The organism is Blastocatellia bacterium (genome assembly GCA_025054955.1).
Classification (GTDB): domain Bacteria; phylum Acidobacteriota; class Blastocatellia; order HR10; family J050; genus JANWZE01.
In genome coordinates, this window is record JANWZE010000152.1 from 115344 (window position 1) to 173014 (window position 57671).

Annotated in this window: 48 protein-coding genes (1 of these 48 only partly in view); 28 read left to right on the plus strand and 20 right to left on the minus strand. The window is 55.9% G+C overall.

Annotation, left to right across the window (positions count from 1 at the left end; translation table 11 throughout):
- Positions 1–55: 55 nt before the first annotated feature.
- Entirely contained in the window at positions 56–409 is a 354-nt protein-coding gene (locus NZ823_18400; protein ID MCS6807097.1) for a response regulator, read from the minus strand.
- Between the two features lie 168 nt (positions 410–577).
- Between NZ823_18400 and NZ823_18405 the strand changes: the two genes are divergently transcribed.
- The 6 genes from NZ823_18405 to NZ823_18430 all read left to right on the plus strand — a co-directional run bounded on the left by NZ823_18405 (position 578) and on the right by NZ823_18430 (position 5620).
- Entirely contained in the window at positions 578–979 is a 402-nt protein-coding gene (locus NZ823_18405; protein MCS6807098.1) for a RidA family protein, read from the plus strand.
- Positions 980–1028: 49 nt separating this feature from the next.
- Entirely contained in the window at positions 1029–1841 is an 813-nt protein-coding gene (locus NZ823_18410; protein ID MCS6807099.1) for an enoyl-CoA hydratase family protein, read from the plus strand.
- A 2-nt stretch (positions 1842–1843) separates the two neighbouring features.
- Positions 1844–3025, plus strand: coding sequence for an acyl-CoA dehydrogenase family protein (locus NZ823_18415; GenBank protein MCS6807100.1), 1182 nt, complete (start codon positions 1844–1846; stop codon positions 3023–3025).
- A gap of 8 nt (positions 3026–3033) precedes the next feature.
- Positions 3034–3864: a tryptophan 2,3-dioxygenase family protein gene (locus NZ823_18420; protein ID MCS6807101.1), complete on the plus strand. Its 831-nt coding sequence runs from the start codon at positions 3034–3036 to the stop codon at positions 3862–3864.
- Positions 3865–3874: 10 nt separating this feature from the next.
- A complete protein-coding gene (locus NZ823_18425) occupies positions 3875–5059 on the plus strand; it encodes an aminotransferase class V-fold PLP-dependent enzyme (GenBank protein MCS6807102.1) in 1185 nt (394 codons plus the stop codon).
- A gap of 129 nt (positions 5060–5188) precedes the next feature.
- The gene (locus tag NZ823_18430; GenBank protein ID MCS6807103.1) at positions 5189–5620 is read left to right on the plus strand and encodes a heme-binding protein; all 432 of its coding nucleotides are present in this window, start codon (positions 5189–5191) and stop codon (positions 5618–5620) included.
- Between the two features lie 105 nt (positions 5621–5725).
- Here NZ823_18430 and NZ823_18435 read toward each other — a convergent pair whose 3' ends face one another.
- The 4 genes from NZ823_18435 to NZ823_18450 are packed head-to-tail and all read right to left on the minus strand — an operon-like array spanning position 5726 to position 10218.
- Positions 5726–6889, minus strand: a complete 1164-nt coding sequence (locus tag NZ823_18435; protein MCS6807104.1) for an ABC transporter permease — start codon at positions 6887–6889, stop codon at positions 5726–5728.
- 14 nt (positions 6890–6903) lie between these two features.
- Positions 6904–8061, minus strand: coding sequence for an FtsX-like permease family protein (locus NZ823_18440; protein MCS6807105.1), 1158 nt, complete (start codon positions 8059–8061; stop codon positions 6904–6906).
- The gene (locus NZ823_18445) at positions 8058–8768 is read right to left on the minus strand and encodes an ABC transporter ATP-binding protein (GenBank protein MCS6807106.1); all 711 of its coding nucleotides are present in this window, start codon (positions 8766–8768) and stop codon (positions 8058–8060) included. The genes NZ823_18440 and NZ823_18445 overlap by 4 nt, the downstream gene beginning before the upstream one ends.
- Positions 8769–8778: 10 nt before the next feature.
- Positions 8779–10218: an efflux RND transporter periplasmic adaptor subunit gene (locus NZ823_18450; protein ID MCS6807107.1), complete on the minus strand. Its 1440-nt coding sequence runs from the start codon at positions 10216–10218 to the stop codon at positions 8779–8781.
- A gap of 206 nt (positions 10219–10424) precedes the next feature.
- Between NZ823_18450 and NZ823_18455 the strand changes: the two genes are divergently transcribed.
- The 6 genes from NZ823_18455 (at position 10425) to NZ823_18480 (ending at position 19080) form a co-directional block, all read left to right on the plus strand.
- Positions 10425–11720, plus strand: coding sequence for a 4-hydroxy-3-methylbut-2-enyl diphosphate reductase (locus tag NZ823_18455; GenBank protein MCS6807108.1), 1296 nt, complete (start codon positions 10425–10427; stop codon positions 11718–11720).
- Complete coding sequence (locus NZ823_18460; protein MCS6807109.1) at positions 11713–13389, plus strand: glycosyltransferase family 39 protein; 1677 nt, start codon at positions 11713–11715, stop codon at positions 13387–13389. Before NZ823_18455 ends, NZ823_18460 begins: the two co-directional genes overlap by 8 nt.
- Positions 13390–13572: 183 nt before the next feature.
- Positions 13573–14253 carry a BON domain-containing protein gene (locus NZ823_18465; GenBank protein MCS6807110.1) on the plus strand — a complete coding sequence of 227 codons (681 nt, stop codon included), beginning with the start codon at positions 13573–13575 and terminating at the stop codon, positions 14251–14253.
- A 184-nt stretch (positions 14254–14437) separates the two neighbouring features.
- A complete protein-coding gene (locus NZ823_18470) occupies positions 14438–16795 on the plus strand; it encodes a PAS domain S-box protein (GenBank protein ID MCS6807111.1) in 2358 nt (785 codons plus the stop codon).
- A 322-nt stretch (positions 16796–17117) separates the two neighbouring features.
- Positions 17118–17294, plus strand: a complete 177-nt coding sequence (locus NZ823_18475; GenBank protein MCS6807112.1) for a Flp family type IVb pilin — start codon at positions 17118–17120, stop codon at positions 17292–17294.
- 682 nt (positions 17295–17976) lie between these two features.
- Positions 17977–19080 (plus strand): PAS domain S-box protein, encoded by a 1104-nt coding sequence (locus tag NZ823_18480; GenBank protein MCS6807113.1) that lies wholly within the window; start codon positions 17977–17979, stop codon positions 19078–19080.
- A gap of 61 nt (positions 19081–19141) precedes the next feature.
- Here the strand turns inward: NZ823_18480 and secA are convergent, their stop codons facing one another.
- Positions 19142–21874: a preprotein translocase subunit SecA gene (secA, locus tag NZ823_18485; protein MCS6807114.1), complete on the minus strand. Its 2733-nt coding sequence runs from the start codon at positions 21872–21874 to the stop codon at positions 19142–19144.
- Between the two features lie 121 nt (positions 21875–21995).
- On the minus strand, positions 21996–23135 hold the full coding sequence (hemW, locus tag NZ823_18490) for a radical SAM family heme chaperone HemW (protein MCS6807115.1): 1140 nt from the start codon (positions 23133–23135) through the stop codon (positions 21996–21998).
- Between the two features lie 335 nt (positions 23136–23470).
- Here hemW and NZ823_18495 point away from each other — a divergent pair, with 335 nt between their 5' ends.
- Positions 23471–26542 (plus strand): insulinase family protein, encoded by a 3072-nt coding sequence (locus NZ823_18495; GenBank protein ID MCS6807116.1) that lies wholly within the window; start codon positions 23471–23473, stop codon positions 26540–26542.
- A 778-nt stretch (positions 26543–27320) separates the two neighbouring features.
- Here NZ823_18495 and NZ823_18500 read toward each other — a convergent pair.
- Positions 27321–27512 carry a hypothetical protein gene (locus NZ823_18500; GenBank protein MCS6807117.1) on the minus strand — a complete coding sequence of 64 codons (192 nt, stop codon included), beginning with the start codon at positions 27510–27512 and terminating at the stop codon, positions 27321–27323.
- 685 nt (positions 27513–28197) lie between these two features.
- Here NZ823_18500 and NZ823_18505 point away from each other — a divergent pair.
- From NZ823_18505 to NZ823_18540, 8 genes are all read left to right on the plus strand, one after another.
- A complete protein-coding gene (locus NZ823_18505; GenBank protein ID MCS6807118.1) occupies positions 28198–28665 on the plus strand; it encodes an Rrf2 family transcriptional regulator in 468 nt (155 codons plus the stop codon).
- A gap of 60 nt (positions 28666–28725) precedes the next feature.
- Positions 28726–31245, plus strand: a complete 2520-nt coding sequence (locus NZ823_18510; GenBank protein MCS6807119.1) for a SufD family Fe-S cluster assembly protein — start codon at positions 28726–28728, stop codon at positions 31243–31245.
- A gap of 17 nt (positions 31246–31262) precedes the next feature.
- Entirely contained in the window at positions 31263–32033 is a 771-nt protein-coding gene (sufC, locus tag NZ823_18515) for a Fe-S cluster assembly ATPase SufC (GenBank protein MCS6807120.1), read from the plus strand.
- Positions 32034–32038: 5 nt separating this feature from the next.
- Positions 32039–33385 carry a Fe-S cluster assembly protein SufD gene (gene sufD, locus NZ823_18520; GenBank protein MCS6807121.1) on the plus strand — a complete coding sequence of 449 codons (1347 nt, stop codon included), beginning with the start codon at positions 32039–32041 and terminating at the stop codon, positions 33383–33385.
- On the plus strand, positions 33382–34635 hold the full coding sequence (locus tag NZ823_18525; GenBank protein ID MCS6807122.1) for a cysteine desulfurase: 1254 nt from the start codon (positions 33382–33384) through the stop codon (positions 34633–34635). The genes sufD and NZ823_18525 overlap by 4 nt, the downstream gene beginning before the upstream one ends.
- Entirely contained in the window at positions 34635–35087 is a 453-nt protein-coding gene (locus NZ823_18530; GenBank protein ID MCS6807123.1) for an SUF system NifU family Fe-S cluster assembly protein, read from the plus strand. Before NZ823_18525 ends, NZ823_18530 begins: the two co-directional genes overlap by 1 nt.
- A 37-nt stretch (positions 35088–35124) precedes the next feature.
- On the plus strand, positions 35125–35466 hold the full coding sequence (locus NZ823_18535) for an SUF system Fe-S cluster assembly protein (protein MCS6807124.1): 342 nt from the start codon (positions 35125–35127) through the stop codon (positions 35464–35466).
- Positions 35467–36037: 571 nt separating this feature from the next.
- Positions 36038–36367: a glutaredoxin family protein gene (locus tag NZ823_18540; protein MCS6807125.1), complete on the plus strand. Its 330-nt coding sequence runs from the start codon at positions 36038–36040 to the stop codon at positions 36365–36367.
- Here NZ823_18540 and queG read toward each other — a convergent pair.
- A complete protein-coding gene (gene queG / locus NZ823_18545; GenBank protein MCS6807126.1) occupies positions 36318–37490 on the minus strand; it encodes a tRNA epoxyqueuosine(34) reductase QueG in 1173 nt (390 codons plus the stop codon). The genes NZ823_18540 and queG overlap by 50 nt on opposite strands.
- A 103-nt stretch (positions 37491–37593) precedes the next feature.
- On the opposite strand from queG, the gene fabD reads away from it, so the two are divergent.
- Entirely contained in the window at positions 37594–38541 is a 948-nt protein-coding gene (gene fabD / locus NZ823_18550) for an ACP S-malonyltransferase (protein ID MCS6807127.1), read from the plus strand.
- A gap of 248 nt (positions 38542–38789) precedes the next feature.
- The gene (locus NZ823_18555) at positions 38790–39677 is read left to right on the plus strand and encodes an NAD(+)/NADH kinase (protein ID MCS6807128.1); all 888 of its coding nucleotides are present in this window, start codon (positions 38790–38792) and stop codon (positions 39675–39677) included.
- 164 nt (positions 39678–39841) lie between these two features.
- Here NZ823_18555 and NZ823_18560 read toward each other — a convergent pair whose 3' ends face one another.
- Together NZ823_18560 and NZ823_18565 are read right to left on the minus strand one after the other, a co-directional pair.
- Entirely contained in the window at positions 39842–41230 is a 1389-nt protein-coding gene (locus tag NZ823_18560; GenBank protein MCS6807129.1) for a glycosyltransferase, read from the minus strand.
- A gap of 72 nt (positions 41231–41302) precedes the next feature.
- Positions 41303–42676 (minus strand): dipeptidase, encoded by a 1374-nt coding sequence (locus tag NZ823_18565; GenBank protein ID MCS6807130.1) that lies wholly within the window; start codon positions 42674–42676, stop codon positions 41303–41305.
- 548 nt (positions 42677–43224) lie between these two features.
- Here NZ823_18565 and NZ823_18570 point away from each other — a divergent pair.
- Positions 43225–43491, plus strand: a complete 267-nt coding sequence (locus NZ823_18570) for a hypothetical protein (protein MCS6807131.1) — start codon at positions 43225–43227, stop codon at positions 43489–43491.
- Between the two features lie 100 nt (positions 43492–43591).
- Here the strand turns inward: NZ823_18570 and NZ823_18575 are convergent, their stop codons facing one another.
- The 4 genes from NZ823_18575 to NZ823_18590 form a co-directional block, all read right to left on the minus strand.
- Complete coding sequence (locus NZ823_18575) at positions 43592–44326, minus strand: hypothetical protein (GenBank protein MCS6807132.1); 735 nt, start codon at positions 44324–44326, stop codon at positions 43592–43594.
- A gap of 889 nt (positions 44327–45215) precedes the next feature.
- Entirely contained in the window at positions 45216–45818 is a 603-nt protein-coding gene (locus NZ823_18580) for a hypothetical protein (protein MCS6807133.1), read from the minus strand.
- Positions 45819–45832: 14 nt separating this feature from the next.
- On the minus strand, positions 45833–46954 hold the full coding sequence (locus tag NZ823_18585; GenBank protein MCS6807134.1) for a metallophosphoesterase: 1122 nt from the start codon (positions 46952–46954) through the stop codon (positions 45833–45835).
- 86 nt (positions 46955–47040) lie between these two features.
- Complete coding sequence (locus NZ823_18590) at positions 47041–48237, minus strand: cytochrome-c peroxidase (GenBank protein ID MCS6807135.1); 1197 nt, start codon at positions 48235–48237, stop codon at positions 47041–47043.
- A 111-nt stretch (positions 48238–48348) separates the two neighbouring features.
- Here NZ823_18590 and NZ823_18595 point away from each other — a divergent pair, with 111 nt between their 5' ends.
- Both NZ823_18595 and NZ823_18600 read left to right on the plus strand, forming a co-directional pair.
- Complete coding sequence (locus NZ823_18595) at positions 48349–48945, plus strand: RNA polymerase sigma factor (GenBank protein MCS6807136.1); 597 nt, start codon at positions 48349–48351, stop codon at positions 48943–48945.
- Complete coding sequence (locus tag NZ823_18600) at positions 48942–49766, plus strand: zf-HC2 domain-containing protein (GenBank protein ID MCS6807137.1); 825 nt, start codon at positions 48942–48944, stop codon at positions 49764–49766. The genes NZ823_18595 and NZ823_18600 overlap by 4 nt, the downstream gene beginning before the upstream one ends.
- Positions 49767–49772: 6 nt before the next feature.
- Here NZ823_18600 and NZ823_18605 read toward each other — a convergent pair whose 3' ends face one another.
- Together NZ823_18605 and NZ823_18610 are read right to left on the minus strand one after the other, a co-directional pair.
- A complete protein-coding gene (locus NZ823_18605) occupies positions 49773–51857 on the minus strand; it encodes a hypothetical protein (protein MCS6807138.1) in 2085 nt (694 codons plus the stop codon).
- A gap of 57 nt (positions 51858–51914) precedes the next feature.
- Complete coding sequence (locus NZ823_18610) at positions 51915–52949, minus strand: DmsE family decaheme c-type cytochrome (protein ID MCS6807139.1); 1035 nt, start codon at positions 52947–52949, stop codon at positions 51915–51917.
- Between the two features lie 251 nt (positions 52950–53200).
- Here NZ823_18610 and NZ823_18615 point away from each other — a divergent pair, with 251 nt between their 5' ends.
- Positions 53201–54442, plus strand: a complete 1242-nt coding sequence (locus tag NZ823_18615; GenBank protein MCS6807140.1) for a S1 family peptidase — start codon at positions 53201–53203, stop codon at positions 54440–54442.
- Between the two features lie 284 nt (positions 54443–54726).
- Here NZ823_18615 and NZ823_18620 read toward each other — a convergent pair whose 3' ends face one another.
- Positions 54727–55200, minus strand: coding sequence for a hypothetical protein (locus NZ823_18620; GenBank protein MCS6807141.1), 474 nt, complete (start codon positions 55198–55200; stop codon positions 54727–54729).
- Between the two features lie 64 nt (positions 55201–55264).
- On the opposite strand from NZ823_18620, the gene NZ823_18625 reads away from it, so the two are divergent.
- Positions 55265–55510, plus strand: a complete 246-nt coding sequence (locus NZ823_18625) for a hypothetical protein (GenBank protein ID MCS6807142.1) — start codon at positions 55265–55267, stop codon at positions 55508–55510.
- Between the two features lie 12 nt (positions 55511–55522).
- Here NZ823_18625 and dnaJ read toward each other — a convergent pair whose 3' ends face one another.
- The gene (dnaJ, locus tag NZ823_18630) at positions 55523–56668 is read right to left on the minus strand and encodes a molecular chaperone DnaJ (GenBank protein MCS6807143.1); all 1146 of its coding nucleotides are present in this window, start codon (positions 56666–56668) and stop codon (positions 55523–55525) included.
- 368 nt (positions 56669–57036) lie between these two features.
- On the minus strand, positions 57037–57671 hold the 3' portion of the coding sequence (mutY, locus tag NZ823_18635; protein MCS6807144.1) for an A/G-specific adenine glycosylase. It continues 448 nt past the right edge of the window; the window shows 635 of its 1083 coding nt (coding positions 449–1083); the start codon falls outside the window, past its right edge; its stop codon occupies positions 57037–57039.

Consider the following 57671-nt stretch of genomic DNA (forward strand, 5'->3'; position numbering starts at 1 on the left):
AACAACACGGTGCGTTCGGCGCCTCTGTTTTTTATTCGCCGTCCCGCGGTTGAACCTATGGCTTTGTGGTGAGCACGTTCAGTAATTCCGTCTTGGAGATTGGTTTGGTCAAGACGGTTTCGATGCCGGTGCGAGCCCGCTCATCATCGGTCAGTGGGCCTGGCCAGCCAGTGATCAGAATGATCCGGGTCTGCGGACTGTTCGCTTTGATGTGTTCAGCTAGCTCCAATCCGTTCATGCCCGGCATGCCACGGTCTGTGAGCACTACATCAAACGTTTCTTCTGAACATCTCTTTAATGCTTCGGCGCCGTTGGTGGCCGTTTGGCAGGTGTAGCCATGACGGATCAGAATCAATGATAAAGTGCGGCATACATCCTCTTCGTCATCCACAATCAAGATGTTCATCATCGGCCTCGCGTGAAGCACTGTAGCATGAAGCTGGCGCGTTCACAACCGGTTTGCATGCACGCTGAAGCTGCTCAACAAGGTCGCGGACCTGTAGCATGAAGCCGGCGCATTCATAACCGGATTGCTGCTTGTAGCCCTGCCGGAATTGCGATATGATGCCAACTCTGTATGGACCTGATCAATCCACCGGCATGGGCTGCTGCCAAGGGCTATAACAACGCAACCAAAGCACGAGCTGGACAGATCATTTGCATTGCCGGCCAGATCGCCTGGGATGAGCATCAGCAGATTGTCGGTCACGGTGACATGGTGCGACAGTTTGATCAGGCATTGGCCAATGTTTTAACAGTGTTGACTGAAGCGGGCGGACGGCCTGAGCATCTGGTTCGATTGACGCTGTTCGTCACCGAAAAGGAGGCGTACCGGCGGTCTGTTCGCGAGATTGGAGAGGTCTACCGCCGCCGCATGGGTAAGCATTTTCCGGCGATGACGTTGGTGGAAGTCAGCAGCTTACTCGAAGACGATGCGATGATCGAAATCGAAGCGATGGCCGTCATCGAGTCAGAATGATGTAGCGAAGCCAAGGATCAGGCGGCTTTGAGTTTTCAGGGAGGCACGGATGGGAGCGTTGGAATTCATTCAGCCAAAGACATTTTTGTACCAAGAAGAGCAGGCCGTGGCTACGATCACATTGAACCGGCCGTCAACGCTCAACGCGCTGACGTTTGAAACCTACGCCGAGTTGCGTGATCTGTTTGAAGCGTTGCAATCGCGCGATGACATTCGTGTGGTCGTCATCACTGGTCAGGGGCGTGGCTTTTGTTCGGGCGGTGATGTCAACAGCATCATCGGCCAGTTGTTCAATCGAGACATGCGTGGTTTGTTGGAGTTTACGCGGATGACCTGTGATCTGGTCAAAAACATTCGCCTGTTGCGCAAGCCTGTCATTGCTTCGCTCAATGGCGTGACGGCGGGCGCCGGCGCTGTGATTGCGTTGGCCTGCGACCTGCGGATCGCCGCCGAGACGGCCAAGATCGCCTTTCTGTTTGTTAAGGTCGGCCTGTGTGGCGCTGATATGGGAGCAGCCTATCTGCTGCCGCGCGTGATTGGTTTGAGCCGCGCGACGGAATTGCTCTACACCGGCGATTTCATCAGCGCGCAACAGGCTTACGAATTTGGTTTATACAATCGCGTGGTGAAACCCGAAGAGCTGGAAAGCGAAACAGTGGCATGGGCGCGCAAGCTCGCTGACGGCCCGGCGTTTTCCATCGGCATGACCAAGGAGATGCTCAATCGTGAGCTGAACCTGGATTTGTTGACGGCGTTGGAAGCCGAAGCGCAGGCGCAAGCCCTTTGCATGTTCAATCCCGATTATCGCGAAGCGTATGAAGCGTTCGTGGAAAAACGCGCGCCACGATTCAATCAAAAGTGAACATGGAGCAGGAACCTTTTTTCAGTGACCATCATCACGAACTCGCTATGGCGGTCAAGGCGTTTGTTGAGCGCGAGGTTGAACCGCGCGCGCAGGAAGACGAGCATGAGAACGAACGAGCACGCGCGTTTGTGCAGTTAATGGCCAGGGAGAAGCTGCTTGAATATGTTGTGCCGGATGCCTACGGCGGGAGGTTTCCTCAACTCGATGTGCGCGCGTTGTGCCTGATTCGCCAAGGATTGGCCTACGGATCAGGCCTCGCTGATACGATGTTTGCCATGCAGGGGCTGGGCAGTTATCCGATCACGTTGGCCGGCAGCGAGCCGTTGAAACGGCGCTATCTGCCGCGTGTCGTCAGCGGTGACGCGATTATGGCTTTTGCTTTAACCGAGCCTGAAGCAGGATCAGATGTGGCGGCGCTGCAATCGGTGGCGCAGCGTGATGGTGATCACTACGAGCTCAGCGGCGTCAAGACGTTCATCTCCAATGCTGGCTTGGCTGATGCCTACGTCGTCTTTGCCAAGACGACCGCCGACGTCGGCCACAAGGGCATTTCGGCGTTTGTGGTTGAGCCAACAATGGTCGGCTTCATCGTTGAGAAATCCTTGCCGCTGCTGGCGCCTCATCCCATCGGGGTCATCCGCTTGGATCGCTGCCGTGTGCCCTGCGAACATCGGCTTGGTGAAGAAGGTCAAGGCTTCAAAATTGCCATGCAGACGCTCGATCTCTTTCGTGCGACGGTGGCGGCGGCGGCCGTGGGCATGGCCCAGCGGGCGCTCGATGAAGCGATTTCCTATAGTCGGCAGCGTGTCCAGTTTGGCCGTCCACTCTGTGATTTTCAAGGGATTCAATTCAAACTGAGCGACATGGCCACAGAACTGGATGCCGCGCGATTGTTGGTCTATCGCGCCGCCTGGAAAAAAGATCAAGGCGCCGAGCGCGTGACGCGCGAAGCAGCAATGGCAAAACTCTATGCCACCGAAGCAGCGCAGCGCATCATTGATCAAGCCGTGCAGATTCATGGCGGCAACGGCGTGGTCAGAGGATTTGCCGTCGAACGTCTCTATCGTGAGATTCGCGCCCTGCGCATCTACGAAGGAACGTCAGAGATTCAGAAGCTCGTTATTGCTCGCCAGCTTTTGAATCAAACCGAAGCGAGCCAACCACGGCTCGACCGAGAATGAGGTGACCGATGAGCGAGTCATATCAACCTGAACTGACGTATGGCGACTACTTAAAGGTACCGGAATTACTGCGGCTGCAGGTCTGTCTCTCGGAACCGGCGCATCACGACGAATTGCAATTTATCATTGTCCATCAGGTTTACGAGCTGTGGTTCAAGTTGATCCTGCACGAATTGGATGAGGCGCTCGCGCGACTGCAACAAGACGACGTGCGCACAGCTATTCGCCTGATGCGACGGGTCGTTGCCATTCAGAAGGTGCTGGTGCAACAGATTGATGTGCTCGAGACGATGCGGCCTGTGGATTTTCTCGGATTTCGCAACAACCTCAAGCCAGCCAGCGGATTTCAATCCTGGCAATTTCGCGAGATCGAATTTCTGGCCGGCTGCAAGGATGCCGCTTTTCTCCACCATCACGAGGGTGATCCGGTGGCGTTAGCCCACTTGCAGCGTCGTTGGCATGAGCCGTCGTTGCGTGATGTATTCTTTGATCTGTTGCGTCGTCGCGGATTTGAGCTTCCGCCGGGAAGCCAGTTTGAGGGGGATGCACAACAGCAGTGCGTCGAACAGCTCCTGCGCATTCTGGCCGAGCCGGACCGCTACGATGACCTTTACCAGCTCTGTGATGTGATCGTCGAATTTGATGAACACGTTGCGCTCTGGCGTGACCGACATGTGCGCATGGTGGAACGGATGATCGGCAAGAAAACAGGCACCGGCGGGAGCGAAGGCGTGCTCTATTTGCAAGCGACGCTCGGAAAGAAATTTTTTCCTGAGCTCTGGGAGGCGCGAACGGCGCTTGATATAAACGGGAACCATTGCCCCTACGGCCACCGATGACGAGGTGATTATGGACGACTTGTTGGAATGGCGAAAGGAGTTTCCGATCCTTCAGAAAACCGTCTACATGGTCAGCCACAGTCTGGGCGCGATGCCGCGGCGCGTGTATGATCGCATGCGCGAGTTCGCCGATATGTGGGCGAGCCGAGGTGTGCGCGCCTGGGAGGAAGGGTGGTGGCAGATGCCGGTGACGGTCGGCGCTCTGCTGGCGCCAATTCTGGGCGCCAAGCCAGGCGAGGTGGTCATGCACCAGAACGTATCGGTGTGCACCGCGCTAGTCTTATCCTGCTTGGATTTCCGTGGGCGGCGAAACAAAATCGTATACACCGACATGGAGTTTCCTTCGGTCATGTACGTCTGTGAAGCGTTCTCTGCTTACGGCGCGCGAACCCAGGTGGTCTGCTCCGATGACGGCATTTCGCTGCCGATGGAAAAACTCCTAGCAGCGATTGATGAAGAGACACAGATCGTGGTGCTCTCGCATGTGTTTTTCAAAAGCGCGTTCATCGTGGACCCTCGACCCGTCGTTGAACGCGCCCATGCCGTCGGCGCCAAAGTGTTACTCGATGTTTATCAATCGGCCGGAACCATTCCGCTCGATGTGCGGGCGCTCAATGTAGATTTTGCGACGGGTGGATCGGTCAAGTGGCTTTGCGGCGGCCCCGGCGCCGGTTATTTGTATGTGCGGTCCGATTTGTGGCCCACACTGGAGCCAAAAATAACCGGCTGGATGGCCCACGCGCGCCCGTTTGCTTTCGAGGTTGGCCCGATTCAATATGCGGATCATGTCATGCGGTTTTTGCACGGTTCGCCGCCTGTGCCGGCGCTCTATTCGGCGCAAAGCGGCTATGAAATTATCCGCGCCGTCGGCGTCGAGAGGATTCGACAGAAATCTATGCGCCAGACAGCTCGTCTGATCGAGTTAGCGCTAGAGCAAGGCTTTGCAATTCACTGCCCATTGAACGCCGAGCAGCGTGGCGGCAGCATCATTGTGGACGTGCCGCATGGACAGGCCGTGACGGCCGAATTAGCTCGACGGGAGATTCTCGTGGATTATCGTCCCGGCGCCGGCATCCGCATTGCGCCGCACTTTTACACGGCGGATGAGGAGCTGGAGATCACAATTCGAGAGATCAAACGCATTCTGGAAACAAAAGCCTATGAATCGCAGAGCACATCAGCCAACCATCACTGACGGAAAAAGGCCAGGCCAGAGGCGCTCCACGTGTTGTCTGAGAGCAAAGTCCACTGACAGACAAAGGCCAGGCGAGAAATACTCTACTTGTTGTCCGAGAGCGATCTTCTGCGTTGAGGGAAGAACACGATGATCACTGTTCCGAAACTAACACTCGACGATGTGAAAATCATTCTGGCAGCCAGCGAGCAAAAAGCCAGAGAGATCGGCGTGGACATGGACATTGCCGTTGTGGATGATGGCGGTCACCTGCTCGGTTTCTATCGCATGGATAATGCCAAGATCACGGGCATCGCCATTGCTACCGACAAAGCGTTCACGGCAGCCGGCACACGTCGGCCAACGCGCGATTACGCTGAAATTGGCAAACCTGGCGGGATGGCCTTCGGCATCCATGTGAGCAATCAGGGCCGATTCACCATTTATGGCGGCGGTGTGCCGATTGTCGTCAATGGGCGCGTCGTCGGCGCGGTCGGCTGTAGTTCAGGGACGGCTGAGCAAGATCATGAAGTCGCCCAGGCCGGCATTGACGCATTTTTGAAAACATTGAACCAGGGATGAAAAATCCTATGAATGGGTGGAGCGAGTCGGTCGGCTCTTGATCGGCTCGCTCGGACGCTGTGGCGAGAGCTTCAGGGGTCGCGCGTGGACTATCGGCAAACAGGCTTATGCCTCGCGCAGCACGGCTGCCGGTGTTTGCCTAGAAGCTTGTCGCGCTGGCCACAGCCCGCCGAGCAACCCCATCAGTGCGGCAAATCCCATACCCGTCAATAACAGGTTGGGCGTGATGCGAAAGGCGAACGCGACTTCGCTAAACGTTTGCCAATTGACTGTGCCGGTGGTGAGCCCGTTGACCGGCAGAACCAACAAGCAACCAATCAGGCCGCCGATTAATGAGAGCAGCAACGATTCAGTCATGAAGGAGAGCAGCACGCTCCACGGTTTGAAGCCGAGCACTTGCAACGTGGCAATCTCCCGCGTGCGATAGGCGACGGCGGCATACATTGTGTTCATCGCGGCGAAGCATGCGCCGATGCCCATGACGAACGCAATGAACAACGCCAGTCCTTTGATTGCGCTGGCTGCTTGCGTCTGTTCGGCGTAGTAATCTGATTCGATCTGTCCCATCAAGTTGAAGCGGCGGTCGTTGTTGATGCGCTCAATGAGCGCCTGGGCTGCGGCGGCGTCGGTAGCGCGCAACAAAGCGGATGAGTAGGTTTGTCGGTTAAAATCGTCAGCTAGTTGGTTGACATCAGCCCAGATTTCTGAATCGAAGGCCGTGTTGCCAGCTTCAAAGATGCCGACGACTTGCCACTGGGCTTTGCCGAAGTTCAGCCGGTCGCCCAGATGTGTGTTTTGGAAACGCTCGCGGACGCGCCGACCAACGATCACTTCGCGCAGTCCGGGGCGGAACATCCGTCCTTCGATCAGTCGCATTTGTCGTCGCAGTTGCATGCTGTTGGCAGAGACGCCACGAATGGTGATGTTGGCCCCCTGTTGTTGATTATGCTTGGGTAGGTTGACGGCGGTGACGATTTCGGCGGCGGCGAGCGGGTCGCCGGCGGCGTCGCTCTGAACACCCGGCCAGTAGGCTAGCGTGCGGAAAGCTTCTCGGGGAACCGAGCTGCTCAACTCGGCATTGGAGCCTTGACGACGCACCAGCACATTGAGCGGATCACCCGATGTGACCAACGCTGTCTCCAGCCCTTGCGCCAGCGCCATGATGCCGACGAAGATACACACAACGAGGGCAATGCTCATGACCGTCATCAACGTGCTCGTGCGTCGCACCAGCAAGCTGCGGATATTGTATTTCAGTGGAATCGTCATACCTGTCGTCGCCCTCAGCCGACGTGGCGCAGTCCGTCGGCCACTGTTAAATTCGCCGCGCGATAGGCCGGCACGGCGGTGCTGAGCAACCCCAGCACGATGGCAAAGCCGAGTCCCAGCGCGACGATTTCCCATGTCACCTCAAACCGTTGGAAGACGCCTTGAGTGAAGTCGGCCATGTCCACAGCGGTATACAACGCGCGCGCGCCCAGGCACCCAAGCAGTCCGCCTGTCAATGTGATCAAAACGCCTTCTGACATGAGCAGGCGGAGAATCGTCCGACGGCCGAATCCCAACGCTTTGAGCACGGCCACTTCGCGAGTTCGTTCGCGCACGGACATCGCCATCGTGTTGGCCGTGACAAGCAAAATCGTAAAGATAATCACGCTGCTGATCGAAGCGATCAGCCCCTTCAGATTGCCCATCATCGAAATGAAGCCCATCTGAAACGCTCGTTCGGTTTCTGTTTTGGTGGGCGCCTCGGTGTTGCGGAAATGCGCGTCAATCGTCTCGATGATGCGAGGCACAGACTCAATGGAATCGGCGCGAATCCAGTAGGTGCCGGCGATGCCGGAGCGCCCTGCGACTCGCTCCAGAGACTCGTCCAGATACTTGTGATGCACGAAGATTTGCGACTCATCGTTAGCTGAGCCGGTAAAGATGCCGCGCACGGTCAGCTCCAGATCAAATGGAAAAATGTCGCCTTTGAGCGTGATTCGGTCGCCCAGTTTCCAGCCGTGTTTCTCAGCCTTGCGTCGGCCCACGATGGTGGCTGTTCGTTCGTAGATGAACGCCTGTTTTTGTTCGGGTGGAATCTGAATCTCGCGGTAGATTTCAAACAAGGCGGCAGGATCGCAGGCAAACTGCGCAAAGTCAGTATGCCGCCGGTCAATATAGATGCCGCCGATCCAGGTGAACGGCGTGACGGCGACAACGCCCGGCACGGTTTCGATCTTGGCGCGATAATGGGCTGGCAGCAGCGATGTCAATGCCACAGCATGGCGCGTGACCAATCGCAAGGGGTTGGTATCCTCCAGGCTGCGTTCCAGTTCATTGATGAATGTCACCAATGTGCAAAGCACAAACAGCGCCAGCGCCACACTCAGCATCGTCAGGACGGTGCGCCGTCTGCTGCGCGTGCCACTTTTCCAGACAAGTCGTGAATAACTCACGGGGAGACCTCCGTCGCGTACTTGACGCCATCATGTGTGAGCACGCCCTTATCCAGATGTAATTCGCGTCGAGCGTAGTGCGCTGCGCGTGGGTCGTGCGTGACCATGATGATTGTTTTGCCAAAGTCCTCGTTGAGCTGTTTCAGCAGCATCAACACATCATCGGCTGAGCGCGCGTCCAGGTCGCCAGTCGGCTCGTCAGCCAGGATGAATGTTGGGTCCGTGACCAATGCGCGCGCGATGGCCACCCGCTGCTCCTGACCGCCGGAAAGCTGCCGGGGATAATGATCGAGCCGGTCAGACAGTCCCACCAGACTGAGCGCGGCGACGGCGTGCTCGCGCCGTTCCTCTTTGGTTAAATCGGTCAGCAGCAGCGGCAGCTCCACATTTTCGACCGCCGTTAACACGGGGATTAAATTGAACGTCTGAAAAATGAACCCGACATGCTGATTGCGCCACTCGGCCAGCTCGTCTTCATCAAGTTGCACAATGTCTAGGCCGGCCACCGTGACGCGACCGCTGGTCGGCTTATCAATACCGGCCATGATGTTCATCAAGGTTGATTTGCCCGAGCCAGACGGCCCCATCAGCGCCACAAACTCTCCTTCGGCAATATCCAGATTGATGTCGTGCAGCGCGACGACCTGCTGACTATCGCGTTGGAAGATGCGGTGCAGATGACGAATCTCGATCAACGGCTGTGTCATAATGCATCAGCTATGATTGTACCGAAATCCTATCCCCGTGCTTGAGATTCTCATGCCCGCCGATGATGACGCGCTCGCCACCTTGCAAGCCATCCCGAATGTTGACGTATCCATCGGCTTGGTCGCCCGGCGTCACCGGCTGGATCATCGCCTTGTCGTCCTTGACGACAAACACATTGGGACGACCTTGTTGATACACGATGGCAGAAGCCGGCACAAAGATGCCGGTTGACTCTGTGGCCGGGACCGTGCCCGTTGGGAAAAAGGTGACCTTAGCGCCCATGTCCGGTCGCAAAAACGCATCGGGATTGAGCACTTTCACCTTGACTTGAATCGTCGCTTTCTGTCGGTCGGCGACATCGGCGATATATTCAACGATGCCGTTATAGCGACGGTCGGTGTAGGCATCCGGCGTGATCGTGACCGGTTGGTTCAGTTCTACTTTCGCAATGTCAGCTTCCGTGATGTCCATTTCCACCTGCAAGTCGCGCAGGTCGGCAATGGAGACCAAGGCCTGCTTAGCGCCACGATCTGACGTGAAGCCAGTGGTCACCATCTCACCGAGGTCGGCATACCGATCCAAGACGGTGCCGCTAACCGGCGCGCGAATCAGCGTGTTGTCCAATTGAGCTTGCGCGTATGCCAGTTCCGCTTCAGCCTGTCGCAATTGTGCTCGGGCTAGTTCAATCTGTTCTTGGCGCGGTCCGAGGCGCGTCAGCTCGTAATTTTCCACGGCCGCTTGATATGCCTTCTGAGCCATCTCCAGTCGCGCGCGGGCGTCATCCAAAGCCTGTTGCTGAAGCACGCCGTCGTTGACTAACTGCCGGATGCGTTGCCAGTTAATTTCGGCATTTTTCAGGTCCGCCAGCAACCGTTCTTGTTCAGCCTTAGCCCGTTCAATTTCTTGAGGACGTGAACCAGCCTCCAGCTCAGCCAGCCGCGCTTTCGCCGCAGCCACATTGGCCTGCGCCCGTTGCAACTCGGCGCGGATTTCATAATCATCCAATCGAGCGATCAACTGACCTTTGCGAACGTAATCGCCTTCATCCACCAGCAGCTCGACAATCCGGCCGGTGATCTTGGAGCCGACTTCGACCTGATGACGCGCAATGATGTATCCGCTGGCCGTCAACACCGGCTCAGCGCCGGTCAGGGCGCGCCGGCTAGCGACGGCAACACGTACCGGCTTGGCGGCCAACGGTCCAAACTGACCCGTCATCACGCCGATGCCGACAACCAGCAGGGCGATCACCAAGACCGTCAACACCCAGCGGCGCCAGCTTCTGGATGATCGTCTGGCGCGCTGCCGATCAATTTTTAACACGCTCAAATCCGGTTTGGACGATTGTTGCACCTGCATGAAGTCGGGAATCATAACGGCTTTTTTTGCAACTGACAATTCATTGGTGATTGTGTGTCGTTGAGTGTTGAGTAATTCACCGTGATTCATGGCGTTGATATGACACGCTTGTGTGTGACGCCTGTGCACCGATGTGGCCAACGCATTGCTTAGAGCGGCTGGGCGGCTGAACACACGCTTATACCAACTTGCAGAGGCAAAGGTCACGTTCATGGAGTCAAAGAGCATGGCAGAACCTGAGCTGAACGAGCGCGAATGTGCGCTCTTCACTCAGCACTTGGTATGACATGCGCGTCATGATACAAGCAGTTGCGCAGCCCGCTGCAACGAACCTTGCCAGCAGAGTAGACCGTTGGTACACTTCCGCCTTGGTCATGAGCGTCCACGAACAACTCGCTTCCACCATCGTCCGACGTGGCTTTGGCCTCAAAGAAGAAATCAAGTGGCCAATGGCTGCTGATTATCACAGCGCATTGGTTGACCGCATGAAAGCTGAAGGCTACCAACTGACTGTCGGCCCACTTTCGTTTCGCTTGGCGCAAGAGTTTGGGTTCTGTTATGGCGTGGATTTCGCTCTGGATTTGGCCTACGAGACGCGCTACAAATTTCCTGACCGACGCATCTTTCTGATCAGTGAAATCATTCACAACCCGCGCGTCAATACGCGGCTGCAAGAGCTGGGCATCCGGTTTCTCAAAACATCTGATGGACCGATGATGGATTTGGATGAGGTGACGCCCGAAGATGTCATCATTGTTCCCGCATTCGGCGCTACAGTCGCTGAGATGGAACGGTTGCGCCAGAAAGGTTGTGTGGTGGTGGATACGACGTGTGGCTCCGTGATCGCTGTGTGGAAGCGTGTTGAACGCTACGCCCGCGATGGTTTCACCGCCATCATTCACGGTAAATACAACCACGAAGAGACGCGAGCCACCGCTTCACAGGCGATGCGATTCCCCGGCGGACGCTATCTGATTGTGCTGGATAAACAGGAGGCAGCAACCGTCTGCCATTACATCGTCCATGGCGGCGATAAAGCGGCCTTCTTGTCGCAGTTTGCTCAAGCTGTGTCGCCCGACTTTGATCCTGACCGCGATCTTCAATACGTCGGCTTGGCGAACCAAACGACTATGCTCAGCAGCGAGTCATTGGAGATTGCTGAGATGTTCCGTCAAGCCATCATGCAACGCTATGGCCCGGAGCAGGTCGGCGAGCGATTCCGCTCGTTCGATACAATTTGCAGCGCCACGCAGAATCGGCAGGATGCTGTGCAAAAGCTGGTACAACAAAACGTGGACCTGATGATCGTCATCGGCGGATATAACAGCAGCAACACAAACCACCTGTGTGAAATTGCTTCGCAGTATGTTCCCACCTATCACATCAATGAAGTTGATTGCATTGTTTCGGATCGTCACATTCGTCACCAGCCGGCGCTCTGTCATGAAGAAGTGATCAGCGAAGGATGGTTACCCGACGGGTCAGTGATCATCGGGATCACAGCCGGCGCCTCCACGCCCAATCGCGTCATCGGTGAAGTGATCGAACGCATCGTTGCCTGTCGTGGTTTGTCTCTAGCGCCAGATGAATAAACCAATGGCTGGCTGGGTTCATCGGCGAACCGGCGAGCACACTGCTCTCTCATGGTTCGAATCTCCGTTAGCCGCTTGTCTAACGCTGCTCATTCTCTGCGGAATTTTTTTCTTCTTCCGGCTCGGTTCATTCCCGTTGCTGGGGCCTGATGAACCGCGCTACGGGCAGGTCGCTCGCGAAATGCTGACGCGGCTTGATGTGATCACGCCGACGCTGGGCGGCCATCCCTGGCTTGAGAAGCCGGTGTTGTTATATTGGCTGATGATGCTTTCGATGAGTTTGCTGGGCGTCACCGAGTGGGCAGCGCGATTGCCTTCAGCCCTGTTGGCTGCGCTCGCGACGCTGATTGTATACGACACGGGGCGTCGGGTCATCAGCGCGCAATACGGTTTTTTGAGCGGGCTGGCGTTGAGCGTTAGTCTGATGTTTGCCGTGTTTGCTCATGGCGCGACAACTGACATGCCGTTGGCCGCCACGATGACACTTGGGCTGTGCTGCTTTTTTGTGTTTGAAACGCGAGCCGCTCGGCGACCACATCGCTGGTTGCTCGCGGCGTATGCGTGGTTTGGCGCGGCCCTGTTGGCGAAGGGATTAGTTGGGGTTGTGCTGCCGCTGGCCATCATAGGCGTCTACTGGTTGCTCACGCGCCAATGGAAGCGCTGGCGGGAAGCTCGATGGCTCGCGGGCCTGCTGATGCTGCTGGCCGTCGCTTCGACGTGGTACGTTCCCGTCATCGCGCGGCATGGTTGGACGTTCATCAACGAGTTCTTCATCAGCCACCATCTTGAACGATTCACCAGCAACAAATTCAATCATCCCGGCCCGATCTACTATTTCATCCCGGTCATTCTCATCGGCGTGTTTCCGTTCACGACGTTTCTTGTGGCCGCGTTGATGCGATTACGATGGTCGCTATGTCATTCGGACGATGTGCGAGATCGGCTGCGGTGTTTTGCTGCGGTGTGGGTCTTTCTCCCGTTGCTGTTTTTTTCGTTCTCCGGCTCAAAGTTACCGGGATATATTTTGCCGGTTATCCCTGCTGCGGCGTTTCTCATTGCGGATGAATTGCAGCGGTTGTTGACGGCGGACGTGGATCGGACTGGCTCAGTGGCGGCGAAGCTGGCGGCCGCGTTCGTCATGACAATGAGTGTCGTAGGATTTTTTTTCGCAGAGAGGGAGTTGCCGCTCGGTGGCAAAGGCCATCTGATCATGCTGTTCATTGGTTTGGGAACCGGAGCGGTGGCGCTCTATTGGAGCGTCATCCATCAATATGGGCGATCCATTGCGGCGCTCGTCGTTGGGTGCGCCGTTGCGTTCACTGCAGCCAACTTCGTCTACGTACCCGCTGCCGCTGAGAAGGAATCATTACACCGCTTGGCTGAAGCGGCGGTTCGCGCTATGCGTCCGGATGAGCGAATCGTCGGATTTTTCTATTTCCATCACTCACTGACGTTTTATACGAACGCCCGCTCGATTTACGATGAACGCGGTAACGTCGTGATTGCTCGCTCGCCAGATGAATTGCTCCAGCAGGTGAGGCAGCATGGCTCCGTCTTATGTGTGACGCGCCAAGAGATATGGCAGGATTTGAGCCGAGATGCTCGATTCCGATTTGAATTGCTAGGCCAGCAACAAGACATCATACTCGTCCGGGCAACGGGACAATAGATGGCTTGCGATTTGAGTTGCTAGGTTGGCAGCAAAACATCATGCTCATCCGGGCAACGGGACAATAGATGGCAATGGAGAGCAGATGGAGCATCGAAGGCAACATTGGAGCGCCTCATCGCCTGTCGCGCTCGCCGCTGGCTTGCCACTGATTACGATTTTGGATAGGCTTAGTCGCTCACCATGCGGCTCACGCTTAAAGGACGACTCATCATAGCCCTGCTTCTGTTGTTACTTGTCGGCGGCGGTGGCATCTATTTGTACAGCCGGCTGACCGGTCTCACGCTCAGTCAAATATGGGAGCGTTGGACGGCGCCGTCAGCGGAAGAGATCGTTCAACAAGGGTCTGTGGAGTCCAGCGATACGTCCATCGAGGCGCAGTTGTACAAAGCATTATTCAGTCAAGCAGACTTGCGCCGACAGAACGTCACAACGGTCGTCTCCGGCGGCGTCGTGACGTTTTCCGGTGAGGTTGAGTCGGCAGAGCTGAAAGCAGCATTAGACCGGCTCGGCCAGCAAATTCCCGGTGTCAAGCAAGTCGTCAACAACACGACGGTGAAATCACCCTCAGCGACTTCGAGCACGCCGCCGGCCACCCCGCTGCCGAGCGCGACGACGCTTGTGGATGCCGATGAGCAACTGGCTAAGCAGGTCGAGTTCGCGCTCTATCGAACGGACGCATTCGAGTTGAAATATATGGTTGTGACCTCGCGGGGCGGTCGCATCCGATTGTCCGGCAGCGTGCGCAGCATCGCTGAGAAGCTGTTGGCCGAGCGTGTCGCCAGAGAGGTAAAAGGCGTTACCGACGTGGTCAACGAGTTGACAATCGAGGTCTCGCCTCAACAGGGCGAGCGACGTGATTGACATTTGAATCGAAATTCGTATCATAGGGTCTCGCGGTTAGGGTAGGCCAAGCTCGGGGTCTCCGGAAGGTTGTTATCGGTGGTAGACGGTCATGACCGAGGCGAATCGAGAGCCGACGACACCCTTAGATGCCCACAAGCCAAACCATGAACCGACCGAAGTCCGCCACATTGATCACTCGGAAATGACATATCGCGGTTTTTTTGAAAACGCTAGCGAAGGCTTCTTTCAAAGCACCCCAGAAGGTCGGTTCCTCATGGTGAACCCAGCCCTGGTGAAAATGTTGGGGTACGACAATGTCCAAGAAGTGTTGGCGTTGGATATTGCTCGCCATTTGTGGGTGGACAGCGCGGCACGCGAAGAATACAAACGGATCATGGAACGAGAGGGGCGTGTCTCGAAGTTCGAGATCGCGCTCAAGAAACGTGATGGCAGTACGATCATCGTCAGAGAGAGCGCGCGCGCGATCAAGGACCAATCAGGCCGCGTGATCTGTCATGAAGGCATTCTCGAAGACGTTACCGACCAAAAGCGCGCTGAGGAGGAGTTGCGTCAACGTCATCGTGAGCTGATGACGCTATATGCCATTGCGCAGGGCATGAATCGCGATCCCAGCGTCAAGAGTATTCTTCATAACACATTGTTCGAGTTGACGCGTGTGCTGAATGTGCCGTTTGGTTGCGTTTACCTCAGGGGTGATGACGTCCTGGAGCTGCGTTCATATCAAGGCGTCGGGGCGGACCCATTGATCTTGCCGAGCCGTTTAGCGCTAGCTGAACACCCGTGGTTGGAAAACATGACGGTTGTACATAGACCACAAGGCGCACGCAACAACGTTGTGTGGGCCCAAGTGCCTGGCGTGCACACATGGGTTTCCATGCCACTCTATTCGAAGAACGATTTGATCGGCGTCCTTCAACTAGCGAGCGTTGAGCCAGATTGTTTCACTAGTGCCAATATCTCGCTGATTGTCGCTGTGACCAATCAGTTGGTCATCATGTTGGAGAATGCTCGGCTCTACGATCAGATCAAAGAGTCTGAACGGAAGTACCGTTCGATCTTTAATAACGTCAGCGTTGGGTTGTATCAAACGACACCAGACGGGCGCATCCTCACGGCCAATCCAGCATTGGTTCGATTGCTGGGATATGAATCGGTCGAAGAATTACTGGCTGCCGATGTGCGACAAGACATCTACGTTGACCCTGCCGATCGCGAGAAGGCGCTCCAGGTGCTTCAACAGCAGGGGCAATATGACAGCGTTGAGCTTCACCTGCGACGCAAAGACGGTCGGCAGATTACTGTGTTGGATACCGCGCGAACGGTCCGCGACGCCCACGGGAATGTGCTGTACTTTGAGGGCATGCTGATGGATATAACCGAAAAGAAGGTGCTGGAACAACAACTGCTTCAGGCCCAGAAAATGGAATCTATTGGCACACTGACCGGCGGCATCGCTCATGAGTTCAACAATCTGCTGACCGGCATTCTGGGGTATGCTTCGTTGTTATTGCAGCAAACCGATCCGCAGGATCGCGCATACAGCCAATTGCAGGTTATTCAGCAATCAGCTCGTCGGGGTGCCCAGTTGACTGAGCAGATGCTGACATTCAGCCGACAATCGGTCGCGCAATTTCAGCCAACGGACATGAATGACGTTGTGCGGGATATGCTCACGCTGATCCGGCCGATGATGGATGCGAGCATTGAGATTCATCTGCAGTTGCACGCCAATCCCAGTCTTGTGCGGGCCGACGCAGGCCAGCTCCAGCAAGTGCTGGTTGCGTTGTGTGTCAATGCGCGTGATGCAATGCCGGCTGGCGGGAGCATCACCATCGAGACATTCACCGCACACATGGGAGAAGCTGAGGCGCGCGCGCATGCTGATGCCTATCCGGGCCAGTTTGTCGTCACACGGATCAGTGATACAGGCATTGGCATTGCGCCAGAGCACCTGCCGCGTATCTTCGACCCGTTCTTCACGACCAAAGAAGTACATCAGGGAACAGGGCTTGGGCTCTCCGTCGCTTATGGCATTATCAAGAGCCACAACGGATTCATCGTGGTTCAAAGCCAAGTTGGTGAAGGAACCCAGTTCAGCATTTATTTGCCTCTGTTGCAGCAGGACGTCCGCGAATCAATGGCTAAGCCAGAAGATCAAGTTGCTCAACGGGCGGCGACTATTCTGGTTGTTGACGATGAACCAATTGTACGAGATTTAGCCAAAGCCATTTTAGAACGAGAGCGTTTTCGCGTGCTGACCGCCGATAGCGGCGCCGAAGCATTGACCATCTACCAGCAGCACCATCCAGACGTAGACCTTGTGTTGTTGGACCTCACCATGCCGAAAATGAGCGGACGAGCCTGCCTCCAACAGTTACGTCAACTCAACCCTGATGTCAGGGTCTTACTCAGCAGCGGTTATAGTGGCGATGAGCGCCTGCAAGACTTGCTGACAGTCCCAACGGTTGGATTCATTCGTAAGCCCTACTTAGCCGTTGACCTGGCTGATGCAGTGCGTCGGATGCTGGCAAAATCCTAAGCATTCTTCCATTGCTGTCATTACGTGATCAGAAGCTACCTGACTTTGCCTGGGCCGAATGAACTTCACGGCCACGATCTTCGAACTTTGCAAACGTGCAACGCATAATCCACTGTTGAAACAAAAACCTACTTCAGCTTGGAGAAAACCGCGTGTGTTGGCCATTTTTAAGCATCCGAGCGTTGCTGACATAAAATTTTTCTAGCCATTTCTGTCGAATTTTGGTATTCTAAAACTGCACCGACGTTGAGACTGTTCCCCAGGCTAATTCGGGAGTGCGAGCTCCATCAGACATCGAGCTTCGCATATTGGTGGAGGGTTCATGAAAGACCTTTTAATAACAACAATCAGGCTGTTGAGCGACGATGATGGTCAAGGATTGATGGAATATGGGTTGGTGACCATCTTGATCGCCATCGTGGCTATCAGCGCGCTTCAATCATTAGGGATCGAGATATTCAATTTATTGGATAGCGTGATCCCACTGCCAGGCCCGTAGCAAATGTCAATCAGCGTGCCCGATTCTAGATGCTGGTGAATCGGAGGAGGGGACGGGGGCCGTTGAACGAGTTCAGCCGACCTGTAAAAACAACAACAACGGTCGGCGTGGAAAAGGAGAAGTCTTTCCTCACTTTGTTTCAATCCCGAATCAACTGTTGCAACAATGAGACCTCACACGCGGTGTATGCCATGAGGTCCGGTGCGTCGAGCTGAGCGAGCGACGAACAGTGGCAGCGGCAGCCGCCCACACGATGGTAGCTAGACGTGCAACGTCTGGAAAGAAGTGAATTGTTAACATTCGCGCCTTGAAGAGGCGCCACGCGTTTCTCGATCAACTCGTTCACGTTCTTCAATGTGTTGCCACAAACGCGCACTGGTCTAATGCGCCACTCTGGCTTCGCTCTGCTGATCCATACGTTGCACGTCGGACTACCTCCACTGTGGCGTCTGCCGACACCTGCCAGATGATCGGCCGCCAATCCCCAACGTTCGTGCTGCGTAGTATGGATTGAAGCATCACGATGCCGGTTACATTCTTCAGCGTCCGTTGGCTTGACTTCGATTAAGTTCAGCGTCGGCTGGCTTGACTTCGGTTAGAGCTTCTCTCATACTACGCCTGGGTCTACAAAGCTGATCGAAGTGCAGAGATGAAGCGTGGTTGACTCTCCATGACGGTTCTGATGACACCAGAGACAGAGGTCAATGACGTTTATCGTTTAATCGTAGAACGATCTCCAGATGTGATTATGATCATCCAGCACGAGCAGCCCTGCTATTGTAATCTGGCTGCGACAACCATTCTTGGTTACACGCCAGAGGAACTTCACGGCTTGCCGATAAGCCGTCTGCTGGCTCCTGACCAGCCGCAGGCGCTCGCCAACATCAACAAGCTGCTGAAGGGTTCGTTGGATTCCTTTCAAGCGAGCGTCAACTTTATTCATAAGAATGGTCAAATGATCTCGTTGCACACCGTTTGTGCGCCACTGACTTACAACGGGGCAGCGGCTGTTTTGTTGGCTGGACGGGCTATGAAGGAACAACAACAGGAGCAAGCCCACTTGATTCAAAGCGCCAAGGCAGCGGCCATTGCCCGTTTTGTGTCGGCGCTTGCTCATGAGTTGAACAATCCGCTCACGGTGATTGTTGGCTTCTCGGAGATACTGCTTTCGCATCTGACCCTTGATGAGCAGGATCAATCAGACCTGCAGATGATCGCCAGCGAAGCTAACCGTGCGCGCCGTATGATTCATGATGTCTTGGCTCTTTCCCGCAATCAGGCGCCGCGAAAACAAATTGTTGATTTGAATGCGTTGGTCATGACGACGCTGGAGGGGCAGCGCGAGGCCTTACGCGCTTGTGGCATAGAGGTCGTGGTTGAGCTGGCCGCTGACTTGCCTACGATCATGGCGGATGCTGCGCAATTGGAAGAGATGTTGACCCATCTTTTAACCTGGTTCCGCAAACCGCTGGGCAGGGACACCACCGGCGGGCGGCTTCGCCTGCGTACATGCCTGAAACAGCCGCATGGGCAGTTTGTGCAAGTGCTGCTGGTGGATCACCGTTCCGGTCGGTATTCTGGCGATCTGAATCAGTTCTTCGAGCCTGTCTACAGAACGCGCGAGGAAGATAAAGGATTAGGCCTGGCGCTCGCCTATAACGTGATTCGCCAACATGGCGGGACAGCCCGCCTGGCGTATCAGCCTGATGGTGGACTGACCTTGACCATCGAATTGCCGGTGAATGAATCAGCCGCGCTCAGCGGCCTGGCCGAGGCATCAGCGTGAGGTCATTTGCGCTGGGTCATGCGAGCGCCCAGCTTGAGCGAGCGTTCGTTCGCTTCCCAGCTCAATGGCTGAGGCCGTGACATTTCTTGTATTTCTTGCCGCTGCCACATGGGCAGGGTTCATTCGGACCGACACGCGGCCCTTCATGCCGGACCGTGCGGGGTTGATTATCGGCAGTGTTGCTGCCGTCCAGGACATTGGCGGCATCATGTTTGTATTGGAGTCGGTCATGTCGGGGCGCGCGGCGGCGCAATCGCTCGGCTGACGGCTCGCGGACGGTGACCTGGATATTCCATAGAAATCGAATCGTGTCACGATCAATTCGATCCAGCATGGCCTGAAACAGCTCGAAGGATTCTCGTTTGTATTCAACCAACGGATCACGTTGCGCATATCCGCGCAGTCCGATGCCTTCTCGCAAATGATCAAGGACGAGCAGGTGATCTTTCCATTGAGCATCCACGACGTTGAGCATGATGGCACGCTCATACTGTCGTAACAGGTCGGGGCCGATTAACGCTTCCTTGGTGGTATAAATCGCTTCGAGTTTTGGCCAGACCGTCTGCTTCAGCTCCGCATTGCTCATGTGCTCATAATCGGGGACTTCAGCCTCCAGGTCAAATCCATAGATATTGCGCAAGTCCAGCTTCAGGCCGTTGAAGTCCCACTCCTGCGGGCTCAGGTCTGTGTTTAGATACTGATCAACCATGTCCTCAAAGAGGTCTTGCGCGATGCTGAGAATGTAATCGCGTTGGTCGGTTTCGCTGAGCAACTGTCGGCGCAGGCTATAGATCGTTTGCCGCTGCTTGTTCATCACGTCGTCATATTCGAGCAGGTGTTTTCGGATACTGAAGTTGTGCGCCTCGACAGATTTCTGCGCGCGCTCAATAGCTCTGGAGACCATCTTGGATTCAATCGGTTCGCCTTTGGGCCAGCCGCCCAGACGGTCCATGATCCGGCGCACGCGCTCGCCAGCGAAGATACGCATCAAGTCATCTTCTAAAGAAAGGTAGAAGCGGGACGAGCCAGGGTCACCCTGACGACCGGCGCGGCCACGAAGCTGATTATCAATGCGCCGCGATTCATGTCGCTCTGTGCCGAGGATATGCAAGCCGCCCAGCGCGACCACTTCCTCGTGTTCAGCGTCAGTGATCTTCTTCATTTCTTTGACGGCCTCAGCCCATTGTTCAGGCGTCGCGTCTTCGGGATTGATCTCCTTTTTCTTGAGGATTTCACGCGCCAAGAACTCCGGATTGCCGCCCAGCAGAATGTCGGTGCCGCGTCCGGCCATGTTGGTGGCAATCGTGACGGCCTTCTTGCGACCGGCTTGCGCGACAATCTCCGCTTCGCGCTCGTGGTATTTGGCGTTTAGCACATTGTGGGGGATGCCAAGCCTCTTGAGCCGCTTGGAGAGCATTTCTGAATTTTCCACCGAGACCGTGCCGACGAGCACCGGCTGTCCGCGCTCATAACAATCTTTGATCTCCTGCACGACGGCGTCCCATTTCTCGGCCAGCGTTTGGTAGACCAAATCGGGACGATCGTCACGGATCATCGGCCGGTGCGTTGGGATCACCACCACATCGAGGTTATAGATTTTGGCGAATTCTTCTGCTTCGGTTTCCGCCGTGCCGGTCATGCCAGCCAGCTTCTCGTACATACGAAACAGATTCTGGAAGGTGATCGTGGCCAACGTCTGATTTTCCGGCTCGATGCGCACGCCCTCCTTGGCTTCAATTGCCTGATGCAAACCGTCTGACCACCGCCGACCCGGCATGAGGCGTCCGGTGAAATCGTCCACGATGATGATCTCGCCATCTTTGTTCACGTAGTGACGGTCTAAGTGGTAGAGCGTGTGAGCCACGAGCGCCTGATTGACGCAGTGGAGAATCTCCATGTTGGCTGGATCAAACAAATTGCCACAGTTGAGCAGTTGTTCAGCCCGCTCAACGCCGCTCTCGCTCAATGCGGCTGAGCGTGCTTTCTCATCCACCATGAAGTCAATGTCTCGACGCAATCGTCGCACAACGGCGTCGGCGTCGTAGTAGCGTTGTGTGTTCTCTTCCGACGGGCCGGAGATGATCAACGGCGTGCGCGCTTCATCAATCAGAATCGAATCAACCTCGTCAACGATGGCGTAGTAGTGGCCGCGCTGCACGCATTGGCTCAATTCATACTTCATGTTGTCGCGCAGGTAGTCAAATCCAATCTCGTTATTCGTGCCGTAGGTGATGTCGCAGGCGTACATCTGACGGCGCTCGTTGTCGTCCAGCTCGTGAATGATCTTGCCAACGGTCAAACCGAGGAAGCGATAAATCTTGCCCATCCATTCCGCGTCGCGCTTGGCCAGGTAGTCGTTGACGGTGACGATATGCACGCCTCTGCCGGCCAACGCGTTGAGATAGGCCGGCAGGGTTGCCACCAGTGTTTTACCTTCACCGGTCTTCATCTCTGCGATTTTGCCTTCATGCAGCACGATCCCGCCGATCAGTTGCACGTCGAAGTGGCGCATGCCGGTTGTGCGGACCGACGCTTCGCGCACGACGGCAAACGCTTCCGGCAACAATTCGTCCAGCGCCTCCTGCAGCCGGACTTTCATGTGCTCTTCTGGCACTGACTCGAGCATTCGATCAAGTCGTTGTCGGAACTCAGCGGTTTTGTCTCGCAGTTGCTGGTCAGTCAATTTCTTGACCTCCGGCTCCAGCGCGTTGATCTGTTCGATGCGTGGACGGAGTCGCTTTAGGTAACGCTCATTGGCACTTCCAAAGATGGCGGTAAGAATTTTGTTGAACATTGCTCAAGTCCTTGGCCGGAAGATGATTCAGGCAAAGAATTTTAGTGACAGTCATGTGACAAGGCAACCACCAAGCGCGAACAGCCGCGCCCTTGTCCAGGCATGCAGCGTAAGGGTCTCTTCATACAAACACGGTGAGCACTTCATTGGATAGCGTCAGCCCACGACGTGTCAGTTTCAACCAGCCGTTTTCTCGGCTGACCAATCCTGCTTCGATCAATGGCGTCAACGCTTCTTCGTACTCAGCCCACACGTCTATGCCATAGTGCGTTTGAAACTGGTGCAGGTTGATCCCGCCGATTTGTCGCAATCCGAGGAACAAGGCTTCTTGTCGGCGCGTCTGCTGAGTGACAGGCGTTCGCATCCAGATGGCGTGACCCAGCCGACCAACCTGTTCGATGTAGGCGCCAGGCGTTTTCACATTGACGCGACGCTCAACCCAATCATAGCTGGCCGCGCTGCAACCGAATCCAAGATATGGTGTGTCTGACCAGTACTTGAGGTTATGACGCGAGCGGAATCCAGGCAGCGCCCAGTTGGAAAGTTCATAGTGCTCATATCCTTCAGCCCGCGCGCGATCCAACAGCAGCTCGTACATCTGAACGCTCAATTCTTCATCCGGTTGAGGCCAACGTCCCCGTTGGAGCTGTCTGGCCAACGGCGTGCCTTCATGCACCTCCAGCAAATAGGCGGAGATATGTGTTGGCCGCAGCGCCAAGGCTTGATCGAGAGTATATTGCCACTCGGTCAGTGATTGGTTGGGCAAGCCGATGATCAAATCCAGATTGAGATTGCTCAGTCCAGCCTCTCGCAAAATCCTAAAACATGCCCACACGTCTTGCGCCGTATGCCTGCGCCCTAACTGGCGCAGATGGCGCTCAATGAACGATTGCGCGCCGATGCTGACGCGATTGATGCCGATTCGTCTGAGTTGTTCAGCCTTCTCTTCGTTGATGGATTCGGGGTTGGCTTCGAGTGTGACCTCTGGATCATCAGCGATGGTGAAGTGGTGATGAACTGCCTCAATGATTTGTTGCAGTTGCTCAGCGGTCAGTAGCGCCGGCGTGCCGCCGCCGAAATAGATCGTATCTGCTGTCAGCCCGTCCGGATACAGGTTGGCGCGCGTGTGAGCGATCTCGTTGATAACCGTCTCAACGTAAGGCTGCCTCAACCGGGCCGGGAAAACGCCGGCGTCGAAATCACAGTAAGCGCAGTGATACGGGCAGAAGGGAACATGAATGTAAATGCCCCATACTGGCATGGTGTCACCAGAACATCACGTTAGCAAAGGCAAGGTTGTGAGCCGAGCGGTTGCCAGCCATCGCTCTAACCGGCAGCAGCCGGCCGGCCATCGTTTGAAGCGCGGTTGCAAACACGCATTTGTTCATAGGCAGGGCAATTGTAAAGCTGATCACATCAGAGGGCAACCACCAGCTTACAGGCGCTCTTTTTGATCGAGTGTGGATTGACCAACGTTGTTGACGGGCTTTTCCCCTCACGATCAGCAGACTGTCACTAAGGCCAGCGAATCAACCTCAGCCGGTTACGAAGCCATCACGTTGTCGTGCTACAATTCGCTCACAGAGGTGAACGCTTATGAGGAAATGGATAACCATCGCCATGCTGCTTGTTGTTGGATTATGGTGGCTCCACCCGATGAGTGGACTGGCTCAAAGCGGGCGGCAAAGACCAGCCATTCGTCCGCGTCCAACTGAGCCAGAGAAACAGCCAGCAGAGAAGACGCCGGAGAAGGCTCCTGAGCCGAGCGCTGAGCCGAACACCGGAGCCATTGCTGCCGGCGGCCAGATTGTCAAACGGGCGTTTGATCCCAAAACGGCCACCATGCGGTTCCTTTTGAAGAATGGATTGACGGTGCTGGTTCGTGAGAAATACGCCAGGCCGATGGTCGCGATTGCAGCCTATGTCAAGGCCGGACGACTGAACGAGCCGGAAGGAAGTTGGGGCGTCGCGCAGCTCGTTCAGCGACTGTTGCTGCACGGCACAACCCGTCGGCCTAAGACGCAAGCTGTGCGCGAACTGCGCATGCTGGGCGGTGTGTTTGATGCGCATACAGCCGACGACCATACGGTTTATCGCGTGGCGCTTCCCGCAGAGAAAGCACGTCAAGCATTGGACATTTTGGCCGACATGCTGCAACAGCCTGCATTCGACCCAGAAACCATTAAGCGGCAAGCTGAGCTGCTGTGGCAGGAGTACGATGCGCGTCAAAATGATCTGGCCACGCAGGCATCTTCGGCCGTTGCTGCATTGGCCATGCCGGGCCATCCGATTGCCCGCATGCCGGCCATTGAGAGCCTGCGAGCGATCCCGGTGGAAGCTGCTGTCGCGTTCTACCAGACGCATTACAGGCCGGGGAATGTCATCCTCAGTTTGGTGGGCGCGGTGAATCCGTTCACTGTCATCGAGCCGATTCAACGCGGTTACGGCGCGTGGCCTATCGTAGAGCTCAGCCCGCAGCCCGCAGAGCACAGACTGCAGAAATCGCAAGGCGGCGAGCAGAAGGCGGAAACGACGGCTCAGGAGACGCGAGTTAGCCGTCAAGAATCGAGCCCGATGAATCCACAACCCGCAATCCAATTGGCGGCGCCGCCTCGACCGCAATCCGAAGAGCAGACGGCGACTGGTAATCAATTGCGCTACGATCGAAAGGAGATGGCAATTGATCAGGCGTTGCTCACGGTCGGCTATCGGCTTGATGCCATCGAGCCGTCGGATCGAGCTGCCCTCGACGTATTGGCTGCCGTGCTTGGCCTGGGGCAGATGTCGCAGCTTCAGCACGAATTGCAATCGGTTCTGTCGGCGCCTGCGACGCTGACACGACTCACGTTGTCACGAGCCATCACTGGCGAGTCGCGGGCTATAGAATTATGGTTGTTTCAGTGCTGGGCGCCACCACGACAGTTCAATGCAGCCGAGCTGGCATTCTTTAATTTGATCCAGCGACTGCGTCGTGAGTTCATCTCACCTGGCCAGTTGCAACGAGCACAATCATTGTTGGAACGGCAGTTTTACGATCGTCGCGCCATGTTGCACGACGAAGCCGCCGAATTAGCGCAAGCCGAGGCAGTGATGGGTGAGTATCAGGAAGCCGATCGTTTCGTCGAGCGGATTCGCAGTGTCACGGCCGAGCAGGTACAGCGGGTCGCGGCCAAGTATTTTATGCTCACGAATGTCGCTATCTACGAAGTGCTCCCGCCAGGGCTGAGCGCGCCGGGCACAACGGCCGAGAGTATTGCTAACTGGCTGACCAAACAGATTCCCGGAATTGACAAGCCGGTCGAAGCCGGCCGAGCCGCATCGTCCCCTGCCATGCCGTTCATCCGCCAAGGGCAACGTGCGCGTCCGACAGACGAGACCGAAGCGATGCTGTTTTCACTGCAACCGGAGCCAATTCGCAACTATTCGGTTCTGCGCGGTTCGCGCGCTTACGTGCGTGAAGACCGCGCGCGTCCGACGGTGGCAATAGGACTTTTCTTTCAGGGAGGCCGCCTGTTTGAAGAGGCCGCCAATAACGGCATCACTGAATTGATGCTGCGCGCGATGGCGCGTGGCGTCAAAAGCAAATGGAATCCAGAGACCGGCGCGCCAATCGAACGCGGCGACGAAGTGGCTGTTTCGGGCGACATGCTGGCGATCCAATTGGAGCAGCTTGGCGCCGAGCTACATATTGTCAACGAGGCAGACTTTTTTGGTTTCATCCTGAACGTCTTATCCCGCAATCAGGAACAGGCGCTCAGAACATTGGTAGATATCATCGAACGACCCACATTTGAAGAGGCAAATGTAAATCACGCCCGCGCGGCGTTACTGAGTGAAATTCGTCGGCGCGGTCCGCAGCCGCGCCAGTTGGCCTGGCAGGCGCTGCTCGGATCGCATCCGTATGGTTTGCCACGGCTGGGTCAGGCCCAGGTCGTTCAGGCTCTCACCGCCCAGCAATTACGCGCGTGGCGCGAGCGCACCATTGGTCAGCAATTTCCTATTGCGATCATCGTGGGTGATACGGACGGCTCGATTCTGGTCTCCAATGTAATCGGTAGAGAATTCCGTCGCCAGGAGACAGATCGAACATTCCGCGCCGTTATCCCGTCGCCCCCTGCTCAACCGCGCGAGCAGGCGCAGGCGGACAACACCTTGTCAGCCCTGACTGTCGGTTTTCTGGCGCCGCAAAACAAGATGGACGAGCACGACGTGTTTGATGTGATTCAACAGCTCATGTCAGGCGCTGGCAGTCGGCTGACAGATCAACTGTGCGGTGAATCAACGTTGGCCTATCACGCAGAAGCGATCTATGAGCCGCGGCTCCTGTCCGGTGGCTTTTTCGCTTCGCTACTGCTTCGACCGGAACACGACGCGCCCGCCCGTGATGTGTTGGAGCGGGAGTTCAACCGGCTCGTGGCCGAGCCTATCGGAGATGATGAGCTGGCTCTCGGCGTCAATTCAGCCGTCAGCGCCCACGCTGTAAGACTTGATCAGCATGTTGCTCGCGTCTTGGCTTACACGCGACGCATCTTCTTGAATGGCCAGCCTGCCGACGTGGATGCTTACAGTGAGCGAGTGCGTGCTGTGACCAAAGAGAAAATTCGCGCTGTTGCCGGCCAGTATTTCAAATGGACTCAACGCGGCGTGGGCGTGGTCCGCAAGCCCTGAAAACTGGCGCTGCTTACGCTGGTTTCTCAGCACGGTTTTGCACCTCAAGGTGTGAGGACTTTCGAGAAACAGCGATCATCTCTCCTAAAAATAACATTTTCATCCTTCGTGGTGTGCGATAGCACATGAGCGATTCCTCGCTTTATCTTGGAGTGCGCCGGCAGAGCGAAGCGGCGACGGCGCTTTCTCCTCAGAAAAAGTGGCACGGGCGTTCCCGCCTGTGGCGTTCTTGATCGTTTCTGGGCGTCGTCCAGACGGCATGAACAACTCCTTAGAAAAAGTGGCACAGGCAATTCCTGCCTGCACTTCATTTTCATGGTTCGTGGCGGTCGCGGAGCACATGGGCGATTCCCTTAACATGTCATAGGCATGCTCTGAAAACTGGTACTCGATCATGGAACCTCTTCAGCCCTAACTGGTCCGCGGAATTCTGAAACCAGCAATCTCCTCCAATCTTCTATAATGGCTGTAAGCCCGCTTCCATCCTGTTTCTCCGGAACAAGAAAGTCCTCATCAATTTCCTTGATCACGCCACTGACGTAATCTCGCGCAGTGAATATGATTAGAAGCGGTCTCATAAATACACCTGAGCAGAATCATGATGCAGCCCAGATAAACGAAGCCGAGAAAGTTCTCTGGATGATACTTCTGGCGCACAACCAAGCGTCGAAAGCTTTGCCGCCACGCCCGCAGCCGCTCCACCTTCCCCCGTCGCATGGAGCGGCGCAACCGGCGACCATCCTGCGTGGCCGCCTTCGGTTCTTCTTGTGCGGCGCGATCATTTGAATGCCCCGTCGGCCATCTTCTGGCGAAGCCGATTATTGTCGTAGACCCGGTCGCCGACCAATCGCTCAGGCTCCTGTGAGACAACGCGTTGATCGAGCGTTGCTTCGACAAGGGTGACTTCATGCGGGCGAGCAGACGCCATGTTGACGGCGCCAGCAAGACCAGCGTCGTCTGCTACGGCCATGAGCTTCGTCCCTTTGTCCCGCTTGGTCTTTCCCACGTCGAGACCCTTTCTTTTGCGACAACAAATGTGCCGTCAGTGAAGCATTCGGACAGGTCAATTCGGCCGCGTTGGCGCAGGTCTTCCGCCAGCGCCTGCAGCACCTGCCGTAACGTTCCGTCCCGTACCCACTGTTGGAATCGGCGATGGCACGTCTGGGAGGGAGGAAAGCGCTCAGGCAGATCGTTCTACCCAGCCCCGCTCCGCAGGACCTAGAGAATGCCCTTAAGCACCTCTGCCGTATCTCTCCACGGCCGGCCACGACCGTCTTCACGGTGTGCAGGAGGTGGACTAAGAGGCTCGATCACTGCCCATTGCTCGTCGCTTAATTCTTCTAGTCTTGCCATAACTTTGTAACAAACCGGGGTATTTATGAGACCGCTTCTAGTTTGATCATTGGACTTTGTTTCGGATTTCGGGTGTGGTGCTTGGGATTTCCCCGCAGGGGCTTCGGATTTTTTGTAGTTTGGTCATTGGACTTTGTTTCGAGTCTCGGATTTGGAGCTTCGGATTTCCCCTTCTGCGCAGTTGGTTTTTTATGATGCGGTCGCGCTGGGTTCTGATCAACCGCTGCTTCTCTTTGAGTTTGCTATACTTGACAATTTAGTCAGATTATGTCAGACTTCGGTCTTAAGTTGGAAGTTACGTTATGAGAATTACTGCACAAGAGGAATACGGCCTGCGTTGCATCCTGCAATTGGCGATGCAACCACCAAACACCACATTGTCAGTGAAGGAAATTGCTAGTCGTGAGGGGCTCTCTGTCGCGTATGTTGAGAAGCTTCTCTATCTGCTCAATCGTGCCGGTTTGGCCAAGAGCGTGCGTGGCAGCAGCGGCGGTTATTGTTTGAGCCGGCCGCCCGAGCAGATCTCTCTTGGCGAAGTGATACGAGCCTTGGGCGGGTTCGCATCGGATGTGGAGATTTGCAATCAGTTCACCGGCAATCTGGACTCGTGCGTGCATATTCGTAATTGTGGGCTACGCCCCCTGTGGAAGGTGGCTTTTTATGTTCAAAGCATGCTCGACCGTATTTCTTTGTTGCAACTGCTTGACGATGAGAGTGAAGTGGAGATGAGACTGATGGCCAAGAGCCGCGCTCAGTTTGAAGCAGTCTAAATTTTTTTCGGCTTAATCATGACTTTTTAGTGTGGAATAAATCAGCACGGGGGAGAGGGTATGACCTCGACAACGATTCAAGAACTGGCCAGCAAGGAGTACAAGTACGGATTCGTAACTGATATCGAAGCCGATGTTGTGCCGCGCGGATTGAATGAGGACATCATTCGCCTGATTTCGGCCAAGAAGAACGAACCTGAATTCATGCTGGAGTGGCGCCTGAAAGCGTATCGTCACTGGCTCACCATGCAAGAGCCGCGATGGCAGAACGTCCACTATCCGCCGATTGACTATCAAGACATCATTTACTATGCCGCTCCCAAGCTGAAGCAGCGGCCCAAGAGCCTGGATGAAGTTGACCCGGTCTTGTTGGAGACCTATGAAAAGCTCGGCATTCCGCTTCGGGAGCAAGAAATTCTAGCTGGCGTCGCTGTGGATGCCGTGTTCGACAGCATTTCGGTCGCCACGACGTTTAAGGACAAGCTGGCGGAGTTAGGCATCATCTTCTGTGCATTTTCTGAGGCGGTTCAGCATCACCCCGAGTTGGTGCAGCAGTATCTTGGCTCAGTTGTGCCGTACACCGACAATTTCTTTGCTGCGTTGAACTCGGCTGTCTTCAGTGATGGATCGTTTGTGTATGTTCCCAAAGGCGTGCGCTGTCCGATGGAGCTGTCCACGTACTTCCGCATCAACGCGGCGGATACAGGCCAGTTTGAGCGGACGCTGATCATTGCGGATGAGGGCGCTTACGTCTCGTATTTGGAAGGATGCCATCCGGCTGGCGAGCAAGTATGGACACCGACCGGCTGGGTTAACATTGAGCGGTTGAAGCCGGGTGATGTAGTCTACGACCACACCGGCTCGCCACAGAAAGTACGGGCCGTCATGACACGACATCATCGAGGCGAGATGATCACGATTCGTCCTGTCTCCCGATACAATCAATTCCGTTTGACGCCGGAGCATCCTGTGCTCGCCATCAAGCGAGCCGCAGTGGTAGTGAAGCGTCAGCCCCGGAACGGATGGTTGCCCGAAGCCGACACTCAGAAACTCCTTGAAGCTGAACCCACGTGGATTCCTGCTGGCCAGCTTGAAAAGGGAGACTTTGTGCTCATTCCAAAATTACGGTGTGCAGGGGCACCTGCCTTTACGAATGAGGAAGTGGAACTGCTTGGGTATTATTTGGCTGAAGGAAGTTCCTACTACAACGAGGCCAATAAGCAATACACCAATCAATTTTCGTTTGGCTTGCATGAGACCACAATCATCAACCGGGTTCGCACCCTCATTAAGAATGTGACGGGACGCCCAGCCTATCTGATCGAACAGCCGGACCGGAATGGTGCTGGAATCAGCTTCTTTTCGGAGCAGTATTCCGATTGGTTCATCCGTCACTGTGGGAAAGGCGCCTGTTCAAAGCGCTTAAGCGCGGAGCTCATGAGCCTTTCAACGCGGCAGACGAGGATTTTCTTGGACGCTTATCTGGCCGGCGACGGAAACATTTGTGACCGCCAGAACTCCCGGATGATTCGGTTCTGCACAGGCTCGGAAACCGTCGCGCAACAGATTCAGATGCTGCTGAATCGTTTGGGCACGTATGCGTGGGTACAGGTTCGAGAAGGCGGAGATGTGAAATTCTCTAACCACTCGGACCGAACGATTCACCGTCAGCCGCTCTACCATGTTGGCTACACGGATACCAAGAAGTGGAGTATGGTCCGCGAAACAGAGACACATTTTATCGTTCCAATTCAAGAGGTGAGGCGGGAACCCTATGATGATTTCGTCTTCAACATTGATGTTGATCGAACGCACAGTTATTTAGTTCGCGGTGTGGCTGTCCACAACTGCACGGCGCCCAAACGGGATGAGAATCAACTGCACGCAGCGGTCGTTGAGTTGATCGCGTTAGATAATGCGACGATCAAGTATTCAACCGTGCAGAATTGGTATCCCGGCGATAAGGATGGCAATGGCGGCATCTATAATTTCGTCACGAAACGTGGCAAGTGTCTGGGGAAGAATTCCAAAATTTCGTGGACACAAGTCGAAACCGGTTCGGCCATCACATGGAAATATCCGAGTTGTATTTTGCAAGGCGACAACTCAGTCGGCGAGTTTTATTCAGTTGCATTGACCAACAACTATCAACAGGCGGACACCGGCACGAAGATGATTCACATTGGCAAAAACACGCGCAGCACGATCGTCTCGAAAGGCATCTCTGCCGGTCACGGTCAGAACACGTATCGCGGCATGGTCAAGATTCTCAAGAGCGCCGATAATGCCCGGAATTATTCGCAGTGCGATTCGTTGCTGCTCGGCGACAAATGCGGCGCGCATACGTTCCCCTACATTGAAGTGAGAAACAGCACGGCGCAGATGGAACACGAGGCGTCAACCTCAAAGATCGGCGAGGATCAAATTTTCTATTGTCAGCAACGCGGCATCTCAGCGGAAGATGCTGTTTCGATGATCGTCAACGGCTTTTGTAAAGAAGTCTTCCGCGAGCTGCCGATGGAGTTCGCCGTCGAAGCGCAGAAGCTGCTGGGCATCAGCCTGGAAGGTAGTGTGGGATGAAGGAGTCAAGAAAGACGATGTTAGAAATTCGCAATCTGCATGCCAGCGTCGAAGGGAAGCAAATTCTGAATGGGATTACCCTGACGGTGAACGCTGGTGAAGTGCATGCCATTATGGGACCGAATGGGTCGGGCAAAAGCACGCTGGCACATGTGCTCTCGGGGCGCGACCATTACGAGGTGACTCAGGGGGAAGTGCTCTATCAAGGCAAAAACCTATTGGAGATGCCGCCGGAGATTCGCGCGCGAGAAGGCATTTTCCTGGCGTTTCAGTATCCGGTGGAGATTCCCGGCGTGAGCAATGTCTACTTCTTGAAGGCTGCGCTGAATTCCATTCGCAAGTATCGCGGTCAGCCGGAACTGGACGCGCTCGATTTTTTGAACCTCGTCAAAGAGAAGATGAAATTGGTCGAAATGGATGAAAGCCTCATCAACCGTCCCGTCAATGAAGGCTTTTCCGGCGGCGAGAAGAAACGTAACGAAATTTTTCAGATGGCTGTGCTAGAACCGAAGCTGGCCATCCTCGACGAGACTGATTCCGGCCTGGATATTGACGCGCTGCGGATTGTCGCCAATGGCGTCAATGCGCTGCGAAGTCCTGAGCGCGCGATGATTGTCATCACCCACTACCAACGGTTGCTCCAGTACATCGTGCCGGATTTTGTCCATGTGTTGTCGGACGGGCGTATAGTCAAATCGGGCGGGAAAGAGTTGGCGTTGGAATTGGAAGAGAAAGGCTACGCTTGGATTGAAGAAGAGGCGGCGCGGCTGGCGCGTGCCTCGGAGTGAGCGTCATGACGAACACGCAGCCGGTGCAAGACAGCACGATTCATGCTTGGTTAGAGCCGTTGCATAAAGCGTTCCCCCGCGGCGAACCTGGTTGGCTTCAGGCGATTCGCCGCGCGGCGCTCGAACAGTTCGTTGAACGCGGGTTCCCCACGACGCGGGATGAAGAGTGGCGGTTCACCAATGTCGCGCCGATTGCGCGGCAGCAGTTTCACCCAGCCCGAACGAATCCTGCCGCAGTGACTCCTGAGATGGTGAGTCGTTTCACGTTTGGGTGTTGGCAATGTCATACGTTAGTGTTTGTCAACGGCGTCTATGAGCCGGCGCTTTCGTCGCGGCAGGCGTTGCCCGCTGGCGTCGTGGCGCAAGGGCTTGGCCATGTGTTGAAGCATGAACCGGCGTGGTTGGAGCCGCACCTGGCTCGTTACGCCCGCATTGAGCAGCAGGCGTTCGTCGCGTTGAACACCGCGCTGATGGAAGATGGCGCGTTTGTCTACATTCCAGCCGGCGTGGTGGTTGACGCTCCGATTCATCTTTTGTTCATTTCGACTGCGGATGAACCGGCCGCCCTGGCACAGCCGCGAAACTTAATCGTGGTCGAAGCGAACGCGCAGGTCAACTTGATCGAGAGCTACGTTGGGTTGGATGGCGGCATCTATTTCACCAATGCGGTGACGGAAATCGTTGCTGGTGATCGCGCCGTGATTGATCATTACAAGCTGCAACGGGAAAGTCTCAAAGCGTTTCACGTGGCCACGTTGCAAGTCTCTCAAGGCCGGCAGAGCAGCGTCTCGACTCACTCGATTTCGCTGGGCGGTCGGCTCGTGCGCAATGACGTGAACGTCGTCTTGGCTGGCGAAGGGTGCGACTGCACGCTGAACGGATCGTACATGGTCAAGGATCACCAACATGTAGACAACCACACGCTCATTGATCATGCCCAGCCACATGGCACAAGCCGCGAACTCTACAAAGGTATCCTCGACGATCACGCCAGCGGCGTGTTCAACGGACGGATCATCGTGCGTCCCGGCGCGCAAAAGACCGATGCGCGCCAAACGAATAAGAATTTGCTTTTGTCCGAGGATGCCTTGGTCAACACCAACCCGCAGTTAGAAATCCATGCTGACGATGTCAAGTGCACGCACGGGGCGACCATCGGCCAGTTGGATGCCGATGCGCTCTATTACTTGCGCGCGCGCGGCATTGATTTGGAGACGGCGCGGCACATCCTGACGTACGCATTTGCCAGCGACATCCTCAGCCGCATCAAGATCGCGCCGATTCGCACCGGCCTAGAATGCGGCTTGTTCATGAATGTGCCGCACGGCCACACCACATTGGAGGAGTTATGAGCATCGCGGCGGAGACATTTCGAGCGACGACTTCATTCGACGTTTGGCGCATCCGCCAGGATTTTCCCATCCTCAAGCAACGGGTTCATGGCAAACCGCTCGTCTATCTGGATAATGCGGCAACCAGCCAGAAGCCGCAGCGAGTCATTGATGCCGTATGTCAGTTTTACGCGGAGGACTGCTCCAACATTCATCGCGGCGTTCATGCCCTGAGCGAGCGCTCAACGCAAACCTATGAGCAGGCTCGTGTGAAGGTGCAACGCTACATCAATGCTGCGTCCGAGCGGGAGATCATCTTCGTGCGTGGCACGACTGAAGGCATCAATCTCGTCGCTCAAACATTCGGCCGGAGCCGCGTGCAGCCCGGCGATGAAATCGTCATCTCGGCCATGGAGCATCACTCGAACATCGTGCCTTGGCAATTGCTTTGCCAGCAGACGGGCGCGCGACTGCGCGTGATCCCGATGAATGACGATGGTGAATTGTTGCTGGACGAGTATGAGAAGCTGCTCAGTGACCGGACCAAATTGGTATCGGTCGTTCACGTCTCAAACGCGCTTGGCACGATTAACCCCATCCGTCACATGATTGCTTTGGCGCATGAGCGGAAGATTCCGATAATGATTGATGGAGCGCAAGCGGTGCAACATCTGAAGGTGGATGTGCAAGAGCTGGATTGCGATTTTTACACGTTTTCCGGCCACAAATTGTACGGGCCGACGGGCATTGGCGTGCTCTATGGGAAGGCTCATTTGCTCGATGCAATGCCTCCCTACCAAGGCGGTGGCGATATGATTCGCTCGGTTACGTTTGAGCAGACAACATACAATGACCTCCCTTACAAATTTGAAGCGGGCACACCGAACATTGCCGGCGCTATCGGGCTTGGCGCGGCGATTCAGTATGTCAATGAGATCGGCCTGGAGGCGATTGCCGCTTACGAACATGAACTGCTTGTGTATGCGACCGAGGTTGTGTCAAACATTCCGGGGTTACGCATCATCGGCACCGCGCGGCAGAAAACCAGTGTGCTCTCCTTCACGCTTGCCGGCGTGCATCCACACGACATCGGCACGATTCTCGATCAGGAAGGCATTGCCATTCGCACTGGCCATCATTGCGCACAGCCCGTCATGGATCGGTTCGGCGTGCCGGCGACGGCTCGCGCCTCGCTGGCGTTTTACAATACCAAAGAGGAGATTGATGCGCTCGTCGCCGCATTGCACAAGGTCAGGGAGGTGTTTGGTTAATGTCTGATTTACGCGATCTCTACCAAGAGGTCATTCTGGATCACAACAAGCGGCCGCGCAATTTTGGTAAGCTGGAGCATCCCACTCATGAGGCCAAAGGCCACAATCCATTATGCGGAGACAAAGTAACGGTCTATCTGGTGGTCGAAAGCGGTGTGATTCAAGAGATCATGTTTGAAGGCGCTGGGTGTGCCGTCTCAACAGCCTCTGCGTCGGTCATGACGGAAAGTTTGAAAGGCAAAACGCCCGCCGAAGCGCAGGCGTTGTTCGAGAAATTCCACAGTCTGGTGACAGGTCAACCGGAGCCCTCAACTGAAGGCCCGCAACTCGGCAAACTGGAAATTTTTGCCGGCGTGCGGAAGTATCCGGTGCGCGTTAAGTGCGCCACCTTGCCCTGGCACACGATGCGGGCGGCATTAGAACACAAGACGGACGCCGTCTCAACCGAATGATTTCGATCGTGCATCGCTGGTGTAGGAGTCAACGATCATGCAAGCAAATTCCAATCCGATTGAAAATATGATTACGGCTCAAGAGCTGCGTGAGCGCGTCATCGAGCAACTGCGTCAAGTTTACGACCCGGAGATTCCCGTCAATATCTACGAGCTGGGCATGGTTTATGATGTTGACGTGGATGCGGCCGGTGGGGTGTACATTCGCATGACGCTGACGTCGCCGGCCTGTCCGGTGGCCGGCTCGTTGCCGGGCGAAGTTGAAGCCAAGCTGCGAGCCATCGAAGGCGTCACGTCGGTCATGGTTGATCTGGTGTGGGACCCACCCTGGTCGCCCGAAATGATGTCGGAAGTGGCGAAGCTTCAACTCGGCTGGTGAGACGAACGGAAGAGCTGCCGACAAATCACCGCAAAGGCGCAAAGAACGCATCTATGGAATTCGACTACGCCACCTGGGCGTCCTCTGGGATTATTGGCTGCGATGCTGATAGCAACGGCCGCCGCCACGAACCCGCCGCCGGCACGGTGTCCCTTTCTTGGTGATCGCGCCGCAGAGACTAGACGGAACCTTGGGCTTTGCCGAACGCGATGGACGAACAAAGGACGGTTCCGCTGCGCTCTCATTCGACACGTTCTGCTCCAATGAATCGTTTGGCAGTGGCTGTGTGCCCGTTGGTTGATCGGGGAAGAATGTCGCTCGGTCTTGTGTTATTGCGCTCTGAGAAGCTATGAGCAATGGCGGGGATGGTTCATGATGACGGACGGCGCTCCAACTGCCTAAGCTAAATCCTATGACGGCGCCGAGCGCCAACACAGCCATTGTGCGGCCCAGCCAACCGGTGTGAATTTTGGGCGCACAATCGGGGCAGAAGCCGCTGCTGTGCCAGGGACGCCAGCGCTCTCGCTCGATACGTTGGCCGCATTCGCAACAGTACTTGGGCCGGTACATCATGGCGCTGAGTTTATCACGTCTGGGCAGCGCGTGGCCACTTGATCTGACCCGATTCGACCGCTACCATACGTCGCCTATGACGATCAAAGTTTACACAACACCCTGGTGTCCGGACTGTCGGCTGGCCAAACAGTTTCTCGCTGAATGGAACATCCAGTACGAAGAAATCAACATTGATGAGAATCCCGATGCAGCGCAACACGTCATTGAACTGAACAATGGCAAGCGCAAAGTGCCAACATTCGAGCTTGAGGGATACTCCTTCGCTTGTTCGCCGTTTAATGTGGATGTGTTGCGGCAAGGTCTTGCGCCGGTGCTGAACCAATAACTCCCAACGCGATCATTGCTTCTTCTCGCACAAACGGGTTGTCATCGTTGAGGCAGCGCTCGATAGCAGGCCGCCACGTGCTGATAGGAAATTGCCCAAGCGCCCAGACGGCATGGCCGCGAATGATCGGATCAGGATCAGATTGAGCCAGACGCGCTAACAGTGGGATCGCCGGTTCATAGTTCGTGTTGGCTGCGACAATTGCCGCATTTCGCGCCAGTCCTCGACGTTTAGCGCGTCGCAAGGCCGTGTGACGGAAGCGCTGAGCAAACGCTTCGTCCGATTGAATGCCAAGCGCCTCTTCCACGCGGAGCGTCTTACCAACGCCTGATTCCGCGCGGAATTCGCTCCACCTCGTTTCTGGCAATTGACGATTATGTGGACAGACTTCTTGACAGACGTCGCAGCCAAATAACCAATCACCCAGCAACGGGCGTAGCTGACGGGGAATCACGCCCCGATTTTCAATCGTGTGATAGGAGATACAGCGTCGCGCGTCAACAACGTATGGTCGCGCAATGGCGCCGGTCGGACACTGTGCGATGCAATCGAGCGCACCGATACACACACGGGTGTCGGGCGCATCAGGCGCCAGTTCCACGTCGAGCAAGATATCCGAGAGAAACACCCACGAGCCGAATTGATCAGTGATGAGGCATGAGTTGTAGCCGATGCGGCCAAGGCCAGCGCGACAGGCGACGGCACGCTCTAACAATGGCACAGCATCGGTAAAGCACCGTGCTGTCACCTTTCGGCCGAGCAGCTCTTCGATGCGCGCCACAAGCGCCCACAGCTTAGGAGGAATCACGTAGTGGTAATCCAATCCCCAGGCATAACGGGCAATGCGTCCTTCGCCAGGCCTGCGTTCGTCGAACTCGCCGCTATAGTAATTGACTGCCAGTGAAATGATCGAGCGCGCTGTCGGCGCCAGTTGCTGGGGTCGCGCGCGCAATGTTGGGTTGCGCTGCATGTAGGTCAGGTCCGCTGCCATGCCATCTTCAAGCCATGTTAGGTAGCGGCGCTCGTCGTCCGACAGCGGGACGATGCGAGTCACGCCGACGGCATCGAATCCTAACTGCCTGGCTTGCCGCTTGACCTCGGCTGTGAGCTGCTCGATGCGCATGCCGAACACTTTACCAATCGGCGCGTGGGTTGACAATGATGAAGTCAGCCGCCGTATAATCCCGCCTTCGAGAAATCCTAGCGGATACACCGATGGAGGCTGGATGAACGTCGCATTTTTGTTTCCCGGTCAGGGTTCGCAAGCCGTCGGCATGGGCAAAGACCTTTATGAAAATTTCCCGCTGGCCAAGGAGCTGTTTGCGCAGGCGAACGACGCGCTCGGATTTGACATCGCCAAGCTCTGTTTTGAAGGGCCGGACGAACAACTGGTGCTCACCGCCAACACGCAGCCAAGCATCTTGCTGGTCAGTTATGTCGCCTTTCGGCTGTTAAATCGGATGCCGATCGTAGCAGCCGGTCACAGTTTAGGGGAGTACTCGGCCTTGACGGCGGCTGGCGCTTTGTCGCTGGCGGATGCGCTGCGACTGGTTCGCCTTCGTGGACAATTCATGCAGGAAGCCGTGCCGGTCGGTGTGGGCGCGATGGCTGCGCTGATCGGCGCTGATGTGGCCCGGGTCGAAGAGTACGTGGCCGCACGTCAAGCTGAAGGTCGCTTGATTGAGATTGCCAACTACAACAGCCCGCAGCAGCTCGTCTTATCAGGACGACGCACGGATATTGAGCAAGCCGTGCAGGACTTGAGCGCGTACAAGGCGAAGCTGCTGGCCGTGAGCGCGCCGTTTCATTGCAGTTTGATGAAGCCAGCGGAAGAGCGGCTGGCCGCGGAGATTGATAAACTCAGGTTCTCTGACTTGCAATTTCCTATCTACACGAATGTGGAGGTTGAGCGCGTGACATCAGGTGAACGCGCCGCGCGCGCGCTCAAGCGGCAGGTCAGCCGTCCTGTACGCTGGACGGAAACAATTCGGCAGATGATTCACCGAGACCGGGTCACGCATTTTGTCGAGATCGGTCCCGGCGCCGTGCTCACGGGCTTGGTCAAGCGGATTGCGAAAGCTGAGGAACAGCAGGTCGCTACGCTGAACGTCTCGGACACTGCTTCGTTGACCAAAACATTGGAGACGCTCGACGGCGCGTCGCCCGGCCTGTAATGGCAATAGCATTAAGTTAGCACGGTTTTTGGAGTGCGGTGACGTGTCACCGCTTTCAAAAGCTGCGACACGTCGCAGCACTGCAAGGCGGTCGCAACCATCTTGGCTTAACTTAATGCCATTGGCCTGTAATGGTCGGTGTGCTGCTGGGGTTCTCATGACGTTTTTGTGAGCTGTGAGCGCGGCGCTCAATTAACTGAAGACGAGCTGGCCTGCTGGTTGTGCGGCCACTGGCCCTGATAAATTCTATGCAAATCCGGCGACGCATTCACTTACAACGAGTCGGCGTGGTGATCAAGCCAACGCTTGACCCTGTCCATGCCGGAGAAGTGCTCTGTCGCCTTTCTGGCTGGCTGACCGAACATGGGATTGAGCTGGTCGCTGAGCCTGTGTTGCATCAACTTGCGCCGAACTGTCAGGCGCACATTGTGCCGCGTGAGGAGATGAGCCGGCAGGTTGATTTGATCATCGTGTTAGGCGGCGATGGAACGATGATTGCCACAGCGCGTAGTGTGGCTCAGCCGCCCGTGCCGGTGCTGGGCGTCAATTTCGGCGGGCTTGGCTACCTGACCGAGTTCACGCTGGACGAGCTGTTTCCCGCGTTGCAGATGATCCGTGACGGCGATTTTGCTGTGCAACGACGCATGATGTTAGACGCCAGTCTTTGGCGCCAAGGAGAATGGATCACAACGCACACCGTGTTGAATGACGCGGTGGTCAACAAAGGCTCGCTGGCTCGCATGATTCAGATTGAATGTCTCGTGGATGACCGGTATGTGACGACACTCCGCGCCGACGGATTCATTGTCGCCACTCCGACCGGTTCGACGGCCTACTCGCTCTCGGCTGGCGGTCCGATTGTCTATCCGACAATGGAAGCCATTCTGATCACGCCGGTCTGCCCGCACACATTGACTAATCGGCCGCTGGTGATCCCTTCTGAATCAACGGTCAAGTTGATTTTGCGTTCAGCTCGCGAAGAAGTCACACTGACGCTGGATGGGCAAACCGGCATCGCGTTGCAATGCGATGATCAGGTGATTGTCCGACGCAGCCAGAAGTTCTTCGAAGTCGTACAGCCGCCCGAGAAAAACTACTTTCAGGTGCTCCGCGATAAATTGCTCTGGGGAGCATGAACGCCCTCACTGGCCGGTGCGACGCAGCGATACATTGCTTTGGGGAGCATGAACAGCTTCACCGACCGGTGCGACTTTGTACGACTTAAGCGCGACCGAGCTTGCGCAACGCGCCCATTCAAGCTGTTGAAGCCGATTTTGGTAGATGCCAATGCAATGACGGTTCATCCGTATCGTTGCTTGCCGCCGGTGACTTCCTCCAGCACGCAGGCCAGCGCGTGCGTCAGTCTGACGCGATTGAACTGCTCGATGAAGCGTTGATCGGGGCGGTAATACGTGTGTCGGAACTGATCCACATCTGTGGCAATATCGGCCAGGACGCTAACCAGCCGGTCTATATCCTGTGGCTCAACAACCAAACCAACGCCTGCTTGGCGAAGTAGCTCGCTGGCGATGCCTTCCGGCGCGACGGCCAGCACGGGACGACCGGCATACAAGTATTCGAATAATTTGCCGGGATACCACTTGCGTCCTCCTTCATTGCCGACCAGCAAAAGCAGCAACACGTCAGCAGCCAGCATCTGCTGAATCGCGTCGTGATGTGAAATGCGTTTTTCCACATGCACGAACCCGTCCAGTTGATGCTCATGGATGAATTGCCATTTGGACGGCGGCAGTCCGCCGATGAAATTAACTTGGAGGTTAAGCCTGGCCGATTGGCGTCGCAGTTGGCTGAGCGCATCCAGCAGCGGCTGAGCCGCGTCGCCCCAGGCGATGCCTGTGTGTGTCAATTGCACAACGCGGTGGTGAGCGCGAGGTTCGTTGTGATTGTCTAATGGAGACGTGTGGCGCTGAACGTGGCGGAAATCGTCTTCGTCATAGCCATTGGTGATAACGCGACATTTGCCTCGACAGCGTGGTTCTAGTCTCTGGAAATCGTCGGCCATCGCTTGGTGGACGCAGATGATTCGGTCAGCATGGCGCAGCACCCAGCGTTCGACGCTGGCGTCGAGCCAGTCACGAAACGGGCGGGTTTGTTTAACAGCCCACATCGTCCAGTAATCGCGGAAATCCACAATCAACGGCACGCGCAAGGCGCCTTGTAAGAGCACGCCGAGAATGCCTAATGTCCATGGGCTGACCGACACGTAAATAGCTTCAACGCGGTGTTGCACAGCCACTTCGATACAGCGTGGCAGCGCCCGGAGACTCCAATAGAAAAACATATCGCCAACAGGCGCCAGTGCTGCGTGGTAAACGCTCCGGGCTGCGGTATAGAAGCGGCTGCGCGGCCGCTCATCGCTGCTCACTTCGGCGCGCAAGCGAGCTTCTGCCGGCAGGAGCGGTTCAGGACGTTTGCGGGCGAGCCAGCGCGGCAAAGCGATCAAGGGATGGTATGGCGGGTAGCGGATGATGGGGATGTCAGTAGGAATTTCCTTCAACAGCGTTTCGTCGAGCGGGTCGTCGGTTTGCGCCTGATGCCAATCCAGTGTCACCACGACCGGTTGCCAGCCGAACCGGCCAAGATACTTGACGAATTTAGCGTTGCGGTAGGTGCCACTGCTATTGAGTGGTGGAAAATCGAGCGCAATGTAGAGAAGCCGACGGAGCATGAACTCTCGCAACCTATCGCCAGCCTTCATTCAGATGGTTGATGAGCATTGCCGATGGGACAAGTTGCTTGATTAGAACTGCACGTTAGCCAAAGCCTGATAGAGATAGGCGCAACTGATGATGCCTTGGTGATAATTGACGAGATTCAGCTTTTCATTCGGCGCATGCGAATTTTCGTCGGGCAGGCCCAGTCCTAGCAGAATACACGGCACGTTGAGCGCCTCGTAAATCGTGTTGACAAATGGAATGGAGCCGCCTTCGCGGATGAAGACCGCTTTTGTGCCAAAGCCTTGCTCCAACGCATCAATCGCCGCTTGAAAGGCCGGATGATCATACGGCGCGAGGAATCCGGCGCCGGCTGACAGCTTGCGTACCTGAACGCGCACTGTTGGAGGCGCGATAGCATGGACGTAAGCGATGAACTGTTCGGCGATTTCATCAGGGTCTTGATGGGGCACCAACCGCATACTCACTTTGGCCAGCGCCTTGCTGGGAATGATGGTCTTGGAGCCTTCACCGGTGTGTCCGCTCACGAAGCCGTTGACGTCGAGCGTCGGTCGCGCCCACATACGTTCCAATGTGGTGTAACCCGGCTCGCCAAACGGCGCCGGCGAACCAGTCAGGGCTAAGTATTGTTGCTCGTCAAATGGCAACGCGGCCAGCCGCGCGCGCTCGTCTTCACTGAGCGGGACGACCTTGTCGTAAAAGCCGGGGATGGTCACACGCCCTTCGGCGTCTTTTAACTGCGCCACAATCTGGCACAGCACATTGGCCGGATTGGCCACGATGCCGCCGAACGAGCCAGAGTGCAGGTCCATCGTGGGTCCTTCAACCTCAATCTCCATGTAGGTCAATCCGCGCAGTCCATAGCAAATGGACGGCACGCCTCGATCCAGCATCGGTGTGTCGGAGATGACCACGACATCGGCTTGAAGCAACTGCCGATGCTCGTTCAGGAATGATTCCAGATGTAAGCTCCCAATCTCTTCCTCACCCTCTACGATAAACTTGACGTTGATCGGCAGGCGGCCTTCGTTTTTGATCCACGCTTCGACGGCCATCAAATGGGCATAGACTTGACCTTTGTCGTCAACTGTGCCACGCCCGTAGAGTTCGCCGTGGCGAATCTCCGGCTCGAATGGCGGCGACATCCACTGATCGAGTGGTTCAACCGGCTGCACGTCATAGTGGCCATATATCAGCACGGTGGGTCGGCCCGGCGCGCCGAGCCATTCAGCATAAACAACAGGATGCAGCGGCGTCGGTATCACCTCCGCACGCATCAATCCGGCAGCCAGCAACCTCTCTTTCAAGTACACAGCGCAGCGTTGAACGTCAGCGCTGTGTTCGCTGCTACAACTAATGCTGGGAATCTTGACAATCTCAACCAGCTCGTCAATGTAACGCTGCCGGTTCCGGTTAATGTACTCAATGATCTTTTCCATGACATGCTCTCCCTTCCACCTCAATCCTGAACCAGCTTCTTTCGCAGCTTGTCGTGGTTGCTACTCTACTGAATGAAACGCCACAACTGGTCACGCTCTGAACTAACTTCTTTCACGGTTTGTCGGGGGTGCTCCTGGCCCTGTCCATCAATATGCGATCAAACAACTGACCGCGAGTTGAGCGCGATACACCAAATGGCCGCGTCATTGAACTGTCCATCAATATGCGATCAAACAACTGACCGCGAGACATGCACCGGTTTGTGAACAACTGCGCAAGAGTGGTCACCATAACATGAGACGCGCTATTACTCAATAGCTTCATTGAGAAACAAGAGATTGAGGGATGCTTGCCTTATGCGCCAAGCAACGAAGTCGCCGAGGAAGCAGAACCACTGAGCTACATGATTTGGCTCTCATGAGCGCGTTTGTCTCACCGGTCGCTGCGGGTGCGCTCCCGCTGGCCTTGGGTTGGCATGAAGCATCACTTGAGTCTTAAGCAGAGGCTTTCTACAATTGGCTTTGCGATTACACTGTGGAGATGGGTCATGAACAAGGGAAAGGCCAAATCAAGAGATTACAAAGTGGGTGATGAAGTTTCCTATGCGTTGGCGGCTGGCATTCGCTATGGCACTGTTGTGAGCGTCTTTGGTGAGGTCGTCGAAATCGAATTCGAAGATGGACGCAAAGAGATGAAGAAAGTGAGCGATGATCGTTTGCGATTGTTGCGCCGCGCTCAGAGCGAGCGTGACGACCGAGACCGGCATCGTCAGGACATCCGCGAGCTGTACCGTAGCGAAGTGCGTCGTCGCTGAGCCGACACTCACGCAAAGCCATCGCATCGGCACTCAGCCGGTTCGTTCCTCCCTGGCACGACCGATGACTTTGCGTGAGGAAGCGATCTGGCAAGCGCGGCTAGGGACTGACTGCTACGTGGTGGCCACCGACGCTGATGAGGCGAACGCGCTGAAAATCCTTGGTGGCCGGTGGCGTGCGATGTTGCGGATCAGGCACAACACAGGTGGCGCGACCCTCTCGACCAATTGTGAGCCAGCGAAGGTGAACGTTGGGAATCTCCCCTTTGAGGTTATTCAAATCAACGTCGCTGATGTTCAACAGTCTGAGAATAATCTGCACAATCTGCTGAGTCGCCGGCGGCATATCAATCCGCACCGGCGTTGTCCCGACCGATTCCACGACGGCCAACGGCCACTGCGTGTCTGACTCAATCAGTACTGTTCGGCCGGCTGTCGGCACATTCAATTGCGCTTCGTAAATCACCGCATCGGCGGGAACCACCAGGATACGAGTCGTAAACGTGCGCCTCAAGCTCTCAAACGTGACCGGTACGTTTTGCCATTCCGGTTCGTTGCCCCGCAAACGAACTTGCACGGTGGCGATGTAAGGAACATCCACCACGATGCGACCCAAGCAAGGGAGTCGTTGATCCACGGTCATCGTAGCCCACTGGCCGTCGGGTTTTTGCAGTCCGACCTGCACCTCTGAACCATCGTAAACGACAGCACTCGTAGGAACCGCCACATAGTCGGTGGCCTGCGGCAGTGGGCTGGGCCGAGCACCAACAGCAATGCTCATCAAAACACTCATCAACACTAAAACCGCGATAACACCAATCAGTCGCATTCGCATCAATTTTTCTCCTTCACATCTCCGGCGTGTGCCTGACGCCTGCTTTGATTGTTTCTCATCAGGGATGATGGCGAGCAACTTTTGTGCCGCAACCTGGCCGTGTTAGCTCATGGCTGCTGAAAACCTGGATCTTGAAATTGGTCATGTCCAATGCCACATCAGCTCTAGCCTTGCCTAGCTGGCGGTAAGTTGTTTGTGTTCAACATACCACTTTCATGGACACACCGCATGGTCGAGGTTTGTTCCGGTTGTCAGGTCCGTGTCGGTTATGAGCAGGAGATTGGCTGCTCGGCAGCGACGCTTGTGTCGTTGATCAGCGACGCCGCAGTCAATAACGTATTCGGTGAGAGCTCACCACAGCCTCAGAGTGAGGGCTGGCAGGGGAGCACGTGGGTTTCTGCTGTTGCTGGGCAGCGACAGGCAAACGACAACGCAGCATGTTCCCCGTCAGTCCATCTCAGCCAGAGCAGGAGCCGGTGTTCAGCTAAGTAATGTGACAAAAGTTGGTGGCGTTTTTGGAGTGCTGCGACGTGTCGCAGCTTTGGCCGGAAAGCGGTGACACGTCACCGCACGCCAAAACATCCCGTCCCCCAAAATGTCCCAGACCTTTTGTCCACCTGCTTAGCGGCGCAGGGAATGGCGTTTTTGAAAGGATTGAATCTGACAGCCAAATCATCTTCGCAGTGGCCGGTGTTCAGCTATCCAGTGATTGTGCCGGTTTGGTGCTCACCGTCCACTGTCTTTGATCTATGGGCTGTGCTTGTCGGCGTGGCGATGGAACCTGTTGGAAACTAGCAGCCGACCGCCAAGACGCCAGGCGCGCCCACAGGAGGAGTCTTTAACTTCTCTGCGGCCTTGGCGTCTGGGCGGTCAACTTTGGAATGACTGGTTAGTGTTTGCCCGGATCAAGCGGGACCCCTTTGCGCGTGGATGTAATGTAGGCTTCCAGCGCGATCATCTTTTCATCATCCAGCTTCAGCGGGGGTCCTTTCATTGGGTTTTCAATGCACCAGTTGATCATGTCGCGGAGTGTGGCCACCTTTTTCAGTTGTGTCTGAAATTTGGGATACGTCTCGGGGTGTGTGTTTGCGGCATTGGGGTGACACATGTCGCAGGAGATGCCGATGGTGCCGCCCAACGCTTTCCAGTCATGAAACAGCTTGTCGCCTTCGGCGATCATGCGTTTTTGTTCGCGTTCCCAGATCATCCGGTCGCGGGCTGTCCATTTGGAGACTTGTTGCGCCTGTTGTTCAGCATAGGCAGCCATCAACAGGTTGGCCACCTCGCGCGCTTTATCGGGGGGTAGGATTTCGCCTGGACGGACGCCGGCGACTTCCACTGACGTTTGTCCATCACACAATTGGACGACAAGATCGCCATTGCGGCTCTTCACCTCAGGGTGCGTAGGTGATGTTTGTTGCTGCGCTACGGCGATCAAGACTGTACTGAAGACAACGGCGAGAATCATTGAGCTTTTGAATCGTTGGTTCATGTTGCCCTCCTGAATTAGTAAGATGGGAACACCGGCGCCGGTGGTCGGTGAGTTTTGCCCCATGAGTCAAGGTAGGCTTTGGCCACAGTCAGCGGGTTGCGGCTCCACAACAGATAATGCTTATCCACATAGCCGCCGCCATACACATCAATTGTGCCCAGCCCTGCGCCATCGGCTTCGTCAAACGGGTCGGCACGGTCCATCTGGACAGTGAGTTTTGGCAGCCCTTCCGGCGCATACGGCCACGGCCATGCAGTCGAAAGCATCCCGTGAAAATGAATGTTCCTGATGCGATTGGTTAACATCTGGTGCGTGTGTCCGTGAATGACCGTCACCGATTTGTAAGGGAAGAGCATCGCCTGAACCGCTTCTGCATCCTCTGTCCAGAAATTCCACGGCCTGTAATACTTGTACAGCGGCGAATGGGAAAAGATGACCAGCGGCGTGGTTTTTGGCACCTTGGCCAAATCTTTCTTCAGCCACTCGCGTCCGGCCTCGCCAACTTCAAATCGGCTCTGGATCGGGTTATCTAGCCCGGCCACTGTTAGCATGCGTTCCATCGGCGTCATGTTGCGTTCGGTCCAGAAATCTTTCTCGTTGACGCTCATCAGCACGATGAAATGAATGCCCTTGTGATCGAACGAATAGTTGGGTGGACCGAACAGCTCGATCCACTTCTCTCCCATATCCAGGAACCAATCGTGTTCGCCCACCATCATTTTGACCGGGGCCTTTAGCTCGCTGAGGATCTGTTTGCCGAGTTCGAGTTCTTTCGGTTGGCCCAACTGTGCCAGGTCGCCGCCAAACAGAACGAAATCCGGCTGCGGGTCCAGCGCGTTGACATCTTTGACCGCGCGCAGCGCCGCATTGACGAACCGCTCGTTCAACTCGCGCTCGTACAGATGCGTGTCAGAAATGTAAGCGAAGCGGAACGCCGGTTTGTTTTGCGTTGCGGCGCTGACCACTTCGACAAGCTGAAATGAATGGGGCATGAGCTGCTCAGCCGTTGTGACAGCGGCTGTCATGCTGGCCACTTTGAGGAATGATCGGCGGTCCAATCGAGCGACCGCCTGAAAGAAGTCGGCGCGTTCTCGCCGATATTGTTCTTCGCGTTGTTTCCATTTCAAATGCCACATAGTCGCCTCCCAAAAAGCATGGGCAGCCGCAGGCCGGCAGCGATCGGTCGTAGTCGTGTCATCCACCGGCCCTGTCGGCTGTCCACTTAAAGTTTTTCTTCTCCCCGCGCCAGTCGCCGCACGCGGTCACTGGTCAGGGTTTTGAGAAATTCTTCCAGATCGCTGATTTCAGAGTCTGTCAAATTCAATTTGATGATCCCGCCGTCGAGGTTCGGGTTCGGCTCGCCGCCTTTATTGTAAAACTCGATCACCTCGCGCAGCGTCTTGAGACTGCCATCATGCATATAGGGTGCGGTCAGCTCAATATCACGCAGGGGTGATGTTTTGAATGCGCCCAGATCACGCGGTTGCCGTGTGACCAGGAATCGTCCCAACTCGGAAAAGCCTTCCGTCAACGCCAGCTTATCGAGCGCTTCTTGTGTGAGCGTGCCTTGTTGAGCCATGCGTTGAATCTGTCGGGTTAGCGCCTCGAAATTCTGCGTCGCTTTCATCCCGATACCGATGTTGTGATATTTGAAGTCGGTAAAGAAAACCGACGAGGTGTTGAATTCATGGCAGGTGATACAGCGTGCTTTGCCCTTGAACAATTCCCAGCCCCGCTGCGCGGCTGGGCTGATGGCCTGTTTATCGCCGGCGATGAACCGGTCGAACGGCGCGTCGCCGGAAAGCTGCGTTCGCTCAAACGCAGCAATCGCCTTGACAACGTTGTCAATCGTAATAGGCCCGCCAAATACTTCACGAAATCGTCTGACGTAGTCGGCGTCCTGTTGAAGTTTGGCCACGACAGCCGCATGTGATGGCATGGCCATCTCCAGCGGGTTGATCAGCGGTCCCTTGGCTTGTTCTTCCAACGACGAGGCGCGTCCATCCCAGAATTGCTCAACGTTAAACATGGCGTTCAAGATCGTCGGTGAATTTCGCGCGCCCTTCTTGCCGCCGACACCTTCGGCCACCGGTTTGCCATCAGTGAAGGCCAGCGCCGGGTCATGGCAGGTCGCGCAACTGACCGTGTTATCCACGGAGAGTCGCTTATCGAAGTAAAGGTCTCTGCCGAGCGCCACCTTGGCTTCGGTGATCGGATTGTCCTCAGGAATAAACATCTCCCACAGATCAGCGGGAATCGCCGGCGGCAACGATATGGTGAATTTCTTTGCTTGTATCGCTGGTGATGCAGCGACCCACGTTGGCCGGTTGCCAGAAGCGACCAGGCCAACCAACATCACCGCCGTGACACTGAGCAACAGGAATAATTTGATCGCTTGCTTGTACCGTGTCTGCATCATTGCTTACCTCCTTCATTGAACCATCACCCACAAGCGGCGGTTTTATTCCCGGCACTGTTCACAAAATTATGATCATGGGGAATAATTGGCTCGTTCACGTGTGATACGTTGATGGAAGCAATCATGGTCACGGGGTCGGCGGTGGACGGGTCGGTGTTAACTGAATTTGAGCGCTCGGCATTGGAGCACTTACAGCCGCTCTATGGTTATGCTATGGCGCTGACCCACAACGCGACTGATGCTGAAGATTTAGTGCAGGAGACCTACTTGCGGGCTATTCGCAGCGCGCAGCGGGCGGTCCCGACTGGTGACATGAAGAGTTGGTTATTCACCATCTTGCGCAATCTGTGGCTCAATCGCCGGCGCCGGCACGTTCACGGACCCGATTTTCTCTCGCTGGAAGGCGAGGTGGCGGAGGCCAACGAGCCTGATTGGTTCGTGGATGAGCGTCATCGGCCTGATGTGGACTTTGATCGCGCTATGTTGCGGCACGAGCTTCGCGCAGCGCTCGATGATTTGCCCGATATATTTCGTGAGGTGATTGTGCTCAGGTGTATCGAAGAGTTTAGCTACAGTCAGATTGCGCAGATTCTGAATTGCCCGGCGGGCACGGTCATGTCACGGCTGAGTCGCGCGCGCGCGGCGCTGCGCCGCCGGCTCGGCGTCTATCTCAGCGACTCATGGTCCTATATGGAGGAACAGCCGTGAACGAGCATCCAGTTGAACGCATCATGTTCTATGTGGACGCCGAATTGCAGGGCGATGAGCGACGAGCCTTTGAGCAGCATGTCAGCCAGTGTCAAAGCTGCCGGGCGATGCTACAGGACCAACTGCGATGGCAGGCAGCGATTCGTCGCGTGCGGCCGCTCTATCCGGTTCCCGATGAGTTGCGTGCCCGGCTGACCTGCTTATTAACCAATTCACGTCCTTCATCCTGGAGCCACCGTCGGACGCGCATCGGATTGGCGGCGGCTGCTGTGCTGGTGGCGGCATTGAGCATTGTGCTGTGGTATCGGCCTCCAGCCGCGCCGCCGCCGTCAAGTTTTGCGCTGGCCGCTGTTGAGGCGCATCAGCGGTACACCCGCCAGCAGTTGCCGTTGGAAATTACCAGCGAATCGCCTGAGACGATTTCCCAGTGGTTTGTTGGCAAGCTGCCATTCAACGTCAAACTACCCAATTATCCCGAAGGGCCGGGTCAATCCAAGCCGTATCAAATTGTCGGCGCGCGGCTGATGGGCTTCAATCAAGATTATGTCGCCTACGTGGCCTACCGGTTGCGCAACCGCGCGATTTCATTATTGGTGACAACTCAGAAGGCCGCTCAGCCTTCCGGTGGCGAACAAATTGCCTGGCAAGGACTCACCTTCCACTTCAACGCCATCAACGGATGGAAGGTACTGACGTGGTCGGATAATGGATTGACTTACGCGCTAGTCTCTGACTTTGAAGAACGAGGGCAAGCCTCCTGTATTGTCTGCCATCCAGGGCCGCAAGACCAACGCATGTTTGAAGGATTGCGGCTGAAGTAGTCACGCTCAGAACGAGAATCGTAAGCTGGTGGTCAGCAGATGGGCGTGGTAGTCCTGCGCCGTGCGGAACTGCTCATTATAGTCGTAGCGTTGATAATCGAGCCGCAGGCTCACCGCCCGGTGTAGCGGCACAGCAAGATGCGCATAGGGGCGGTGAAAGCGAATCGGATAGCTGCCCTGCGAGCGCGTCCAACGATACCCAAGCCCGCTGCGAATTCCTTTCAACAACGTCACGTCGGCGCCGGCGTGCAGCACATCGCTGGTTTCCGTGTAAAGAATCAACGGACGCGCTGCGCCTTCCTGTGTCAGGTCAATCGTGTTGATATGAGCGGTGATGTGACCCCGTGTGTAGTCAACATCAAAGGCTAACCGCTGGGTCGGGAACCAACTGACCGACAAACCGCTGCTGCGATTGCGATTTTGGTTGACGTTGGCGCGGCTCGGCTGCGCCAATGAGCGACTTGGTCTGGTCTGATCGCTGATAGCGCCGAAGGCTGTCACTGACCATTGGTCGGTTGGCTTAAGCTGGAGGCGCAGCCGGCCACGTTGAAAATCGCGCGTATCAACGCGAATGAACTCGGTCAGGTAGCCGCCGTTCTCGTAATCGAGCGCGACGCGCACTACTCGCCGGAGTCGGTAACTGCCGCCGACGAGCAACGTGTGCGCCGTTTGCATGGCATCCTCGTCGCGCACGCGGTCCAATGAAGGCAGGCTCGGCCCCGTTATCGAGTCGAAGGCTTGGTCGCGTTGTTGAAAGAGCGCGCGACGATGATTGACGCGATGCCCGGCTCGCACCAGCAGGTTCTTGGTGAAGGCAAACTCACCCTGCACTTGATTCATGACCGAGCGCAGCGACGTGCGACGATAGGATATTTCTTCGCGCACGACGGGCACGTCCGGCAGATCAGCATCCACCAACTGGTCGCGTAGGATGCGCTCGCCAGCAATCACATAATGCGAGCCGCGCAGTATGTGAGTCACAGCAAGCCGCCGGCTCACGTGGATGCGTAGTGTGCCGTCGCCCACCGTGTACGGCTTGCTCGGCGCGGCGCGGCTGGCCGACAACTCGCTGGCTGCGAAGATGCCGAGATCACGGTTGAAAACCAGCCCGGTGAAGGCTCGGCTGTAGGTCGCGTCAATTTCCGCATCGCTGTAGTAGAGTCGCCCGTTGAACACGACACGCGGGATTTGATTGGAGACAATAGCCACGCGCGTTGTGGGGATCGAGCCGCGAACAAAATCGTTGCGCCGAAGCTGATCAAGGAAGAGTTGGTAGAGATCAAACAGCAACCCAGCATCATTGCCTGCCGTATAGTCTCGCCGTGTGTGTCCTTCGTCGTTGTTGAAGTCGCGCCAGGCTTGCTCAAAGCTGATGCCCAGTTTCCAGAGGCGGAGGTCAAAGCCGGCGCGATAATCGTTGACCCGATTTTTCACGTGTCGCCCAATCAAAAATTCATCGCCACCCAGATTGACGGTGGAGAAGGCCGGACCAAACGCGCTGTTGCGAGCATAGGCAGCATGCAGTTGAAACCGTTGCGCATTGGGGAAAATCGTCAATCGCGCATTGGACATTCGGCGCGTTGCGTCGCTGCTGTGTTGGCCGAAGGTGACGCCCTGCCCGAATAGTGGGTTGGCAAATTCGGGAATGAAATGGAAGTAGTCAATCTTTTGGTAGCGGTACTGAAAGTCATAGGCGAGGTTCTTTTTCAGATGAACCGTCGCCGTGTTGTATGGCTCGCCGCCCCAGTTGTCGAAGGTGATAGAAAGCCGGTCGAACCAGCGACCACTGCTTTCTGGGGCGCTCAGCTCGGTCGCGCCATGCAACAGCTTCATGCCGTTGCCCAGGTTGACATGGCTGCGGTAAACATCCTCATTGCCCTGCACATCACGCCAGCGCGCGCCCAACTCAATCGTGCTGTTGAACAACAGCCCATTGAGACTCACCGTATCTTGCGCTGGCGCGCTCGCCGAGGCAGCAGCGGGTGAGGGCACTGAGCTGACTCGGCGCGCTTCGGCGACTTGCGGATTGGCCGGCGGTTGCTCTGCTAGGCCACGAGCGGCGGCGATCATGACGATGATGATCGCGGTCATCCATTGGCTTATCATCCTGCTTTTGTCATTCATCTTGGTGTTCATCGCGCTGCCTTCTTACCGGAAGAAGAGTCGGCTTGTATTCGAGCCGTGAATCATCACGTGGCAACTGGTGCAATGCTGATACCGAGGGTTCGTCAGGTCATGGATCCCTTGCGGCAAATCACCAGACGCCCCCTGACGGTCGAAGTGACATTCCTGACAAAGCATCCGGACTTCGCTGCGAATTAAGAGCCGATTGTTAATCGAACCGTGCGGCGTATGACAGGTCAGGCATTGGTCGGCGAGAAACCGGCTCTCATTCAGTTGATTGTGCTCGAACACGAACGGCCCCTGCTTGTCCGTGTGACAACGCACGCAAATAGAGCTTATGCCGCCGGCCAGCTCGACCGTCTGCGTTCGATTCAGCGAGCCGTGTTGCTGATGACAATCGCGGCAATCCATGGCGCCTTCAGGGACTTTGTGATGAAACGGACGGGCAAACTCTGCTTTGATTTCGCGGTGGCAGTTGAAGCACAAGGCTGGAGACTTCTCCCGCAGGATATACGGATGAGTGATTTCCTGATGCGGATTGTGGCAGTCGTGACAGGCCACCACGTCTACGTTGTGCTGGTTCTGCTGAAAGCCACATTGACCGAGACGTTTTTCTTGGTGACAGCTCGTGCACATGGCCACAACGTCCCTGGCCGCGGCTTTACGTGGATTGAAAATAGCGACCGGCCCGCCGCCTGCTTCGACGTGTTGTTTGCCCGGTCCGTGACACATTTCGCACCCTTTTGTGGGCGGGATAAACTTCTCGCTTTTGATGGTGGCGAAGTGCGCTGTGCGTGAGAGCCACTGATACTGGCTGGGATGACAGACCCGACAGGTTTCAGCGCCAACATAGTTTTCCGCTCCGGCCATAGGATTTTGCTCAGTCGGCCTGGGCGCTTGATCCTCGACAGCGCGTTCGGACGCCCGGGAGGCTGCCGCTTCAGGGCGCGGCTGCGCGTTGCCGGTCAGTGGACTCAGCGAGTGGCTGAACGTCATCAGGCTGATGGGGAAAAATACGCCCATGGTGATGAGCTTGATGCGAACTCGCCAATGTTTCATATCGCCTGTGCGCCAGTGAGATCAATAGGGCGGCCTGTTGATACACTAGCGCGATTGACACTGTCAAGCAAAATACGTGCGCGATCAGTCAGTGAAACCGCCAGGCAAGCGGCTTGCCGACGCCTGATGCGTTCCAGCCCGCCGTGGCTGTCAATGAGCTCATCGTGATTGACATCTGAACAAATCCTCTGTAGCCTACACGTCGTTGTTCATGACTCATAGACCATTCACTTTCTTGGAGGAATTGCCGAATGTTTCCAAAGGTGTTGATCCTTTTAGTGGGAGCGCTGTTGCTAGCGATAGGCAACAATGTCGCCGTTAGCTCAAGCAGCACGAAAGCTCAGGTAGATATTGAGCGCCATGCCATCACCCCTGAACAGACGCTCGATGATCGGTTTGCCGCCACGGCTCAACAGATTCCTGCCTTCGGCGGACTGTTCTACGATGAGCAAGGCCAGCTCACGGTCTACGTGGTAGAAACCGAACGCAACGTACAGCAGGCCGTCAATGCCATCATGGCTTCGCTCGGCCGTGTGGATAAGCGTGGCCTCGACCTTGCGGCGATCCGGGTTCTGCCCGCTCGTTATAATTTCGCGCAACTGAAGCAATGGCATGATCGCTTGTTTGCGCCTGTGTTTTCTATTCCTGGTGTGGTTTTGACCGATGTGGACGAAGCATCCAACCGGGTGAGAATTGGCGTGGAAAACCCGCAGGCCGCCGCTGATGTCGAAGAAAAGCTGGCCGAGTTGGGCATCCCTCGCCAAGCCGTGTTGGTTGAACTGACGGAGCCGATCCGCGCGCTGGCGACACTGCGCGATCATGTGCGACCGTTGCAGGGTGGTTTGCAGATCACCTTCTCAGGTTTCTTATGCACGCTCGGGTTCAACGCCACCCGCAATGGCGTTCCCGGCTTTGTGACATGCTCCCATTGCACCGACCGACAAGGTGGCGTGGAAAGCACGGTCTACTATCAGCCGTCAACCTCCTCCTCGAATTTCATCGGCACGGAGACGGTTGATCCCAACTACTTTCGTGGCGGTGCGTGCCCGCGTGGCAACCGGTGCCGCTATAGCGACAGCGCGTTTGCGTCGTTAGCGTCGGGCGTCAGCTCCACATTTGCTATTGAACAGACAACTGGACTCGGTTCAATCACCATTGCCGGCAGCTATGCGATCACGGGTGAAGTGGCTGCGCCACTGGTTGGCGAAACGCTCAACAAGGTGGGGCGGACGACCGGTTGGTCGCAGGGCAATGTGACGGCAACGTGCGTCAATACCGGCGTCGCTGGCTCTAACATCGTCCAGTTGTGTCAGGATTTCGTCCTGGCTACCGTCGCTGGCGGAGACAGTGGATCGCCTGTGTTCAAGATCACTGGCTCAGCGAGCGCGCAACTGTATGGAATTTTATGGGGCGGCAGCTCAACCCAATTTGTGTTTAGCCGCATGGCTAATGTGGAGCGTTCCGGCGAGCTTGGCCCATTGACGACATTCTAGCTGCGATTGCTCAGCGCCGTTGCAGCGAGCGCAAAAGAAAGGTGCGTGGCCGGTGATCCGTTGTGTCAGCCGGAATGGATTCTGAAGCTGACTGATGAGGTTGCTGGCCACAGCACATTTTTTTGATGAGCATTTACGCATTGATGGTGGTGTCGCTTCAGCAGGAGCGGGATGGTTCTACAAATGAGAACGCGCTGTTCGAGTGCCCGTGACCGCTGATCAATCTGAGCCTTCTCAATCGTTCGATTTGCTAATCATCTACAACCCGCGTTCCACAATCGGTATTAGCCAGGGACAATCACCGAGCTTGTCTCTTGTGGGGGGTAGGGTTGATAGAGTGTCGCATTGGATATCCATGCGCGCGGGCCTTTGCCCGATTGTCGGTCGTACTGAATGGCTTCGCTGAGAAATTGCAGGCAGGTGATAATGTCGCGCGTTGTCAGAAGCGATGATTGCTGATTTTGTTGCAAATGATGCCTTACCTTGTCCACGAGTTTAATCACTGAGTCCGTGACGGCGTGTATGCGCGGTGATTCCGATGGATGCTCATAGATGATGCCACGATCCAATGTCTGATAGGTCTTCAGCGCATTGTCAACGCCCGCCAAGACTTCCTCATCGGTCAAATCGCTAAACTGATTACGCTGGACCTCGATAATGGCACGTTCCAGCGCAAACAAGAAACGCTCCAGTCGAGTAGTTGATAGAAGTAGCTCTTGTTTGTTTTGTCCCTCCAGGTATTGGAGCAACTTTGGCAAACGTTTCTCCAACTGGGTAGCCCGCGCTGTTTGCAAGTAGGAGCATGTTTCCGGGCAACGCAGTGTGATCATCCGGTCCTGGGCGCAGCAGAGCGCGCAGATATGGTACGCCAAGGCCGGACAAAATCGGTTGGCTTTCCGGGTTGAACATCGAGGACAGGTAGACATAGAATCGCTGGTATCATCCGTTATGTGTCCGGTCACTGGATTGGCCGGGCGCGTTGCCCAAGACCCGATGACCGTCTGCATGACTGTTGATCCCAACCGCCCCGGAGACGATGAAGAACATGAGTTGCCGAAGGCTCGATGAGCGTCTGCATGACTATTCCGCCGTGAACAGCTCCTTCATTTTCTCTAACAGGCTCTTATCTGCGCCTTCGCTCTTTTTTTCTAGTTTGGCCAGTTCCTCGAAAAGACGGCGTTGTTCGCGAGAGAGTTTTGTTGGGGTCATGACCTTGACGTTGACATAAAAATCGCCGGCGCCGGCTTGTCCAAGTTTGGGCATACCCTTGCCAGGTAGCCGAAAGACAGAGCCTGATTGAGTGCCGGCAGGAATTCTCAGGACTTCTTGACGACCCAAGAGCCCCGGTATTTTCAATTCCGTGCCCAGCGCCGCTTGAGCGAATGTGATTGGGACTGTGCAGTACAAGTCAGCGCCCCGGCGTTGATAGAGCTCGTGCTCACGCACATGGATGACCACATAGAGGTCGCCATAGCGTCCGCCGTGTGTGCCGGCCTCACCTTCGCCAGTGATGCGCAGCCGTGAGCCCGTGTCCACGCCGGGTGGGATTCTGACTTCAATGGTTTTTTCGCGGCGAACGCGCCCCTGACCGCGACACTCAGCGCAAGGATTACGAATAATCGTGCCGGCGCCGTAGCATTGGCTGCATGTGCGGGCCACGGTGAAGAAGCCTTGTTGATAGCGAACCTGGCCGGAACCGCCGCAGGTCGGACACGTGGACACGCTTGTGCCCGGCGCTGTGCCCGCGCCCCGGCACGATGGGCAGTGTTCCAGACGTGGCACGGTCAAGGTCTTCTCCACGCCTTGAGCCGCTTCTTCCAGCGTGATCTCCAGGTCATAGCGCAAGTCGGCCCCTTGTTGGGCGCGGGTGCGCCGACGTGTCGTTGTGCCAAACACGTCACCGAATCCAAAAAACTCGCCAAGTAAATCTTCAAATGTTGTGAAGGGATCAAAGCCAGCAAAGCCGCCGCCCGCTGCGCTACTAATGCCGGCATGACCGAATCGGTCGTAACGCGCGCGTTTCTCCTCATCTGACAGCACGCTGTAGGCTTCAGCCAGCTCTTTGAACTTTTCTTCGGCCTCCTTATTCCCCGGATTGCGGTCGGGGTGATACTGCATGGCCAGTTTGCGATAAGCGTTCTTAATCGTTTGCAGGTCGGCTGTTCTATCAACCCCTAGGACTTCGTAATAGTCGCGTTTGTCCAATTCGGTTCTGACTCCTTCCACAATGTTTACTCGAAGGGCTAAGTTTGCATTGTCTGGCGAAAAAATGCAAGATAGCCCTCAGTGCGCTGTAATTCCCCATCAATCGCTGCTGTGCGACAGCACGCCACGACGGATGAAATGCAAGCGCAGATGCACAGAGCAACTGATTTGACTGTGAATCGGTTGATCTGTGCCTACGTTATGTTCCGGCGGGTAAAAAATGCTCGGCGAGCGCTCCCGATCTTCATCAAGCTATTAGGTGGACAAAAGGGTCTGGGACATTTTGGGGGACGGGACGTTTTGGCGTGCGGTGGCGTGTCACCGCTTTCCGGCCCAAGCTGCGACACGTCGCAGCACTCCAAAAACGCCCCGAACTTTTGTCACGTTACCTAGGGCGCTGACCAGAGATATTCAATCAATCTCTTGTTCGCGGCCGGGAAGGGATATTGACGGAGTTGGTGAGGTAAAACCCATCGGACTTGCTGGCAGGCGAGCGGCTTAGGCGTGCCGCTGCGGTAGCGACAGGCAAATACGTGCATCGTGATGCGAAAATGCGAATAGGCGTGGTTGATCGTCATGAGCTTGCGGCCAACGCGCACGCTGACGCCGACCTCTTCTCGAACCTCGCGGGCGCAGCACTGCTGCAATGTCTCGCGCGGTTGGCATTTGCCGCCGGGAAATTCCCATAATCCGCCGAGCAGGCCATGATTGTCGCGTTGTGCAATGAGAACGTGTCCGTCCTTCCAGACAACGCCGACGGCAATCTGGTGATGGGGCAACGGGCGAGACGGCGATTTGACTGGCAGGGCCGTTTGTAAACCAAGCTGCCGCGCCTGACAGCCAAAGTTCCAGCAACACCGGTCGCAACGAGGCGCTTGTGGCGTGCAGACGAGCGCGCCGAGTTCCATCAATGCTTGATTGAAATCCCGCGCCTGTCCGGGCGGTATCAGCTCGCTCGTCACCTGACGCAGGCGAGCGCGCGTCGTGGGCTGGCGCGGGTCGTCTGCAATTGCGAAAAACCGGC

Excerpts from the sequence above, each read along its gene's own strand:
- NZ823_18610 (MCS6807139.1), bottom strand. The coding sequence starts at position 52,949 with ATGAAACATTGGCGAGTTCGCATCAAGCTCATCACCATGGGCGTATTT.
- NZ823_18410 (MCS6807099.1), top strand. The coding sequence starts at position 1,029 with ATGGGAGCGTTGGAATTCATTCAGCCAAAGACATTTTTGTACCAAGAA.
- NZ823_18480 (MCS6807113.1), top strand. The coding sequence starts at position 17,977 with ATGACACCAGAGACAGAGGTCAATGACGTTTATCGTTTAATCGTAGAA.
- NZ823_18495 (MCS6807116.1), top strand. The coding sequence starts at position 23,471 with ATGAGGAAATGGATAACCATCGCCATGCTGCTTGTTGTTGGATTATGG.
- NZ823_18460 (MCS6807109.1), top strand. The coding sequence starts at position 11,713 with ATGAATAAACCAATGGCTGGCTGGGTTCATCGGCGAACCGGCGAGCAC.
- NZ823_18455 (MCS6807108.1), top strand. The coding sequence starts at position 10,425 with ATGATACAAGCAGTTGCGCAGCCCGCTGCAACGAACCTTGCCAGCAGA.
- NZ823_18420 (MCS6807101.1), top strand. The coding sequence starts at position 3,034 with ATGAGCGAGTCATATCAACCTGAACTGACGTATGGCGACTACTTAAAG.
- NZ823_18510 (MCS6807119.1), top strand. The coding sequence starts at position 28,726 with ATGACCTCGACAACGATTCAAGAACTGGCCAGCAAGGAGTACAAGTAC.
- fabD (MCS6807127.1), top strand. The coding sequence starts at position 37,594 with ATGAACGTCGCATTTTTGTTTCCCGGTCAGGGTTCGCAAGCCGTCGGC.
- NZ823_18405 (MCS6807098.1), top strand. The coding sequence starts at position 578 with ATGGACCTGATCAATCCACCGGCATGGGCTGCTGCCAAGGGCTATAAC.
- NZ823_18470 (MCS6807111.1), top strand. The coding sequence starts at position 14,438 with ATGACATATCGCGGTTTTTTTGAAAACGCTAGCGAAGGCTTCTTTCAA.
- NZ823_18445 (MCS6807106.1), bottom strand. The coding sequence starts at position 8,768 with ATGACACAGCCGTTGATCGAGATTCGTCATCTGCACCGCATCTTCCAA.
- NZ823_18525 (MCS6807122.1), top strand. The coding sequence starts at position 33,382 with ATGAGCATCGCGGCGGAGACATTTCGAGCGACGACTTCATTCGACGTT.
- secA (MCS6807114.1), bottom strand. The coding sequence starts at position 21,874 with ATGTTCAACAAAATTCTTACCGCCATCTTTGGAAGTGCCAATGAGCGT.
- NZ823_18430 (MCS6807103.1), top strand. The coding sequence starts at position 5,189 with ATGATCACTGTTCCGAAACTAACACTCGACGATGTGAAAATCATTCTG.
- NZ823_18500 (MCS6807117.1), bottom strand. The coding sequence starts at position 27,512 with ATGGCCGTAGCAGACGACGCTGGTCTTGCTGGCGCCGTCAACATGGCG.
- NZ823_18540 (MCS6807125.1), top strand. The coding sequence starts at position 36,038 with ATGGCGCTGAGTTTATCACGTCTGGGCAGCGCGTGGCCACTTGATCTG.
- NZ823_18505 (MCS6807118.1), top strand. The coding sequence starts at position 28,198 with ATGAGAATTACTGCACAAGAGGAATACGGCCTGCGTTGCATCCTGCAA.
- NZ823_18530 (MCS6807123.1), top strand. The coding sequence starts at position 34,635 with ATGTCTGATTTACGCGATCTCTACCAAGAGGTCATTCTGGATCACAAC.
- NZ823_18595 (MCS6807136.1), top strand. The coding sequence starts at position 48,349 with ATGGAAGCAATCATGGTCACGGGGTCGGCGGTGGACGGGTCGGTGTTA.
- queG (MCS6807126.1), bottom strand. The coding sequence starts at position 37,490 with ATGCGCATCGAGCAGCTCACAGCCGAGGTCAAGCGGCAAGCCAGGCAG.
- NZ823_18615 (MCS6807140.1), top strand. The coding sequence starts at position 53,201 with ATGTTTCCAAAGGTGTTGATCCTTTTAGTGGGAGCGCTGTTGCTAGCG.
- NZ823_18425 (MCS6807102.1), top strand. The coding sequence starts at position 3,875 with ATGGACGACTTGTTGGAATGGCGAAAGGAGTTTCCGATCCTTCAGAAA.
- NZ823_18565 (MCS6807130.1), bottom strand. The coding sequence starts at position 42,676 with ATGGAAAAGATCATTGAGTACATTAACCGGAACCGGCAGCGTTACATT.
- NZ823_18590 (MCS6807135.1), bottom strand. The coding sequence starts at position 48,237 with ATGATGCAGACACGGTACAAGCAAGCGATCAAATTATTCCTGTTGCTC.
- NZ823_18555 (MCS6807128.1), top strand. The coding sequence starts at position 38,790 with ATGCAAATCCGGCGACGCATTCACTTACAACGAGTCGGCGTGGTGATC.
- NZ823_18450 (MCS6807107.1), bottom strand. The coding sequence starts at position 10,218 with ATGAATCACGGTGAATTACTCAACACTCAACGACACACAATCACCAAT.
- NZ823_18475 (MCS6807112.1), top strand. The coding sequence starts at position 17,118 with ATGAAAGACCTTTTAATAACAACAATCAGGCTGTTGAGCGACGATGAT.
- NZ823_18435 (MCS6807104.1), bottom strand. The coding sequence starts at position 6,889 with ATGACGATTCCACTGAAATACAATATCCGCAGCTTGCTGGTGCGACGC.
- NZ823_18580 (MCS6807133.1), bottom strand. The coding sequence starts at position 45,818 with ATGAACCAACGATTCAAAAGCTCAATGATTCTCGCCGTTGTCTTCAGT.
- sufC (MCS6807120.1), top strand. The coding sequence starts at position 31,263 with ATGTTAGAAATTCGCAATCTGCATGCCAGCGTCGAAGGGAAGCAAATT.
- NZ823_18575 (MCS6807132.1), bottom strand. The coding sequence starts at position 44,326 with ATGCGAATGCGACTGATTGGTGTTATCGCGGTTTTAGTGTTGATGAGT.
- NZ823_18415 (MCS6807100.1), top strand. The coding sequence starts at position 1,844 with ATGGAGCAGGAACCTTTTTTCAGTGACCATCATCACGAACTCGCTATG.
- hemW (MCS6807115.1), bottom strand. The coding sequence starts at position 23,135 with ATGCCAGTATGGGGCATTTACATTCATGTTCCCTTCTGCCCGTATCAC.
- NZ823_18570 (MCS6807131.1), top strand. The coding sequence starts at position 43,225 with ATGAACAAGGGAAAGGCCAAATCAAGAGATTACAAAGTGGGTGATGAA.
- NZ823_18605 (MCS6807138.1), bottom strand. The coding sequence starts at position 51,857 with ATGACCGCGATCATCATCGTCATGATCGCCGCCGCTCGTGGCCTAGCA.
- NZ823_18560 (MCS6807129.1), bottom strand. The coding sequence starts at position 41,230 with ATGCTCCGTCGGCTTCTCTACATTGCGCTCGATTTTCCACCACTCAAT.
- NZ823_18585 (MCS6807134.1), bottom strand. The coding sequence starts at position 46,954 with ATGTGGCATTTGAAATGGAAACAACGCGAAGAACAATATCGGCGAGAA.
- NZ823_18465 (MCS6807110.1), top strand. The coding sequence starts at position 13,573 with ATGCGGCTCACGCTTAAAGGACGACTCATCATAGCCCTGCTTCTGTTG.
- NZ823_18535 (MCS6807124.1), top strand. The coding sequence starts at position 35,125 with ATGCAAGCAAATTCCAATCCGATTGAAAATATGATTACGGCTCAAGAG.
- sufD (MCS6807121.1), top strand. The coding sequence starts at position 32,039 with ATGACGAACACGCAGCCGGTGCAAGACAGCACGATTCATGCTTGGTTA.
- NZ823_18400 (MCS6807097.1), bottom strand. The coding sequence starts at position 409 with ATGATGAACATCTTGATTGTGGATGACGAAGAGGATGTATGCCGCACT.